We start from the raw sequence: 56373 nt of genomic DNA on the forward strand, positions 1-56373 counted from the left end.
GACGCGCCGACCGCACCGAGCAGCGCGTACGGACGGACCAAGCTGGCCGGCGAGCAAGCCGTGCTCGAAGTGCTTCCGGAATCCGGCTACGTCGTGCGCACCGCGTGGCTGTACGGCGCCGGCGGCGGCAATTTCGTCGCCACCATGCTCAAGCTCGAGGCATCGCGGGACACCGTCGACGTCGTGGATGACCAGCGTGGCCAGCCCACCTGGACGGTCGACCTGGCCGACCAGCTGTTCCGGCTGGGAACGGCGGCTCTCGCCGGCTCCGCGCCGGCCGGGGTCTACCACGGGGCGAGCTCGGGCGAGGTCACCTGGTTCGGGCTCACCCAGCAGATCTTCCGGCTGATCGGCGCGGATCCGGGCCGGGTGCGTCCCACCACCAGCGAGGCCTTCCGCCGGCCGGCGCCCCGCCCGGCATACAGCGTGCTCGGCCACGATCGCTGGGCGGCAGCCGGCCTCGAGCCGATCCGCCCCTGGGGCGACGCCCTGGCCGAGGCCGTTCCGCACCTGCTCGCCACCTCTCACGCTCGTTGAACGGGGCTCCCAAGATGCCGCTGAAGGTCAGCGTGGTCGTACCGGTCTACAACCCCGGCCCGTACATCGAGGACTGCATTCAGTCGCTGGTCTCCCAGAGCCTGCCCAAGGACGAGTACGAGGTCTGGTTCGTCGACGACGGATCGACCGACGAGACCCCGGCCCGGCTCGACCAGCTCGCGCTGGAGCAGCCGAACGTCCACGTGATCCACCAGGAACCGTCCGGGTGGTCCGGCAAGCCGCGCAACGTCGGGATCGACGCCGCCCAGGGCGACTACATCATGTTCGTCGACAACGACGACTACCTCGGCGCCGAGGCGCTCGAGCGGATGTACGACTACGGCGTCGCCAACGGCGCCGATGTGGTCGTCGGCAAGATGGCGGGCAAGGGCCGGCCGGTGCCGCGGGACCTCTTCCGCAAGAACCGCCCCCGGGCCGGCGTGCAGAACGCGCCGCTCATCGACAGCCTCACCCCGCACAAGATGCTGCGGCGCGAGTTCCTGGCCAAGACAGGCCTGCGCTTCCGCGAGGGCCGTCGCCGGCTGGAGGACCACGTCTTCGTCACGGAGGCCTACCTGCGCGCCGAGAACGTGTCGGTCCTGAGCGACTACGTGTGCTACTACCACGTCAAGCGCGACGACGCCTCGAACGCGGGCTTCCGGCCCATCGACCCGGTCGGGTACTTCGGCAACCTGCGCGAGGCCCTCGACATCGTCGATCAGTACACCGAGCCCGGCCCGCTGCAGGACGGCCTGTTCCGCCGCTGGCTGCGCAACGAGATCGTGGAGCGCCTGCGCGCTCAGCGGCTGCTCAACATGGATCCGGAATACCGGCGCGAGATGTTCCGCGAAATGCGCTCGGTCGCCGTCGACCGCTTCGGCCCCGGCGTGGCGGCCGGCCTGTCACCGATCCAGCAGGTCGTGGCCGGACTGCTGGTCGCGGACCGGCTCGAGGACGTCGAGACGCTGGCCGAGTGGGAAGCCACGGTCAAGCCGATCGCCGAGCTGCAGACCTTGGCCTGGCGGGACGGCGCTCTGCGGGTCGCCTTCACCGTCGAGTACGCCGCCGGGGGCGAGCGCCTGACGTTCGTCCGGGCCGGTTCCGACGTCGCGCTCGCGCTGCCGATTCCGCAGAGCAGCCGGCAGGCGCTCGCGCTGCTCGAGGCCGGCATCTCCGCCCAGTCCGAGAAGTCGAAGGTCGACCTCGTCATCCGTGAGCGCTCGACGGCCGCCGAGTTCTTCCAACCGGTGGAGTTCGAGCGCGTCCGTGTGCCGGCCGCGGATGACGCCGAGGTCCGGCTGCGGATCGACGCCACCGCCACCGTTGATCCGCGTACGGCGGCCGGTGGGGGCCCGGTCGGCTCCGGGATCTGGGACGCCTACGTCCGGTACAGCCTCAGCGGCTGGGCCAAGGAGACCCGGCTCGGATCCGTCCGCGAGCCCGCCGCCGACAGCGGCCGCCGGCTCGGCATCGTCGGCGGGGTGACCGTTCTTCCCTACTGGACGGACCCCCACCAGAATCTGTCGATCGACGTGAACGGGGCCACGAGCCGCCTCAAGTACGACCTGTCGGTGGTGCGGACAGCCGATGCGACGGTCGAGCCGGGCCGTCTGCGCCTCTCGCTTCCGGTCTACTCCGCCGGGGAGTCCGCGGGTAGCTCGGTGCGGTTGACCGACGCCGCGACGGGCGCCGTGCACGACTTCGGCGCCGAGATCAGCCCCGCCGAGGGCGGCTCGGTCCTGGAGTCGACGTTCGGCGGGCAGACGCTCGCCGCCGGCCGGTACAAGGTCGCGGTCGTCCTGGGGCAGAGGCCCACCGCCCTGCGACTGGGGCTGGTGGTCGACGGCCGGGGTGCGATCTCGGTCCAGTCCGCCGAGGAGATCGCCCGCCAGGTGGCCGCCAAGCCGCCACCGCGCAAGCGGCCCTTCGTACGCCGGGCTCTGCGAAAGATCAAGAAAGCCCTCGGGGCGTAGGGGAGAGGGAAGAGATCGGGATGCGGGAACTCGACATCGAAGGCGCGTGGGTGTTCGAACCGAAGGTGTTCGGCGACGAGCGCGGCAGCTTCCACGAGTGGTTCAAGGCGCCGGCGTTCAGCGAGTCGCTGGGCCACCGGTTCGACCTGGCCCAGGCCAACTGCTCGGTATCCCGCCGGGGCACGGTGCGCGGCCTGCACTACGCCGACGTGCCCCCCGGCCAGGCGAAATACGTCAAGTGTGTGCGGGGCGCGGTGCTCGACGTGATCGTCGACATCCGGGTCGGTTCCCCGACGTACAAGAAGTGGGAGATCGTCCGCCTGGACGACACCAACCACCACTCGGTGTATCTGGCGGAGGGTCTGGGCCACGGTTTCATGGCCCTCACCGACGACGCCACGGTCGTCTACCTCTGTTCGGAGGGGTACGCGCCGGACCGTGAGCACGGGATCAACCCCCTGGACCCGGAGCTCGCGATCCCGTGGCCGGACGGCCTGGAGCCGGTGCTGTCGGGCAAGGACGCGATCGCGCCCAGCCTGGCCGAGGCCGAGGCCGCCGGTCTGCTGCCGAAGTGGGAAGACTGCCAAAGCTTTTACGCCGAGCTCCGCAAGGGCTGACTACTCATACAAGGAGTCCAGTTGAAACGGCACGAGTTCCTGCGGGAACTGCACAAGGTCAGCGCCAACCGCAACTACTTGGAAATCGGCGTCAACGACGGCCGCAGCCTGAGCCTGTCCCGGGTGCCCAGCATCGCGATCGACCCCGCCTTCAAGGTCGTCACGGAGCTGAAGTGCGACGTCCACCTGGTGAAGGCCACCAGTGACGCCTTCTTCGCCCGCAAGAATCCCCTGGGGCACCTCAAGAGCGGGCGCCACCCGTTGCGCAACATGCGCCGGGGCCGCTCCCTCACCGGTTACTGGCGGGGGACCACGCTCGACCTGTCGTTCATCGACGGCATGCACCTCTTCGAGTACGCGTTCCGCGACTTCATCAACGTGGAGAAGCACTCGGACTGGTCCAGCGTGATCGTCCTGGACGACATGCTGCCGCGCAGTGTGGACGAGGCCGCGCGTGACCGGCACACCGACGCCTGGACCGGCGACGTCTACAAGATCATCGAGGTGCTCGCGCGGTACCGGCCCGACCTGGTGACCGTCCTGGTGGACACGGAGCCCACCGGCCAGTTGCTGGTCTTCGGCGCGGACCCGGGCAACACCGTGCTCAAGGACAAGTACGACGAGATCATGGCCGAGTACCTCGTGGAGGACCCGCAGAAGGTGCCCGAGGCCATCCTGGAGCGGTCCGCGGCCGTGTCGCCGCAGAGCCTGCTCCAGGCGGGGTTCTGGGATCAGATGGTCAAGGCCCGCAACCGGGGCCAGAGCCGCTCCCGCGGCTGGGAGCCGATGCGCCGCGCTTTGGAGCAGGTCGGCATCAGCCGCTGACGGTCGCAGCCGTGGCCGCCGGTCCGGACCGGCGGCCCGGCCCGCAGGATCGCAGCAGTGTCGGGACAGTGCCCGGGCCGCTCACAGGATGATCCCGCCGCTGTACCAGATGCCCAGCAGGAAGAGAGCGAGCGGCAGCGTCGGCCGCAGCAGCCCGGCCGGCGCCGCGGCCAGGTGCCGCCGCGGACGTCGCTCGTCGCCGGGCAGCCAGGCGAGGATGGTGCCGGAGTGGCGCATCAGCCCGATCGCTGCCGCGACCCAGATGACCGTGTAATAGACCATTCGCAGCGGGGTCAGCTCCACGAAACCGATCAGCGCCCACACCGCCGTGATGAGGAACAAGGCCAGCATGCCGGTTTCCAGCACTTCGCGGCGCACGGCCCGCCGGCCGAGGCCGTACGCGAGGGTGAGGGCGATGACGGCCAGCGCGGCAGCAATTCCGGCGCGGAGACGCAGCAGGAAATCGGCGCTGCCCGGTAGCTCCGGGTAGTCCGGATTCTTGATCACGCGGGGTTGCGCCGACTGGTACGGCGGGGTCGGCGCGACGAATCGGGGTGATCCGCGGCCCCGGATTGGGAATCATTTGAGGTTCCTGCGAGCGCACCCGGTATTCGCTGGACGGCGCGGTGCCCGCCGTGAAAGCCGCCGACAGGGCGAACACGGCAGCCGCCGCGACCAGGCACTCGAGGAGGATCTTCGCGGGGCGCGGCGCCTCGAAGGCATCGGCCGCGCGTGGCACCGCCGGGGTCGGCGTTGCTTCATCCGGGCCCGGCCGCGGCAGAAGGCGCGCAACGGCTGCACCAGCCAGCCCGCATAGATCAGGCAGGCGGCCCCCATGACCGCCGCGGCCGGGCGGTGCCGCTCGGGAACCGGATCGTCCAGGTCGACCGCAACGGCCGCGAACAGGCCGGCCACGGCCAGTGCGGTCAGGCACAGGGCGGCGGCGACCAGAAGGACGCTTGCCGGCCACGCCGTGACCCTCCGCCGGGGCGCCGGCAGAGCGGGTCCGCCGGTCAGCGCCGCCGCCAGCAGGGTGGCGCCCTAGTCCGTGCCGGGCACCAGCCGTTGCACGTCGAACCAGGCATCGATGCCGTGCCCGTGCAGGGCGGCGGTGAGTTGCCGCGCAGCGTGGAACTGCCGCCGGGAGTAGCTGACGAAGACATGACCGGTCTCCGCGAGAGGGACCACTCGTCCATTGTGGGCCGCCGTGTCCAGCGGTTCCTGCGGCGGGACCGGAGCGCTCAGCGCGATCCGACAGTGGCAATCCCATGATCGGCCTGGCCGGGCGGCACCCGGCAGCGTTCCTGGCGATGAGAGCATGATCACCTGTGTTGGCCTCTTCCGCGGAGGATCCTCCCTGGTGAACTGTGGTCGGCGACGACGCATGACAGGAGTCCGCAATCATGGGCGATGCCCCGGCTGGTGGCTATGTACAGCTGCTCACCCCTGACGGCGAACACGCCGGCAGCGTCACCACCGAGCAGGGCGTCACGTACTCGGTCGGGTTCACCGACGATGAGTATCGTGATCTCTACCGCGACCTGGTGACGGTGCGCCGGCTCGACGCCGAGGGCGTCGCGCTGCAGCGGCAGGGCGAGCTGGGCCTGTGGGTGAGCCTGCTGGGTCAGGAGGCGGCGCAGGTCGGCTCCGGCCGGGCGCTGCGGCCGCAGGACATGGCGTTCCCCAGTTATCGCGAGCACGGCGTGCTCTATGCCCGTGGGCTCGACCCGATCATGCCGTTCAGCCTGTTCCGGGGCATCGATCAGGGCGGCTGGGAGGTCGCCGAGCACCGGTTCAACAACTACACGCTCGTGATCGGCGCGCAGACCCTGCACGCCACCGGCTATGCGATGGGTGTCCGGCTGGACGGCAAGGCCGGCGGCCCGGACGGTGAGGCGGTGATCGCCTACTTCGGCGACGGCGCGACCAGCCAGGGCGAGGTCAACGAGGCGTTTGTCTGGTCGTCGGTGTTCGCCGCGCCCGTCGTCTTCTTCTGCCAGAACAACCAGTGGGCGATCTCCCAGCCGCTCGAGCGGCAGACCCGCAACCCGATCCACCGGCGGGCCGACGGTTTCGGCTTCCCGGGCGTACGGGTCGACGGCAACGACGTCCTGGCCAGCTATGCGGTGACCCGGGCGGCCCTGGACGACGCGCGGCAGGGCCGGGGGCCGACGCTGGTCGAGGCCTACACGTACCGGATGGGCGGGCACAGCACCTCCGACGACCCCAGCCGTTACCGGACGGTGGGCGAGGTCGAAGCGTGGAAGGCCAAGGACCCGATCAGCCGGGTGAGGGCGTTCCTGGTCAAGCAGCAGCTGGCTGACGACGACTTCTTCGCCCAGGTCGACGCCGACGCCGGCAAGATCGCCCTCGACCTGCGCGAGCGCGTCATGAGCCTGTCCGACCCGCAGCCGGTCACCATGTTCGACAACGTGTACCCGGAAGGCTCACCCGAGACGGACCGGCAGCGCGACGGGTTCACCGGCTACCACGACTCGTTCCGGGGCTGAGCCCGGCGCGGCGGTAACTACTTGTCGTGGTACTTCTGGCCGTCCGAGTAGTCGCCGTTCACGGTGTAGCTGTACGTCGTGGTGGTGAGGCGGCGCAGGGCGGCCTTCACCGCGTCCGCGGGTGGCAGTTCCGTGGCCGAGGGCGCGACGGATGCGGGGGAGGAGGGCGGTGCGGCCGCCGTGGCTCCGGAATTGTCGCAACCGGCGAGAAGAACCGCTGCCACCACGGCTACGAGCGGAACGGTCGGGTGTCGGCGATTCGGCGAAGGCACGGGGACACGGTAGAGGATGGAGGGCGTCCCTATTGCCCGTTGACCGGCTTGGGCTTGTCGGCGCTGACTGGCTGGGGCTTGCCGGCGCCGGCGGGCTGGGGCTTGCCGGCGCTGATCGGCTCGGGCTTGTCGGCGCTGACGGACCGGGGCTTGCCGGCCAGCAGCAGGCCCAGCAGCGCGCCGAGCGTGCAGAGGGCCGCCGTGATCAGGAAGATCTCGCGGTATTCGGTTTGCAGAGCACCCTTGAGCGCGACCTCGTAGGCGGCGAGCCGGGCTTGGTACTCGGCTGGTTCGACGCCGAACGGCAACGGGGTGTCGAGGTTCGCGGTCAGTTCCTGGAAGCGGTGCAGGCCCCACGCGGTGAGGGCGGCCACGCCGAGCAGCATGCCGACCATCCGGGCGACGACCGCTGCGGCGGAGGCGATGCCGTGGCGGTCGGGGGGTGTCACGCGAAGCACGGCGGCGGAGAGCGGCGCGATGACCAGGCCCAGGCCGAGGCCGGCAATGGCCAGGTCGGTGTCCAGGCGAGGGAGGATTCCCGCGTGGCGGGCGGCGAGGACGTCGGCCGGCCAGTAGGCGATCAGCGCGTACCCGCAAGCGGCCGTGAGAAGGCCGATCAGGGTGACCAGCCGCTCGCCCAGGCGGGTGAGTATCAGGCCGCCGAGAACGGCGCCGATCGGCAGGGCGATCAGGAAGCGGGTCAGCAGCAGTGTGCCGCCGAACGCGTCCCTGCCCAGCAGGGTCTGCGCGACCAGCTGGACGTCGACCAGCGTCACCATCAGGGCGGCGCCGGTGCAGAAACTCGCGCCGAGCGCGGCGAGAAAAGGCGTCAGGTGTACGCCGGTCGGGTCGAACAGCTTGGTGCGGGCTCGCCTTTCCCACAGGGCGAAAAGCACGAGTACGACCACCGCCGCGCCCAGGGTGGGCAGGCCCCACGACGGCAGCACCGCGCGGTCGGGTTCCGGGTTGTAGAGGCCGACGACGAGCAGGGCCAGGCCCGCGGCGAGCAGGATGCCGCCGAGGACGTCGACCGGGCGGCGGTGTGGCCGGGGGGTGGTGTCGCGGGGAAGCGCGAACAGAACGGCGACGGCGGCCAGCGCGGCCAGCGGGATGTTGATCCAGAAGATGCCGCGCCAGCCGATCAGGGCGGCGGTCGCGCCGCCGTAGAGCGGGCCGAGGACGCTGCCGAGTTCTTGCGCGGCGCCGACCGTGCCCAGGGCCACCGCGCGGCGGTGGTGTTCCGTCCACAGGTCGCCGGCCAGAGCCATGGTCACCGGGAGCAGCGCGCCGCCGGCCAGTCCCTGCAGCACGCGGCCGGCCACCAGCCACTGGATCGACTCGCCGGAGGCCGCGGTGATCGCCGAGCCCGCGGCGAAGCCGGCCAGGCAGGCGACGATGACGGCACGGCGGCCGAGCCGGTCGGAGAGTGAACCGAGCAGCGGCATGCCGGCCACGTACCCGAGCAGGAAGCCGGTCACGATCGGCGTGGCACGCTCGAGGTGGTTGAGCGCGATGTGCAGGTCGCCGAGAATGTCGGTCAGAACCGTGACCACGACGTACGCGTCGAGGGCGGCGAGCAGGACGGTGGCGCCCCCGACACTGATCGCCAGGTTACGGCGCACTGATCGTTACCGGGGCGTCGAACTCCTTGAACGTGACCGTGACGGTGCCCCCGGACAGGGTGAAGGTCGCCTTGAGCAGACGCTTGTCGGCGTCGGCGATCCACAGCTTGGCCGGGATGCTGTTGGTCATGCCGGGGATCAGCCCGGCCAGATCGGCGCCGGTCGTGGTGGCCGCGACCCGCCAAGCGTCCTTGCCGTCGACCGGCTCCGACGCCTCGGTGGTGGCGCCGGTCGCCGATCCGAGCACCTTGGCGATGCCGCGGTCGGGGTCGAGGATGGCCGACGGGTCGTAGACCGAGGAGGCCAGCGTGAGCGGCAGCGTCTGGTAGCCGCCGGTCGGTCCCTTCAGGTGGATCTTGTCGCCGACGATCACGAACTCGAGCTCGACGGGCGTGCCGGACTGCTCGACCTGCGCGGTGCCCTTCGCGCTGCCTTCCTTGGTCAGCGTGCCCTCGGCCCGGCGCAGGCTGAGCCCGGCGATCTCACCGTCGGCCCCGATCAGGAACTGCGTGGTCTTGATCTCGCGCATGGCGGCGGCCGAGTCTTTCACCAACGTGTCGCCCGGCGGCAGGTTCTCGCTGCTCGCAGCCTTGTCAGGGGTGCACGCGACGAGCGCGAACAGAACGGCGGACAACGCGAGGACCGGGCGGAGTCGGGACATACCGCGAATGCTAGACGGGCGCGCAAATCTACTGTGGCCGGCCCGGCCTTTGCCGTCGTCAATTTCCGTGTTTCGTGGACCTTTTCGGAATCTGCTGTTGTCGTACCACCCGATCGGGCCATCCCGGCCGCCCGGACCGCGAGTTACGTTCGGGCGACGCGTCTCACGGAAAGTCACTGTGGTCTATCGATCAATTGATCCGGGGGAATCATGCGCAACTTTCTTCGTAGGGGGGCCGTCGGCGCCGTTTCGGTAGCCACGACCCTGGCTCTGCTTCTCGCCCAGCCGGCCCCCGCGAACGCCTCGTCGCTCGACGACGTGTTCGCCAAATTGCTGGTCAAGCAGGTGACCGGCGCCCATGCCAAGCAACATCTCGACGCCCTGCAGGGGATCGCCGACGCCAATGGCGGCAACCGCGCAGCGGGAACGCCCGGCTACAGGGCCTCCCGCGACTACGTAGCCGGCAAGCTGCGCCGGGCCGGATACAAGGTCACGCTCGACCCGATCAACTTCGTTCAGGGCTGGACCGAGAACAGCCCGCCCACGCTGAACCAGACCGCCCCGGGCAGCAAGGTCTACGTCCCCGGCGAGGATTTCTTCACCTTCACGCCCTCGCCCGCCGGTGATGTGACCGCGCAGGTGCAGGGGGTCGACCTCACCCTGCCGCCGGCCCCGGCGCCCGCCTCGACCAGCGGGTGCGAATCGGCCGACTTCGCCAACTTCGTCGCCGGCCGGATCGCGCTCATTCAGCGCGGCACGTGCGCGTTCGCCACCAAGGTGCGTAACGCGGGATTCGCCGGCGCCGCCGGAATCATCGTCTTCAACGAAGGGCAGCCCGGCCGCACCGACGCCTACCAGATCGACATCGGGGAATGGCGGGCCGGAATTCCCATGGTCTTCGCCGATTTCGCCGTGGGCAACGAGCTCGCCGCCATTCCCGGCGCCACCGTCCGGCTCAAGGTCGATGCCACCCTGACGCTGGGCACCGACCACAACGTGATCGCCGAGACCCGGCTCGGCAACCCCAAGAACGTCGTGATGGTCGGCGCCCACCTCGACAGCGTGCCGGCCGGTCCCGGCATCAACGACAACGGTTCGGGCACCGCGGCGATCCTCGAGACCGCCCTGCAGATGCGGCATTACCCCGTACGCAACAAGGTCCGCTTCGCGTTCTGGGCGGCCGAGGAGATCGGACTGCTCGGTTCCGACCAGTACGTCGAGGGCCTGTCCGCCGCCCAGCGGGACAGGATCAGGCTGTACCTCAACTTCGACATGGTGGCCTCGCCCAACTACGCCTACAAGCTCTACGACGGCGACGACTCCGACGCAGTGGGATCCCCGGCCGGACCGCCCGGCTCCGCGCAGATCGAACGGCAGCTCGCCGCCTTCTTCGACCGCCGCGGCCTCGGCCACGTCGGCACCGACTTCGACGGCCGCTCCGACTACGGCCCGTTCATCGCGGTGGGAATCCCCGCCGGCGGCATTTTCACCGGCGCCGAAGGCCTCAAGACGCCGGCCGAGCAGGCCCTGTTCGGCGGCACCGCCGGCGTCGCCTACGACGTCTGCTACCACCAGGCCTGCGACACACTCGCCAACCCGAACATGACCGCCTTCGACGTCAACGCCGACGCCATCGCCGACTCGGTGGCCCGATTCGCCTTCAACACCACCGCAATTCCCTGACGAGCAAACTCCGGTGACGGGCGCCGCTCCACAATGCCCGCCCATAGTTCACCGGCACCGCCGAGCGCGGCCGCCCATCGTCACTGCTGGTGGGCGGCCCCGCGACGCATCCTCGAGCTCGTGTGAGGGCTGACAAGCTGCCACCTCCTTGACCATCCTGCCGCTCCCCCACGAAGCACCGTCGTCGGTGGACAAGGTTCGATATGTTCGCGATGGGGCGAGACTGCCTGCGCGAGGAGGTGGACGATGACCGGCCCGATCGATCCGTCCGGTCTGGGCGGCACGCTGGCCGACGTGGTGGCGGCACTCGGCCGGGCTCAGGAGCCCTCCGGTGACCAGGACGAGCAGGAACCACCCGTCGGTACGGGTGAGGCCGCTGAGGGGCGGGTCCGGGTTCGGGCGGCTCTGCCCGGGCGGATCGAGAATCTCGAGCTGGAGCCCTCGATGCTGCGGCTGAGCGCCGAGGAGCTCGCGCGGGAGATCGAGTCGGCCGTCAACGCCGCACTCGCCGACCTGCAGGGCCGGGCCGTGGCCACCGCCGGTACGGCTGACCTCGGCGTGCTCACCGACCAGCTCAAGGACATTCAGTTCAACGCCGAGCGCCAGTTCGCGAAGATGACCGCGTCGCTGGTCGAGGCGCAGGAGCAGCTCACCCGCCGGGCCGGCGAGCGATGACAGGCTTCATGATTGATCCCGCGCGCCTCTCGGCGTCCGGGTCGGCCCTGCAGAGTGTCGCCTCCAGGCTCTCCGCGGAGCTGACGTCGTTCCAGTCCGAGCTGGCCGGTTTCGGTGCGCCCTGGGGGAGTGACGACATCGGCTCCCTGATCGGCGCTGCCCATGACGAGGTGTCGACGTGGGCGTTCGAGTGCTACCAGGACGCTCTGGACGAGATGGCGTCGGCCGGCGCCGACGTGGTGGACATCAGCGCGCAGCACCTGGAGGTGGACGAGAACGTCAGCCGCCGGTTCCGTGGGCTGCTCGACGAGCTGGGGCGCTGACGCGTGGGCCTGGACATCCCGGACGAGCTCCGGTCGCTGCTGGGCATCCTCGGTTACAACTGGCCGGAGGCCGACGAGACCGCGCTGGTCGAGATGGGGCAGGCGTGGATGTCGTTCTCCGGTCGGCTCGAGGCGCTCGTGTCGGACGCGACGTCGACCGCCACCGAGGTGTGGACCGAGCACGAGGGCGAGGCCGTCGCCGCGTTCCAGGCCTGGTGGGCCCGGGAGGACAGTCCGGCCATGGCGCTCCTGGACGGCGCGAACGCGGCCACGCTGACCGGCACCGGCCTGATCGTCTGCGCAGGGATCGTGCTCGCGCTCAAGGTAGCGGTGATCGCCCAGCTCGCCATCCTGGCGGTGGCGATCGCCCAGGCGGTGGCAACAGCGGTGCCCACGTTCGGCGCAAGCCTGGTCGAGATCCCGATCTTCCAGCAGTTGACCCGGACGATCGTCGGGAATCTCGTGCAGGAGGCCATCACCCAGCTGCTGGACGCGTGACCAGGCATGGCCAGGGGCTCCGGCAAGCTCATGCGGGCCGCGCTGCGGTTCCTCCGCAAGACTCGCAAGCGTGCCCGCCCGGATCGGATGAATCCGCACTTCACCACCCACACCATCGGTGGCGGTCACGTGAAGCCGGGCCAGCCCAAGGGCTCCGGCTATCACTACCGCCCCGGCGGCGAGGACTTCCCCGGCCGCCGGATCGTGCCCGGCTCCAGGTTCACCTACCCGAACGGCGTGTACAGGGCGGATCCTGAGTTCTTCGACCCGACTCTGAACCCGCCGGCCGGCGCCTGGAAGCCGAAGGCCGGCAACGGCGGCGTCAGCACGTTCTTTCCCGACGACTGGACGCCGGCACAGGTGGACAACGCGGTGTCCGGCGCTTTCAAGAACTCGACGCCGTTATCCGGGAACGTGTGGGTCGGTACCTACAATGGCGTCACGATCAGAGGCTTCTACAACCAGTCCGGCGGCTTCACGCACGGCTGGCCCGTTCCCTAGCGCACCGGAGGGCTCGCGGTGAGTGTCGTCAGCTTGCGGATCGATCCCACCTACCGCCAGCCCGTCTACCAGGTCGAGGACCAGCGATACGACCTTCTGGGCGAGTGGCTGACCACCGACCTCGGCACGTTCTTCCTGGTCGTTCTGGACGCGCTCGCGATGGCCGATGACGTGGCTCGCGGCGAGCCGCCGTTCGAGGAGTGGAGCAGCGAGAACTATGCGGTGTCGTTCACTCCGTCGGCGTTGCTGATCGCCAACCTGTGGGTGCCCGGCGCCGAAGGCGAGTTCCCGGCCGACGTCGCAAGGGCGGCGATCGAGGACTACTGGCGTTTCCTGTTCGCGCAGCCCGAACGGCCCGCCGTCCGGGAGTATCGTCCCGACCTCCCGGAATGGCAGGCCGAACTGCTGCGGTGGGAGGAGAAATGGGGCCGTACCCACCCGTACCGGGGGCGGCTCTTCTGACACGGTGCACAGGCTTTCCGCAGGAGTGAGCCTCGCGAGGACGGGTACGTGGCTGCCAGCCGGGTGTGCGGCGAAATTCGCCGGAGCGTCTCGGCCGGTAGACCCGACGAGCGGGAGGACAGACGATGACTGACAACGAACCGCAGCAGCAGCCGCCCGGCACGACGCAGCAGATGCGCCGGCAGCCGGACCACGGGGAGGACAGCTACCGGGGGAACGGGCGGCTGAGCGGCAAGCGGGTGCTCATCACCGGTGGCGACAGCGGAATCGGGCGGGCTGCTGTCATTGCCTTCGCCCGTGAGGGCGCGGACGTGGCGATCTCCTATCTGAGCGAGGACGAGGACGCCCGGGACACCGCTGCCCTGGTGGAGAAGGCCGGTCGTAAGGCCGTGCTGATTCCTGGTGACCTCACCTCGCGGGAGCACTGCCGGGCCGTCGTCGATCAGGCCGTACGGGAGCTCGGGGGTCTTGACGTGCTGGTCAACAACGCCGCGTTCCAGATGACGCACGAGACGGTCGAGGAGATCAGCGACGACGAGTGGCAGCACACGTTCGACACCAACATCACCGCGATGTTCCGGCTGGTGCAGGCGGCACTGCCGCATCTCGGTGCGGGCGCCTCGATCATCAACACCAGCTCGGTGAACTACGACCAGCCCAAGCCGACGCTGCTGCCGTACGCCACCACCAAGGGCGCGATCGCCAACTTCACGGCGGGTCTGGCGCAGCTGCTCGGCGATCGCGGCATCCGGGTGAACGCCGTCGCCCCGGGCCCGATCTGGACGCCGCTGATCCCGTCCACCATGCCGCCGGAGCAGGTCGAGGAGTTCGGCAAGAACACCCCGTTGGGCCGGCCGGGTGAGCCGAAGGAGCTGGCGCCGGTGTACGTCCTGCTCGCCTCGGACGAGGCGAGCTACATCTCCGGCGCCGTCATCCCGGTGACCGGCGGTAAGCCGATTCTCTGAAGCGCGCCGGGCCGGCGTCACGCCGGCCCCGGCACGAAGTGCGAGCGCGCGGACCGAAAGGTCAGCGGCCGGTCTGCGGAATGTGTGAGGCGGACTTGTCGGCGACCTTGGCCTTCTTCGCGGCCCGCTTCTCCTTGATGGTGCTGCTCTGCTTCTTTCGACTTTCCTTGTGCGCGGATTTGTCAGCCATGTCAGCTCCTCGTATCTCGCGCGTGCCCTGACGGTCCGGAACCTCCGAAGGCGAGCCGCACCGGCAAGCGGATGAGTTCAACGTACTCCGTGGAGCATGCCCGCATCGTGTCAATCCGATCGCGCCGTTTCTCAGTCGAGGGCCATGATCCGGACGTCCTGCATGGCGCTGGCCATCATGTGCAACCGCTGAGCCGGCACGTAGTGGCGAAGCAGCGGGAACTCGTCCCTCTCCTGGTCCGCTGCGTGGTCGAACAGGGCGTCGCACACGGCCGCGAACCTGGCGTCGAAGCCGGCGTGCTCGACGCCGAGCCGGCCGAGCTCGGCGAGCGAGCGATCGAGTTGCTCCCCCTTCGCCTGAAGGCGGAGGGCAACGGCGTCGCCGTCCGGGCCGCGGTTGCGAACGGCCGGGTGAGCAACGGCGAGTTCCCCGAGCTGGTGCCGACGGACGGCCTGTTGCAAGGCGGCGACCGCGTACTTCTTACGGTCGGGCCCGGCCACTCGCACGTCGGTGCACAGCCGTCGGATCTGCTCGTGCTCATGACGCAGGACATCGACGATGTCGGGCGAGGCGACGATCTGGAAAGTTGTCATGGCTGCCCCTGGCGTTGGCGGAACGGCGCCGAGGTCTGGGGCGATGACACCCCTGACACTACGCGCATGGGCGGCTCACACGACCGACCTGGCGGGGGAGACGGCAACGCCCGTGCCGGAACCGCTTCGGTGCTGGAGGGTGGAGATGAGGGCCAGGGTGGATTCGGCGCCCTGGTTCAGGTTGGGCCCGTGCAGGGTCAGTCCGTCGTAGCCGCCACCGGTTGCCGGGTCCCACATGGCGTGGCCGATGTCGTTGGCGCCGAGGAACCAGTCGACGGATCGGCGTACTCCGATGTGCCAGATCTCCTCACCGGTGATCGCCGCGGCGGTGGCGCAGGCGTCGGCCAGCGCGGCCACTTCGATCGGTTGCTGGTCGTGCCGGAGCCGGGGGCCGCCGGATTGCCAGCCTGACGACGGGAGCACCGAGAGGCGGTTGTCGCGCGTCTGGATGTTCAGCAGCCAGGTCAGCATCCGCAGGCCCGTGGCCAGGATCGGTGGGTTGTCGAGGAGATCGCCGGTGACGATGAGAGCTTCGGCGAGGGCGGCGTTGGCGTAGGTGAGTCGTTGCTCCGGCCACGGCCAGCCCGGGTCGGGCCCGGGACGGCCGATGACGGCGGCGGCGTCGGCGAGTAGGTCGGTGGCCTGCTGGTTGCCGGGGTGGGCGCGGACCACTTCGGCGGCGCCGAGCGCGGCGAAGGCCATGGAACGCGGGGCGGTTTCCCGGCACCAGGCGCCCAGGTTGAAGGCGAGAAGTGCCTCCTGGCGGATCCACGGGACCGGGCAGCGGGCAGCGGCGGTGCCGAGACCCCACAGCGCGCGGCCCCACCAGTCCCCGAGTCCGGGCTGGTCTGTCCAGTTCCGGTGGAACCCGAGCCGGTTGTGGAAGGCGCCCTGGGTGTCCTGCGCATGGGTGAGGAAGGTCAGATAACACTCCGCGAGGCGGAGCACCTCGGCCGAGGGGGCGGGCTCGCGGCTCGTGACCACGAGGCCGCGGGCGACGTCGTCGGTGCAGTAGCCGTGCTCGCGCCGGGCCGTGGCGTGGCGTGCGTGTTCGAAGAGGCCGGTGTCGTCGGTGAGCCGGGCCAGATGCGCGAAGGTGGGGGCCGGAACGGTCCGGCCGGTTGTCGGTGCGACGGTGGCAGTCCTGACGGTCACGGGCCGGCCACGGCGACCGGGCCGGCGGTGACGGAGACGAGCTTCGCGGCCACGTCGTGATACTGCTCTGCGACGGCCGGCCATCGTAACGCCGGTCCGCCGTGACCGTTGCGCTCGAGCAGAGTGGCGACCAGCGCGGGCTTGGTGACTATTCGCCGGATGGCGGCCGCCAGGGCGACCGGCTTCCGGTGCGGTACGAGCAGACCCGGCCCGTCGGTGAGCAGTTCCACCGCGTGCGGGAAAGCGGTTGCGACGACCGGGATCCGGGCCGCCACCGCCTCGACGAGGACGCCCGAGGTGACCTGTTCGGTGGAGTCGTACGGCAGCACCACGACATCGGCGGAGCGGATGAGCGCCGCCAGCGCCGCGTCGTCGAGATAGGCCGGCTCGTAGCGCACCCGATGCGCGACGCCGAGGGTCGCGCCGAGCTGGTGCAGGCCCGCCCGGTAGGCCTCGCCGTGCAGCTCGACCACCTTGGGGTGGGTGCGGCCGGCCACGGTGTAGACGGGCGCCGGCTCCAGGTCGTTCAGCAGCGCCAGGCCGCGCAGCGCCCACTCGATGCCCTTGCCCGGGCCCAGCAGGCCCCAGGTCAGCAGGTGAGGCTGGGCGAGCCGGGGTTCCTCGGCGCCCGCGTAGTCGGAGGCGCCGTGCGGGATCACAGAGACTTTGGTGGCGTCGACGGTATAGCCGGCGAGCAGCCGGTCGTACGCCGACTTGGTGATGGTGACGACCGCCCCGGCTGCCGCCACGATTTCCTCGAGCAGTGACTTCTGGCTCGGCGTGGGGCGGGTCAGCACGGTGTGCAGCACAACGAGGCTCGGCACGGTGAGCCGGCGCATCACCGAGAGGACCTCTCCGCCGTCGCGGCCGGGGTAGATGCCGTACTCGTGCTGGATGACGGCGACGTCGAAGGTGTTCAGCACCTCGGCGGCCCCGCGCCAGCCGGCCGGCGTCGTCGCCGCCCAGGTGTGCACCACACCGGGTGTGGGTGTCAGGTCGTCGCCGCGGGCCGCAACGCGCACGACGCCGCCGGATACGCCGGTCGTGCCCAGGTGGGCGGCCAGTGCGGAGTTGAAGGTCGCCAGGCCGCAGCGAGTCGGTGGGTGAGTGCTGAGGAATCCGTACCTCATGGTCATGTGCCGTACCTTTCGGTCATCGGCCCGCATCGGGTTGTCCCGGCCGGGTCGAGAGAGCGGAGGGGGTCAGCGCCCGGGGGTGAGCGGACGTCCGGCTCGGCATCCGACATCGACACGAACGAGGAGTGGCTCGCCTGACAGGCAGGCAGGATTCGCAGGCTGGAGAACCCGTGCACGGTCGTGACCAGGGCCGCCCGGCAGTGCTGGGCGAGGGCGAGCGGGAGCCAGTCGAGGTGACTGTGCACGATGTCGAACTCGTGCGACCGGGCCAGGGCATGCGAGACGTGCATCGCCTCAGCTGTCCGGCCGTCCGTGGACGGATCATCCGCGTACCTGCGTCGGCAGACACCGTCGAGCCGGGCCGTGGTGATGGAATCCAAGGTTGCGAAGAGGGTCACGTCGACACCCGCGGCAACGAGGCCTTCGCGAGCAGACCGGTCACCCGTTCCCAGGGGCCGTACGCTCGCGGCGGGGTACGCCATGCCACCGGCCCCAGGAGGCCGACCTTCACGCGGGCTCGGACCCGGCCAACTCGGCCAACCCGGCCGGATCGAGGTGGAGGGTGGCCAGCAAGCCGCCGTGCTTGGAGGGGTCGATGCGGTCGGGTAGTTCCCGGTCGACGAAGTCGGCCCGGTCGTGCAGACCACGTTCCCGAAGAACGGCGATCACAACTGCCTTGGATATGGTCATTGTCTGCTTCCTGAAGGTGCCTGCGGCGTGAGATGAGGCCGCCGGATTCTGGAGCGACAGTCCCAGCGTACGCCTGCCGTCGAGGCCGGGCCGTGTTCGGTGACCCACGACGACCGCGAGGGCCCCGGCATCGCTGGAAAGGGCCTGGATCAGCTGTCGGTGGCGGACCGCCGGATCAGTCGCCCAGGAATCGCGGCGACCGCGTCGATGCCGGACGCTGCCGCGAACAGGTCACGCATGACCGTGCGGGCGTCGGCCCGCAAAGGTCACTACACCGCGCCCAGGAGCCCCTTCGACACCGGCCGGAGACGTATCCGTCCGGAGTCCGGCCGGAGCGGATCGCAATGTGGCCGGCTTTTCGCATGTCCGGCTCAGCAGTTGTCCGTTTCCGCCGAACGGTGCACAGGGAGGACCGTCTGACGGTTGCAGTCGAGGACTCGGGAGAGCCGTATGAGCGCACCAGCGAAGACACCGCGGGCAGGCAGCCGCCTCAACGACCTGGGCGTGGGGTCCAAGGTCATCCTGGCGGTGGCCGTAGTGGCCCTCGTGGCCGTGGTGACGGCTGGTGTCGCCTGGACCAGGCTCGGATCGCTCGACGATCGGATCCAGAACCTGCGGACCACCAACATCACGCGGCTGGACGCGCTGGTCACATTGCAGAACGGCATGTCGGACATGTACCGGGGGCTCTTCCTGTACCAGGGCGCTCAGACAGCCGCCGAGAGAACCACCCACAAGGACTCCGTCAAGGCCGGGCAGGCGGCCGTGGACGCCGCCGGTGACCGGTACGTCTCCGCCCCGGACCCGTCGACCACGTGGCAGACGCAGACGCAGGCGTTCGGGGGCGCTTGGGCGAAGTACAGGGCGTTGGTGAACTTTCTGCTGTTCAAGGAGGCCCCGCCGGCGGGGGTCGAACTTCCCACCTCGCAGGCCGAGCAGTACGCAGTGTGGGGCGAGGCCGAGAAGACGATGAACACCGCCGTCGACGAGCTCATGGCCCTGGAGCGATCGCAGGCGGCGCAGAACAGCGCCGGAGCCCATGACGAGGCCTCCGGCGCCGGGCGGACCATCCTCATCCTCGTGCTCGTCGGCGTCGCGCTCTCCGTCGCGATGGCGATGATGATCGGCCGGAACATCTCCCGCCGCCTGGCCGACGTTCGTGATGTGCTCGACGCCGTCGCCGACGGCGATCTGACCAGGAACGCGACCACCGCCGGGCGCGACGAGGTCGGGGTGATGGCGGGGGCGGTGAATCGAGCCACGACCTCGATCCGGCAGACCGTCGCGGCGCTCGCGGACTCCTCACGCCTGCTCGCCGAGTCGTCGCACCAGTTGTCGGCGTCCGCGGAAGCCATTGCCGGCAACGCTCACGAGACCTCCACCCAGACCGGTCTGCTCGCCACCGCCTCCGAGGGCGTCTCACGCAGCGTGCAGACGGTGGCGGCCGGCACCGAGGAGATGGGTTCGGCGATCCGGGAGATCTCTCAATCGGCCAACGACGCGGCCGGTGTCGCGTCGCAAGCGGTCACCGAGGCTGCCGCCACCAACGCGACCGTCGCCAAACTCGGCGAGTCCTCGGCCGAGATCGGCAACGTGGTCCGCGTGATCACCGCGATCGCCGAGCAGACCAATCTGCTCGCCCTCAACGCGACCATCGAGTCGGCCCGGGCGGGCGAGGCCGGCAAGGGCTTCGCCGTGGTGGCCAACGAGGTCAAGGACCTGGCCCAGGAGACGGCGAAGGCCACCGGGGACATCTCGCAGCGGGTGGAGGCGATTCAGGCCGACACGGACGGCGCGGTCGCCGCGATCGGGCGGATCTCGGCGATCATCGCGCAGATCAACGACTATCAGACGACCATCGCTTCCGCCGTCGAGGAGCAGACCGCCACCACCAACGAGATGAGCCGGTCGATCGGCGAGGCCTCGGCCGGTTCGAGCAGCATCGCGGACAACATCGCCGGTGTTGCCGCCGCCGCCCGGACGACAACGGCCACGGTCGCCGAAACTCAGCGCTCGGCTCAGGATCTGGCCCGGATGTCGAGCGAGCTCGAGTCAGTCGTGGCTCGGTTCCGGGTATAGGGAACGAGGCTGCGAGGTCCACGCGCCGTCAGACCACAGCACCCCGAGGCGCGACCTCGATCGCAGCGACGCCCCGGCCGTACAGCACGACGAGCCGCTCGCCGTGCTTCGCGCGCAACGCTCCGGAATCCTCGGCCAGGGTCGAGATCACGTGTTCCACCAGCTCGTCCTCGCCGGAGATGCCGGGCTCGTTGCAGGTTATGTCCATGCGGTCGCCGCCGACGAGCCGTACGCGCAGCACTGTAGTCGCCATGTCCTGACGCTACTCGTCTCGTGCCGTCGGCCGACCAGCGCGAAGCACCCGCCACCACCGAGGTCCTCCAGCGACTGCGTGGGGGCGCCTCGGCCCGCGTTGGCCTATAGTCCGGAGTGCTGGACCGCTGTAGTCACGAAGATCAAGCTGGTCCTTTCTGCTGCCCCAGCCCCCGGTAGCGCACTTCAAGGTGTCCTATCGAGGAGCATTGTGATCGAGCAGCGCCCGGCTGTGCGGGCCGGCATCAGCATCGACAGCGCCGAGGACGGCGCCGTTATCGTCCTGGTCGTCCGCGGCAGCTGGAATGCGGCGTTGCGGACCGAGACTTTCGCCGCGTTGCAGCGGTGCCTTGCCGCGCACCCGGCCGGGCTCGTCGTCGACCTCACCGGTCTGGATGATCCCGGCGTGCTGAGCCTGCCGGCGTGGGCGGAGGTCCACGAGGTGAGCGCGGCCGTCGACCCGCCGGTGCGGGTCGCCATCTGCGCGTCCCCCGAGATGGCTCTCGCTCATCGGCTGCAGGAGGCGGCCAACCGGCGGCACCTACCGGTCTTCGCGAAACCGCGACAGGCCTGGTCCGCATTGAACAACCTGATCCCGGCGGCCGACCGGCGGGTGCTGCACACGCCCGCAGTGGTCCATGCGCCCGGCCGCGCCCGGCGCCTGATCGACAGCGCCTGCCGGACCTGGGATTTGCAACCGCTGCTGTTCAACGCCCGTTTGATCGTGAGCGAGCTGGTGGCCAACGCGGTGCGGCACGCCGGCACGGACATCCGCGTCACGGTGCTGCGTCAGGGCGGACGGCTGCAAATGATGGTCGCGGACGCGGATCCCCGTCTGCCTTGGATGCCCACCCCTGAGCCCGGCGCGCGGCTGATCAGTGGCCTGCATATGGTGCAGGCGGTTGCGGCGGGTTGGGGAACGATTGCGACTACCGGCGGCAAGCTGGTCTGGGCGGCACCTCGCGAATGACGACCGGCGCCGTTTCCGGTCCGAAGGTTGACTCTGTGGTGAGCGTCGATCCACGCCCGGTTGCTATATGTTTGCCTCAAGCGAGGAGGCACTATCTTCGCCAGCTGCTCCAGACCTCGGCAGTGCACCCGTACTGACAGAGTGCCCGGGAGCAGCCGTGCTTGGGGATGAGCGTCCCATTTCGCCTGATCATGCCAACGGCGATCGTGGCCGGTTGACGATGACTGCCGCCGGGAACCGGGACAGCGCGGCCCCGCCGAAGGCCCCCTACCTGCTCACCACCCTGACCGATCGTCGTGGTGTGGCGGTGGCCGTCACCGGCGATGCGACCACCGCCGTGGTCGAGATGACCGCCCATGGCGAATGGTCGCCGCACTTCGGCCACCAGATCTCCGCCTGCGTGCGGCTGTGTCTGGCCGGCCCGTCCGTCTCCGTCATCATCGATCTGCATCATCTCGACGATCCGTCCGGGCTCAGCATGCCGTTCTGGATAGCGGCCTGGAGCCGAGCCCAGCTCGCTGCTCCGCCGGTGAAGCTGGTGTTCTGTCTGCCCGTCACGAGCACGTTGGGCCGGCGGCTGCGCAGCGCCGAAGGACAGCGACCGCAACTGTTCGCCGGCACGGGGCAGGCGCGTCTCGCCGTCGCCGCGCTGGTGTCCCGGACCGACCGGCTACAGGTGCGCCTGGAGCCGCGACCGGATGGCGTACGCGCCGCGCGCGACTTGGTGAGGGAGGCCTGCCAAGCCTGGGACCTGCCCCATCTGCTGTACGACACCTCGTTGATAGCGTCCGAACTGGCCACCAACGCGGTCGAGCACGCCCGCACCGGCTTCGTCGTCACCCTGTCCCGGCAGGCCCGCCGGCTGCATGTGGCGGTGCAGGACGGCGCACCCGGATTCCCGCGCCTGCACCGAACGGCTGGTCCGGCCGCTCTGCGCGGTCGCGGCCTGCTGCTGGTGAACACGATCGCCGCCGCCTGGGGGGCTATGCCCACGCGGAGCGGCAAGGTGGTGTGGGCCACCCTGGCGTGACCCCGGCCGCCGGCCGTCACCCTTTGGTGAGCAGACATCCCGAAACCTGTGAGATAGCGTTGCCGTGCTGGGGAGGGTCTTTTCCCGGCCCTGCTGCCCCAGTCCCCGGTAGCGCGTCGAATGCGCCAACAAAGCCTGGGGAGCCACTGTGGTCGTCGTCAACCCTTTGCGGCCGAGCGGCCGCGCCGCGCGAGTCGCTGTCGCACAGTGACCGTCGCGGGCGGAGGGACGCAGAATCAGCCGATCGCGCCCCCGTATCTGCTCACCGCCGTCACCGAGGACAGCAGCCCGCGAGTGTCCGTGACCGGTGACGCCGGTCTGACGGTGGTCGAGATAGCGGTGCACGGCCGCTGGTCGCCGCAACTGGGTCAACAGGTTTCCGCCGCGCTGCGGATGTGCCTGGCCGGTCCGCCGACTCCCATCGTCGTAGCCCTGCACGACTTGGCCGATCCCCCGGGGGCCAGCCTCCCCTTCTGGCTGGCGTTGTGGCGGCAGGCCCGGCTCGAGACCGTGCCGGTGAACGTGGTGTTCAGCATCGCGGGTACGACCGTGTTGAGCCGGCGTCTCCGCTATCTCCGAGGACCGCAACCACGCGTCTACACCACCGCTGTCGAGGCACGCGCGGCAAGCGTCGCGCGGAAATACCGCACCGATCGTCTGCAGGCCTGGCTGGAGCCTCGACCGGCGTCGGTCGCGGCCGCCCGCGCCCTGGTCACGCGGGCCTGCGACGCCTGGGACCGGCCGAAGCAGTTGCAGGATGCCTGGCTGATCGCCTCCGAGCTGGCAGCCAACGCGGTCGAACACGCCCGCACCGACTTCATCGTCACCATGTCGCGCACCGATACCCGACTGCACCTGGCGATCCACGACTGTGTCGGCAGCTTTCCGGACGCGAGCGAACTGAGGCTCGCCGACCAGCCGGCCGAGCTCGGTGAACGGGGACGGGGCCTGCGGCTGGTGCACGCGACAGCCGTCGCGTGGGGCGCGGTGCCCACACGGGACGGCAAGGTGGTCTGGGCCGCCGTGGCGTGAGCGCGTGCTCGTCGCGGCGGGGGCGTGGCTGTCAGACCGGGTCGGGCTTGACCAGGTCGGACAGATCGAGGCGGAGGGTGGCCAGGAGACCCCCGTGCACGTTGGGGTCGATCTCGTCGGGCAGCTCCCGGTCGACGAATTCGGCCCGCGCGTGCTGGCCACGTTCGCGGAGAACGGCGAGAACGGTTGCCTTCGAAATGGTCATCTGTCTGTTCCCCTGACGGATAGGGCCGCCGAGGTCCGGAGCGACAGTCACCACAGTACGCCCCGTACTCCGAAGGTAGCGGCGTAGCCGGCGGCCGGGCGGGTATCTGGATCCCGTGGCAGGTCAACGTCGGGTGTCGATGGTCGGCGTCTTCTGGCGGCGACTGCGTCACCGCGTCGGGTGGCTGGACCATCTTGTCCGGGCAGGCGTCCGGTACGACCGGGCCGACGGCGGCCGGCTGGCTGCCGCGGTGACGTACTACTCGTTCTTCGCCACGTTCGCCTTAGGGCTGCTGGGCGGCGCCGTCTTCGGCTTCGTGCTGGACGATCCGGCGATGCGGGGATCGGTGGAAAGCTACCTCGCCGACAACCTGCCCCACGTGAACGTGCAGGCGCTTCGCGATGCCCGGGCCACAGTCGGCGTGATCGCGTTCATCGGCCTGCCGATCACGGGGTGGTTCTGGGTCGACGCGTTGCGGTCGTCGATCCGCCGGATGTGGGAGCTGCCGGAATATCCCGGCAACCTGGCCGTCCGGGTGCTCGTGGACCTTCTGGTGCTGGTGGGGCTGGGGCTGCTGCTCATCCTCTCGCTGGCGGTGGCGTATGCGACAACCGTCGCCGCGAACCGGGCGGTGGATGCGGCGGGCACGGGCATGGTGCTGTCGCGGTGGCTGTTGAAGGCGGCCGGATTGCTGATCGGCGTCGGATTCAACGCGGTTCTCGCCGCGGGCGCGCTGACCGGGGTGTCCCGCGTGCGGATGCCGTGGCGCCGGTTGCTGGGGCCCGCGTTGCTGGTGGCGGTCGGACTGGAGCTGCTCAAGACCCTCGGTGGTCTCTATGTTCGGCTCACGGAGGCCAACCCGGCCTATCAGCTCGTCGCGGGTTCGGTGGGGCTGCTGGTCTTCCTGAACGCGATCAATCAGCTGTTCCTGTTCGCCGCCGCGCTGACAGCGACCAGCACCGCCGGCCGTCCGGCCGACCTCGCCGTCGAGGACGAGGACGAGGACGAGCGCAGCGCGGCAGCGCGGGGCGGCTGAGGTCTGGGTGGTCCGGGAGGGTCGAGAAGCCGGTGTGCCTCGACACTACGCGCCCGGCTTCCGGCAACGCGTACCGTGGATGTCGACCGGTGCGCAGTCATCGGTGCCGGCTCCGGCCGGCGCGCGCGGCCGACGGCCGTGCGCCTCACGGCCTCAGTGAGCCTCGTCCTCGCCTGTTCCGCGGGTCGGACCCGCGCCTGCGGTGGTCCCGGACGACGGGATAGACAGTGACACCCCTGGAACATCAGCCCGATTCGGCGCCCGCTCCCGCTCCTCGAACGGGGCTCGAGTCGGTCAGCGACCACGACCTGCTGCTCGACCGCAGCTGGTGGCCCGGTCCGGACGACCTCGGCGCGCAGTTGCGCGTCCTGCTGCCCGCTCTCGACCAGATCCGCGGCCCGGTGGGGCGTCTGCTGCTCGGCGCCGCGGGCTGGACGACCCGGCCCCATCAGGTGGTGCTGGGCGAGCGCACGGTCAGCCTCGGCTATCGGGCCGATCAGCCGTCGTCGATGATCACCGTTCGCTGCCTCGACGGCGGCACCTTCACCATGCGGGTCGCGCCGTCCGACCCGGTAACCCGTTTGACCGTCCCGCTGGGCGGGTAGTTCTTTCCTACTGCACTTATCGCCTCAGGCGGACGTGTATCCGGCCGTCCAGACTCCGCGGCCTCATCGTCAGTTTCATGCTCGCCGGCTTGTCGACGTCGTCATGCCGGCCAGTCAGTTCTTAGGAGTCGCGCGATGAGCGCATCGGTGGTACAGCGGCCGAAGACGGCCGGTAGTGATTTCGCCGCTCTGAATCGGCAGATCGTCCAGGCCGGACTGCTCGAACGCCGGCCCGCCTACTACGCCGTACGAGCGGGTGTCGTGTCCGCGCTGTTCGCGGGCGCCTGGGTGCTGTTCTTCCTGCTCGGCTCGTCCTGGTGGAACATCGCGGTGGCCGGGTTGCTGGGGCTGGTCTTCTCGCAGGCGGCCCTGCTGGCGCACGACGTGGCTCACCGCCAGGTGTTCCGCACGAAGCGGCCCAGTGAGATCGCGGGCCGGATCGTGGCCAACATCGCGGTCGGGATGAGTTACGGCTGGTGGATGGACAAGCACACCCGCCACCACAACAACCCGAACCACGACGAGCTGGACCCGGACGTGCAACCCGAGGTGCTCATCTGGGCCACCGAGTCGGCGTGGGGCCGGCGCGGGGTGAAGGGCTTCGTCACCCGGCACCAGGCCGGGCTGTTCTTCCCCCTGCTGACGCTGCTCAGCATCGACCTGCGCATCTCCAGCATCAAGGCGCTGCGACGGCCGGGCATGAAGCGCCGCGGGCTGGAAGCCGGTTTGATGGCGCTGCACCTGGTCGCCTACGTGGCCGCGCTGCTGCTGGTGCTGTCACCGCTGCAGGCGCTGGTGTTCTTCCTCGTGCATCATGCGGTGTTCGGGGTCTACCTGGGGATGACCTTCGCGCCGAATCACAAGGGCATGCCCCACCCCGACGGCACCGAGGACTACCTGCGCAAGCAGGTGCTGACGTCGCGCAACGTCAAGGGTGGCCGGCTGACCGACGTGGCCCTCGGCGGGTTGAACTATCAGATCGAGCACCACCTGTTCCCGGCGATGCCCACCCCGAACCTGCCCAAGGCGCAGCCGATCGTCCGGGCCTACTGCGAACGGGCCGGGGTCTCGTACGAGGAGACCAGCCTGGTCAAGTCGTATCGGCAGGCCCTGCGTCATCTGCACGACGTCGGGGCCCCGCTGCGTCAGTGACCGCCCAGGTGGGGGAGGCTCGGCAGGTTGGTGACGATGGTGTCGGCGACCTCGCTGAGGCGGCGGTTGTTGCGGCGGGCGTAATCACGGATCAAGCTGAACGCGGCGTCCGGGCTCACCCCGCGGGCCTGGGCGACGATGCCTTTCGCCTGTTCGATGACGATGCGACTGTTCAGAGCACCCTGCAACTGGCCGGTGAGCACCTCACCGCGGTGGATGGCGCGTTCCTGCAGCAGGCCGATGACGGCCACGTCGGCCAGCGACTGCACTATGTGGGCGTCCGCCTCGTCCAGTTCGGTGGCGCTGCCGAACACACCCATCGCGCCGATGACCTCCTTGCGCAGGCGCAGCGGGAAGGCGTGTGCCGACTGGAAGCCGGCCTGGGCGGCCCGGGGTGCGAACTCGGGCCACTTCGCCGTCGCCGCGGCCAGGTTGACGTTGGTCACCGGGCGGGCCGTGCGGAACGCGTCGAGGCACGGACCGTCGCCGTACTGCAGTTGGAACAACTCCATGAGCCGTGCGCTCTCGTCGGAGGCGGCCATGAACGCGAGCCGGCCGCGATGATCCGCGAGCATCAACCCGACCTCACCGGTGCCGAACAGACCGGCTACCCGTCGAGTGAGCATCTGCAGGAACTCCACGACGTCGAAGTCGTCGACGAGCGTGTCGGCGACGTCGACGAACAGCGTCGCCAGCCGTTCGGCGGAAACGGTGGTCACAGCGGTCTACCGCCCTTCTCCGGATACCGGACTGACGGCGGTCACGGCCGGCCGCTATCAAACGAAACCCTACGCGCCACGACGTCACGCGCGACGTCTCCCAAGGCCCTGTCCTCGGCGTAGGCGTAGGCGCGCAGCCGGGCCAGCGCATCCGCCAGCGAGATACCCAACTGCACGGCCACCATTCCCTGCGCCTGGAACAGCTCGGCCCGCTGCCCCACCACCTCGTCGTCCAGGCCGTCAGCGGCGGCCCCGGGCACCGCCCGGGCCTGACCGTCGAGCAACGTCATCACCGCTATGTCAGCGAAGGTCAAAGCGTCCCGGAACTCATCCGGAGTCAGGGAGCCCACCTCGCCCCGGAAGACGTCGAGGGCACCCAGGCGCGCCGCGCCGATCTGCAGCGGGAATGCGAACACCGCTCGCACACCCTTGTCGTGCAGCGCGGACGCGTACCCCGGCCATCGGCTCATCGCCCCGTCCGAGAGGTCGGGCACGAGCACGGGCCGGCGATCGGTGAACGCGTCCAGGCACGGACCCTCACCCAGCGAGAACTGCAGCTCCTCGAGTGGTTCGTAGGCGGGCTCGGACACCGCCGCCACGCCCCGCATCCCGCCGGTGGCCAGCACGCTGACCCCGGCGCCGGAAGCGGACAGGGTCCGCCCGGCGGCGGTGCACAACCGGCGGAGCTTTCCCGCCACACCGTGGTGGTCACCGGGCCGGGACGGCTCGTCCGCGACCAGGCGGGCCACGCGGACGACGAACTCATCCACGACGGTCACCAGGGGGATCGCCGCGCCGTAGCAGCGCCGCCGGCGGGCGTGAACGGCTCTTCATGGCCGCACCTCTCCCTGACTAGGGGAACCGCCGAGGACCAGGGCAGCAGCACATCCGATAGTTCCTGTGAGCTTCACAGTACCGCCGCCCGGCGTGTGACCACGAGGCGACGTGCTCCCACCCGGATGAGAGACTCGACGGGTGAAACGACCAGGACCTCCGGTCACCGAGTGCGCCCGCCCTTGACGTGGCCGCTCGGCCGCCGGGCACACCGCCGGCGTGAGGCGGCACAACAGCCGGCGCCGCCCTCCGGCGTGTTTCCGGCTCTGCTCGAGGACGATCTCGGCGACCTGTATGACGAGGCGCCCTGCGGCTTCATCTCCACGCTGCCGGACGGCACGATCGCGAAGGTCAACACCACCCTGCTCAACTGGACGGGCTGGGCCCGGGCGGACCTGATCGGCCGCCGCCGCTTCGCCGACCTGCTCGCACCCGGCAGCCGCATTCTCTACGAGGCCCGGTACGCACCGCTTCTGTACCTGCAGGGCGAGGCCAAAGGCGCCGCGCTCGAGTTGCGTACCGGTGGTGACCACCCGCTGCCGGTTCTGATCACCTCCACCGTCAAGGTCGGACGCAGCGGTGCTCCGTTGCTGATCCGGACGACTGTCTTCGACGCGCGCGAGCGGCGTGCGTACGAGAACCAGCTGCTGGAAGCCCGGCAGGCGGCCGACCGCGAACGGGACCGGCTCCGCCTGCTTGTCGTCGGCCTTCAGCGCAGCCTGCTTCCGGCCTCGTTGGCGGCTCCGCCCGGCATGACGACGGCGTCTCATTACCACATGGCCTCCGACGACGAGGTCGGCGGCGACTTCTACGACATTTTTCCCCTGTCCGGCGACCGGTGGGGTTTCTTCCTCGGTGACGTCCGCGGAAAGGGGGTGGCGGCGGCCGCGGTGACCGCCGCCACCCGCTACACCTTGCGCGCGGCCGCCGTTTACGACTCCGAGCCGGTCGCTGTGCTCAAGAACCTCAATGCCGTCCTTTATCAGGAGTACGCCGCACCGGGGCACCGGCACTGCACGGTCATCTTCGGCGTCCTCGAACGGCGGGGCAGCGGCTACACCGCCACGGTGGCCTCCGGCGGCCACCCGCCGGCCCTCGTCGTGCGTGCCGACGGTTCCGCTGCGTACCACTCGACCGACGGTGGCGCGCTGATCGGCATTCTGGCCGAGCCGCGTCTGGTCGCCCGGACGATCTCGCTGGGTGCGGGTGACACCCTGATCCTGTACAGCGACGGGCTGACCGAGGCCCGCACCGGGAGCGGTGAGCGGTACGGCGAAGAGGCGTTGCTGGAGTTCGCGAAGGGGGCCGGTCCGACCAGCGCCCCGGCGGTCGTCGAGGCGCTCGCCGGCCTGCTCACCACGTTCACCGAGGTCGACGACGACGTTGCCATGATCGCGCTTACCGTGAACGGTTCGGCCCGGCCGCCGGCGTGAACCCGGTCGCCGGGTGCCGTGCGGCAACGCCCCAACGGGCTTACGTCCAAATCGCGCCGGGACGTAGGCCCGTGCTAGATTGGTCCGGTTGCAGTATTGATTTCCTTGGACGTTTCCCGACGCCTGATGGGTCTCAACCCGTCAGGCGTTTTTTGTTTCGTCGGTACACGGTGATCAGCGCGGCGACGCGGGGCGGCGCACAGTGCGCCACTCACGAGTCGACAGGAGAAAAACATGGCCACCGGTACCGTCAAGTGGTTCAACGGCGACAAGGGATTCGGCTTCATCGCTCAGGACGGTGGCGGCGCTGACGTGTTCGCACACTTCTCGGCGATCGCCTCCTCCGGCTTCCGCAGCCTCGAAGAGAACCAGCGGGTCGAGTTCGACGTCGAGCAGGGCGCCAAGGGCCTGCAGGCGGCGAACATCCGCCCGCTGTAACAAGACGGCCCGGCGCTCCTCGAAGAGCCGCCGGGCTTGGTGGCGGCCGGTTGCCCACGGTTGTAGATCCGCGTTCGCTCGCGTGATCTCCCCTGGTCAGCCGGCCGTCTCCGTTTCGGGCGCGGGCGGCAACGGTCATCGGGTCGTGCAGGATGTCGTGCTCCTGGCGGCGGGGTTGCTCTCCGAGGTGAGAGTCACCGTTGGCCGGCGGGTGCTCTTCGTCCAGACCTCCACCGGTGACGTCCGGCCGGCGGGGATGCCGACCACCGTGCGGGGGAGTGCGGCTCCCTCGGCCGTGACGCGGAAGACGTCGGCGGCTCGGCCGGTGTTGCGTACGCGAATGGTGCAGCGCGCCCAACCGGTGTGGTCGGGGCGGGCCGTGGCCGGGTACGCCTTGACGCCCCGGGCGGACGGGCCGGCTCCGTCGAGGGAGCGGACAGCCACCTCGTACGACAGCACGCCCTTGTTGTTCCGTTGGCGGTCGAGAACGTAGAAGTGCAGGCGGTTCGGCGTGTCGACGTACTCGAATCGGCTGCCCGAGCCGGTGCCGGCGTGGAAGAGGGCGTCGGAGAGCTGGCGGTAGTCACCGATCGTCATCTTCTGCGGCGTGCCGTCCGGCAGCACGAAGTCGACCTTGTCGATGTCCTGCGGGTTGGCGTCGACGGTCCAGATGAACGGGGCGGCGTCCGCGTCCTTGGTCTTGGCCAGCAGCACGCCGGAGTCGGGCGTGAACGAGTCGAAGCCCATCCGGTCGACCACCTCGAGCGTGTAGTTGCCGTAGCCGCCGCCGTCGCAGAACGGATCGGTCGCGGTGTCGCAGGCGGGCGAGCGGTCGCCGCCGTCGAGCGTCACGTTGATGCCCGCGAGCCCCTGATCGACCGCTCGGGCCGTCACGCGGGTCATGACCACACCCGAGGCGGCCAGCGCTTCGCGGGAAAGGCGCAGCACCGCATCGGACGAGACGATGCCGAGCTTCATCTTGTTGCGCAGCATGTGCTGGGCGCCCATCGACGAACCGGCCGTGCCCGGGATCAGCCAGCGGCTGTGCGGGCCGCCGGGACCGTTGAACGTGCCCCGGCTGAGCATTTCCCACGGTCCGCTGTAGTCGCGGCGGGCCGGGATCCCGTACGGGTTGTTGTAGTTGTCGCCGACCCCGAGGATGTGGCTGAACTCGTGGGCGTACGTCGACATGCCCGAGCTCTCGGCCTGCAGCGAGCTGCCCTGGGTCGCGTTGGGCCAGATGTTCGCCGACGCCTGCCACGAGGTCCAATCGACGTAGCGGGTGGCGTTCCAGTTCGGCAGCGCGTCGTCCGGCGGCCCGAAGTCCTCGGTCACGTCCTCTTTGGTGGTGAACTTCATCGGCCCGAACTCCTGCCAGGTGGCCGATTCGTCCTGCCCGGCCGAGAGGAAGAAGACGAAGTCGTAGCGGGCAGCCTCGTCCTCGCCCACCGCGGTGATCCAGGCGGCGCGGGCGTCGGTACGCAGATTGCGGCCGCAGGTGTCACCGGCCGGGCAGCCCTGCCCGCGCTGCATCTGGGCCTCGATGCCGTACTCGTGGCTCTCGTTCGGCATCTGGTAGACGCCGAACGCGCTCAGCTCGATGCCGAACCGCCCGTTGGAGTCCTCCATCCAGTACTCGTGGATGGTGTGGCCGCGGTTGAGCCCGCCGGGCCGGTTGAGGAAGTCGCGGTAGAACTGCGGCACGTCGGCGCGGGCGAGATTCTGGACGCCGGACGGGTTGCCGTAGATGGTGGAGTTCGCCGGCTGCGTGACGACGAACGGCTGGTTCGGATAGTCGACGAGCACGAGAGCGCCGTTGAAGTTGCGCTCCGACCCGCGTACGGCCGGATTCGCCCAGTCGGTGCCGGGCACCGGCCGGTAGTCGGACCACGTCATCGTGTCGGGCAGCTCGTAACGCTGGGGATCGATCGGCTGCGGCCCACCACTGCCCGGGCGGCTCAGCGTCGCGGCCTCGTCGACCTGCCACGGCTGGGTCTGCGGCCAGTGCCGCATGCGCCAGGGCGTGTCCGGGTCGACTTGCTCCACGGCCGCGGCCGTGGCCGGCGAGGCGGCGAGGGCACCGGCCACGGCCAGCACCACGACGGACATTGCCGAGACCAGGCGTCGCGCGCTCGTCATCCCGCCATCCTGGCAGGGGAATCGACAAACCTCAATGAGAGCGGTTGCGCCCCGGCGGCCCGTGGTGATTGCATAGCCGCGGCTGCCCCTCCGGCGCCTGTCAGGAGGGCGTCATGCTGGCTGGGCTAGGTCGTGCGATGTATGTGCGGCGCCTCGCCGTCATCGCCGTGTGGCTGGCCGTCGCGGTGGCCGGCGCGGTGTTCGGTGGCTCTGTCTACGATCGCACGCAGTCGGTCGAGACTCTGCCCGCCGGCGCCCCGGCCGCCGTCGCGCAGGACCGTCTCGACGCGGTGGCGCCCGAGGGCGAGCGGGTCGTCGCGCTGATCTCCGGGCGCGACGTCGGCGCCATCGGCCTGATCGACAGCGTCACCCGGACCGCGTTCGAGATCCGGGCCATCCCCGGCGTGGCCGAGGTCGAGGATTCGTACACCACCGGGACGCGGAAGATCTCCACCGACAACCGCAGCTCGTTGGTCTCGGTGGAGTTGCAACCGGGCCTGAGCGACGACGAGGCGTTGCGGGTGGCCGACCAGGTGAGCGCCGCCCTGCGCCGCATCGACGCGCCCGAGATTCTCGTCGGCGGCGAGTTGCTCGCCGAGCGGGAGTTCGGCGACCAGGCCGTCCGGGACGCCGCCGTCGGCGAATCCGTGGCTCTGGTCTGCGTGGCGCTCCTGCTGATCGTGCTGCTGGGCGGTCTGGTGGCCGGCCTGCTGCCGTTGGCGGCCGCCCTGGGCGCGGTCGCCGCCACGCTGCTGACGCTGACCGGGCTGGCCCGCCTGCTGCCGGTCAGCGAGTACGCGGTCAACGTGGTCACCCTGCTCGGCATCGGGCTGGCCGTCGACTACAGCCTGCTGATGATTTCCCGGTTCCAGCAGGAGCGGTCCGCCGATCCGCGCGCGCCGCTGGCCGACCTCATCGAGCGTACGGTGGCCACCGCCGGCCGGGCCGTGCTGGTTTCCGGCTCGGCGGTCGCCGCCGCGCTGGTGGGGTTGTTCGCCTTCGGCGATCCGTTGCTGGCCGCGATGGCCATGGGCGGAGCACTGGTCGTCGTTCTGGCCACGGCGGCCGGGCTGACACTGGTGCCTGCGCTGATCGCCACCGCCCACCGGCGCATCCCGGCGCACAGCCGATGGCGCCGGCGGGGCCCCGGCCTGCTCGCCCGACTGGCCGGGTTCGCTCAACGCCGGCCGCGTGCGGTGGCGCTGACCACGACGGCCGGCCTGCTGGCGTTGAGCGCTCCGCTGTTCTTCGTGGAGTTCGCCAACTCCGACGTCCGCGTGCTGCCGACGAGCAGCGAGGCCCGACAGGCGTACCAGGCGACGCAGCAGAAGTTCGCCGACCCGCCGAAGCAGCCGCTGACCGTCGTCGTCGAGAAGGCGCCGGACCAGCCCGGCATCCCCGAGCTGTTCGAGGCCATGGAGCGGCTGCCGGGCGTATCCGACGTGTACGTACGGTCGGAGCTGCCACCCGGGGTGAGCGTGGCCGACGTGGTGCCGAGCGGGGCCGCCGACAGCCGGGAGGCCCAGCAGCTGGTGACCGCCCTGCGGGCCCTCGACGCGCCCGCTCCCGTGCTGGTAGCCGGGCCTGCGGCGGAGCTGACCGACGCCAGACGATCGGTGGCCGAGCGCCTGCCCGTCGCTCTGGCGATCATCGTCCTGGCCACCGGAGCGCTGCTGTTCGCCCTCACCCGCTCGGTGGTGGTGCCGGTCAAGGCCATCGCGATGAACCTGCTGACCCTGCTGGCGACCATGGGGGTGCTGGTCGCGGTCTTCCAGTGGGGCTGGGGCGCGAGCGTGCTGAACTTCGAACCGTGGGGCGCGCTCGACCTGACGACTCCACTGCTGCTGTTCGTGTTCGCCTTCGGGCTGTCCATGGACTACGAGGTGTTCCTGCTGGCCCGCATCAAGGAGGAATGGGACCGGCGGACGGCCACCGACGCCGCGGCCAACGACCGCGCCGTCCTGGCCGGGATCACCGCCGCCGGTCCGGTCGTCACCACGGCCGCCCTGGCGATCGGCATCGTCTTCCTCGGCTTCGTCCTCGGCGGCCTGGTCGCGGTGAAGGAGATCGGCGTCGGCATGGCCGTGGCGGTCCTGCTGGATGTCACCGTCGTGCGCGGCCTGCTCCTCCCGGCGACGATGTCGCTGCTGGGCCGGTGGAACTGGTGGCGGCCGGGCATCACCACCCCGGCGCCGGCCCCGCGGGTCCCCGTCGGCTGACGCGAGGCGGATCGCAGTCCTGCGCCCGATGTCGTGTAATTGTTGGCGATCAACCGGCGCTTGCGTGACGATGCGGGCCATGAAGGACACGCGGCCATCCGGTAAGCAGTACGCGGCCTTCATCTCGTACGGGCATGCGAGCAATGAGGAGATCGCGGCGGCCGTCGAAAACGGCCTGAAACGCCTCGCGAAGCCGTGGAACCGCCTTCGTGCCCTGGAGGTGTTCCGCGACCGGAGCAGCCTGGCGGCCGGGCCGGCACTCGACGTGGGCCCGTGATCCGGGCTCGATGGCGCTGACCGACCCGCAGTTCCGGGCGGAGATCCTCAACCTCGCCGCGCTTTCCAGACCCTCACTCCGATGCCGGGCCCGGAGATGCTCGAGGACGTCTGCGCCGATGTCATGGAGGCCGCCTGGACCGACCGTGGACGGGCGCTGATCCTCCGCAACGAGGACTTCTACGAGACGTACGCCCTGGACGGGGCCGCCCTGGTGGAAAGGGCCTGTCGGCTGGCGGGACGCGACCTGACCCCCGACGAATGGCAGCAGTTCATTCCCGAGTGGCTGTACGAGCGCACCTGCGCCGGTGCGGCGGAGGAGCCGCCGCCGGCTGCTTCCTCCGCTCCGGCTGTCGCTGGACCTCCGGCGGCAGCTGACGGGGACAAGTCCGAAAAGATCCTCGAGGTGCAGCGTGTCGCCGGTGTGCGGCTCCCGGAGTGCGCGGGCCGGGCGGTCCCGGCCACCTGCTGGTACGTCAGTCTGCGGTTTCTCGACGAGGCAGTGATCACCCGGATGTCGGCCGGGGAGCCGGTCGCCTACTACCGCGTGGTCCGGACGGGCCAATGGGTGGTGCGGGACCAGGCGAAGGCCGGGCCGGCCGTGATCCCGCCGGCCTGGGCCAGGTAGGACGCGAAACGGCGGCCCGCTGTTAAGCGGACCGCCGTTCGTGGAGCGCGTAAATCAGAGCGGGCGGATGTTCTCCGCCTGCGGGCCCTTCTGGCCCTGAGTGATGTCGAACTCGACCTTCTGGTTCTCGTCGAGGCTGCGGTAGCCACTCGTCGCGATCGCAGAGAAGTGGGCGAAGACGTCAGCGCCACCGTCGTCGGGGGTGATGAAGCCGAAGCCCTTGTCGGCGTTGAACCACTTCACGGTACCAGTCGTCATGTCTGCTCCCTTGCAGGCTGTTCGAGGCCGCACTGTGCGAACCCGTACGCGCCGCCGCGTTGATCACCCGCGCCGAACCGACACGACAAACGAAAGGCGCCGAGCGGGTTTGGACAACCCATTCAGGCGCCAGAAACGTCATGGAAATCAAAACTGCAACGGGAAAGACACTAGCATGACCGCTGTCACTCGTCGAGTGTCACTCGTCGAGTCGCAGATCGGGGTGTCGTCCGGCGACCGTGCGCAGGCGCCAGCGGTGGGGGAACAGAGCGAGCAGGGCGTCATCGCGTACGCGGGTCATGACCTCGACGTTCGACTCGGTGCGCAGGATCTCGCGGCCGGCCGCGTCGGTGCGGGCCGCCACCTCGTACGGCAGGTGGTCGAGCTTGACCTGGACGCCGAACTCGGCCTCGAGGCGGTAGGTGGCCACCTCGAACTGCATCGGTCCCACGGCGGCCAGCACCGGGGCCTGGTCGCCCCGCTGCTCGGAGCGCAGCACCTGGACCACGCCCTCGCCGTCGAGTTGTTCGATGCCGCGCCGGAACCGTTTGAAGGCCGAGGTGTCCGAGGTGCGCACGACGGCGAAGTGTTCCGGCGGGAACGACGGCAGCGGCGGGTACTGCACCGGGGTCTCGGTGTAGAGGGTGTCGCCGATGCCCAGCGCGGTCGCGTTGACCAGGCCGACCACGTCGCCCGGGAAAGCTTCGTCGATCGTGTCGCGGCCCTGCCCGAAGATCTGCTGGGCGTACTTGGTGGTGAAGGGGCGGCCGGTGACGCCGTGCTTGACGATCATGCCGCGCTCGAAACGACCGGAACAGATCCGCATGAACGCCACCTGGTCGCGGTGGGCCTTGTTCATGTTCGCCTGGATCTTGAAGACGAATCCGGAGAACGGGCCGTCGACCGGCTGGTCCGTGCCGGCGACCGTGGGCCGGGCCGCGGCCGGCGGCGGCGCCAGCTCGACCAGCAGGTTCAGCAGCTGCCGGACGCCGAGGTTGGCCACCGCCGCGCCGAAGAGCACCGGCGTGCTGGTCGCGGCCAGGAAGGTCTTCTGGTCATGGTCGGCGCCGGTCATGGCCAGCAGGTCGAGCTCCTCGGCGGCGGTGTCCCAGTCCGCGCCGTACCGCTGCGCGGCCTCGGCCGCGTCCATCTCCTCCTCGATGGCCAGGTCGGAGCCGCCGGGGGAGCGTTCCATGCGGATGAACCGGCCGGTGCGGCGGTCGACCACGCCGCGGAAGTGCCCGGCGACACCCACCGGCCAGGTCAACGGGGTCGGTCGCAGCCCGATCCGCTGTTCGATCTCGTCGAGCAGCGCGAGAGCGTCGTGGCCGGGCCTGTCCCACTTGTTGATGAAGGTCATCACCGGGATCTGCCGCTGGCGGCAGACCTCGAACAGCTTGAGCGTCTGCGGTTCCAGCCCCTTGGCCGCGTCCAGCAGCATGACCGCGCTGTCCACCGCAGTCAGCACCCGGTAGGTGTCCTCGGAGAAGTCGGCGTGCCCGGGCGTGTCCAGCAGGTTGATCACGGTGTCGCGGTAGGAGAACTGCAACGCGGCCGAGGTGACCGAGATGCCACGTTGCTGCTCCATCGCCATCCAGTCGGACACCACGCCCTTGCGGTCGCCCTTGCCGTGCACCGCGCCGGCCTGCCCGATCACGCGCGCGTGCAGGGCGAGCGCCTCGGTCATCGTCGACTTGCCGGCGTCGGGATGGGAGATCACCGCGAACGTACGCCTCCGGCCCGCCTGAGCGGCCACACCCGCCGCCGATGCCAGCACGTTCTGACTCACGTTGCGCTCCCCATCCCTGACTCTGCCAAGCCTCCATCGTGCCTCCGGTGGACGGCCTTCAGCACGGTATCTCCTCGACCCCGGCCCACGTTCGGTGACGTCGGCGACACAACGTAGCGGTACGCTCGCGTCTTTCCGCGTTCGGACAGGAGCGAGCATGCGCGACGCGTTCGGCGGCACGCTGGTCACCATGGCCATGGCCGCGCGGGAGGCGATGCGGCAGGCCAGCGCGGCCCTGCTCACCTCCGACAGCACGCTGGCCCAGCAGGTGACCGTCCGGGACGCCGAGATCGACGTGCTCTCCCGCGTCCTCGAGGACAGGATCTTCGACCTGGTCGTCCGCGAGCAACCGGACAGCGAGGACACGCGGGCCCTCCTGAGCGCGATGCAGGTGGCCGCTCACCTCGAGCGGATGGGTGATTTGGCCGTGCATGTCGCCCGGGCGACCTTGCGGCGGCACCCGGTGCCCGCGGCGGCGCCCGAGCTGGCCGAGATCTTGGGCCTGATGGGCGGCGTGGCCGACGGCCTGGCCGGGACGGTCGTGTCCGCCCTGGCCGACAGCGACGTGGTGCTGGCCGGCCGCCTCGACCGCGACGACGACGTGATGGACGAGCTGCACCGGCGGCTGTTCACCGTCATGCTCAGCAGCGACTGGCCGCTGGGCGTCGAGGCAGCCATCGACGGCGCCCTGCTGGGCCGGTTCTACGAGCGCTACGCCGACAACGCCGTCGACGTCGGGCGTCACATCGTCCGGCTGCTCGGCGACCCGGGGGTCTCTAAGCTGGGCGGATGAAGGTTCTGTCCATCCAGTCGGCGGTCGCCTACGGCCATGTCGGCAACTCCGCGGCCGTGTTCCCGCTGCAACGCATCGGCGTCGAGGTCGTACCGGTTCCCACGGTGAACTTCTCGAACCACACGGGCTACGGCGCGTGGCGGGGGCCGCTCATCCCACCGCCGGATGTCGCCGAGATCCTGCTCGGGGTCGAGGAGCGGGGCGTGTTCCCGCGGATCGACGCCGTGCTGTCCGGATACCAGGGCTCGGTGGGCATCGGGGACGTGATCGTCGACGCGGTGCGCCGGGTGAAGGCGGCCAACCCGTCGGCCGTCTACGCGTGCGACCCGGTCATGGGCAACGCCAAGTCGGGGTGCTTCGTCGCGCCCGAGATCCCCGAGCTGCTGCGTGACAGGGTGGTGCCGGTGGCCGACATCATCACCCCCAACCAGTTCGAGCTCGGCTTCCTGACCGGCACCGAGCCCGCGAGCATCGAGTCGACGCTGGCCTCGGCCGACCTCGCCCGGGCCCTGGGCCCCTCGACCGTGCTGGTCACGAGCGTGGAGCGGCCCGACCGCCAGGAAGGCACGATCGAGATGCTCGCCGTCGACGACGCCGGCGCCTGGCTCGTGACCACCCCGCACCTGCCGTTCAAGGCCAACGGCTCCGGTGACGTGACGGCGGCCCTGTTCACCGCCCACTACGTCGCCACCAAGGACGCGGCGGTGGCGCTGGAACGCACGGCCTCGAGCGTCTTCGACCTGATCGAGACCACCTACCGCTCCGGCGAGCGTGAGCTCCAGCTGATCGAGGCTCAGGAGTTCTACGCCACCCCGCGCCTGCAGTTCAGCGCACGCCAGGTGCGCTGAGTCCTCCATGCGACGGCCTTGGGCCGGCGGCCGCTGCTGCGGTCGTCGGCCCTTCTCTTCGGCCCGCCATGGGGTTGGCGGGTCGCCACGATCCTCAGCGGCCGGATAGAGATCGGTCAATAGTCCCGCATTGTCCGGGCGGAATCCGCGTCGGCACGGTCAGTTATCAAACTGTTACACGCTGATCTCTTGCTTGAAACGAAGCGCAGGGCCGAAGTTTGTACAACCGATAAACAAATTTCGATGCGTGTGCGTTACGGGATGGCCATCGGCGGGCCGGCCCGGCTGTCAACTGTCTACAAAGGACAAGGAGCTCCCGTGCCCCGTCGACGTTTTCGCCACCCTGGGCGAAATCTGCTTACCGCTGCCCTGATGTCGTGTGCCCTGCTGGCCGGCAGTCTGATCGGTCCGCCGGCCGCGCTCGCCGCGCCGGCTCCGGCGGCGGCCGCCGCCGCCGAGCCCTACTCCGTCCTCGTCTTCTCCAAGACCGCCGGGTTCCGGCACGACGCGATCCCGGCCGGGATCGCCGCCATCCGGCAACTGGGCGCCGACAACGGGTTCAGCGTCGACGCCACCGAGGACGGGGCGGCCTTCACCGACGACAACCTCGCCAAGTATCGGGCGGTCATCTGGCTCTCCACGACCGGTGACGTGCTCGACCCGGGGCAGCAGAGCGCCTTCGAGCGCTACATCAAGGCCGGTGGCGGGTACGTGGGCGTCCACGCCGCGTCCGACACGGAGTACAGCTGGCCCTGGTACGGCGAGCTGGTGGGCGCGTACTTCTCCGCCCACCCGGCCAACCAGCAGGCCACCGTCAAGGTCGAGGACCACGCCCACCCGTCCACGGACGGGCTGCCGGAACGCTGGTCGCGCTTCGACGAGTGGTACAACTTCCGGTCCAACCCGCGCGGCGACGTCCACGTGCTCGCCAGCCTCGACGAGACCAGCTACACCCCGGGCGCCGGGGCGATGGGCTCCGACCATCCCACCGCCTGGTGCCAGGACTACGACGGCGGGCGGGCCTGGTACACCGGTGGCGGGCACACCCAGGAGTCGTACGCCGATCCGCAGTTCCTCGCTCACCTGCTGGGTGGCATCCGGAGCGCGGCCGGGGCGGTGGACGCCGACTGCGGCGCCTCGCTGACCGAGAGCTTCGAGAAGGTCACCCTGGACGCCAACACCAGCAACCCGATGGAGCTGGACATCGCCGACGACGGCCGGGTGTTCTATGTGGAGCGCGACGGCCGCGTCCAGATCGTCAAGCCGGACACCGGTCGTACGGTGACCGCCGTGGACCTCGACGTCTTCACCGGCAACGAGGACGGGCTGATCGGGATCCGGCTCGACCCGGACTTCGACGAGAACGGCTGGGTGTATCTGTACTACGCCCGCAACGACAACGTGGCGCGCAACCTGCTGTCGCGGTTCACCGTCACCGGCGACACGATCAACCCGGCCAGCGAGAAGATCGTGCTGCAGGTCGACACGCAGCGCAACACCTGCTGCCACGCCGGCGGCAGCATGACCTTCGACAAGGACGGGAACCTGTACCTGGCCACCGGGGACAACACGAACCCGTTCGAGTCGGACGCCTTCACCCCGATCGACGAGCGGCCGGGCCGTCAGGACTACGACAGCCAGCGCACCTCGGGCAACACCAACGACCTGCGCGGCAAGGTGCTGCGGATCCACCCCGAGGACGACGGCACCTACACCGTGCCGGCCGGGAACCTGTTCGCGCCCGGCACCGCCAAGACCCGGCCCGAGATCTACGGGATGGGCTTCCGCAACCCGTTCCGGATCGGCACCGACCCCAAGACCGGCGCCCTCTATGTCGGCGACTACGGGCCGGACGCGAGCGCTTCCAACCCGAACCGCGGGCCCGAGGGCACGGTGGAATGGAACATCGTCTCGGCCGCGGGCAACTTCGGTTGGCCCTACTGCACGGGCGCGAACTACGCGTACAACGACTACCAGTTCCCGTCCGGGCCGAGCGGGGCCAAGTTCGACTGCGCGGCGCCGGTCAACAACTCGCCCAACAACACCGGCCTGACCGCCCTGCCGCCGGCGATCGCCGCAACCGTCGACTACGACTACGGCGGCAACCCGCGCTTCCCCGAGATCGGTGGCGGCGGCGCGCCGATGGGCGGCCCGGTCTACCGGTACGACGCCGACTCCACCTCCGCCCGCAAGTGGCCCGCCTACTACGACGGCAAGGCCATGTTCGGCGAGTGGAACCAGTCGAAGATGTACACGATGCAGGTGACCGCCGACGGCAGGTCCCTGGTCGACATCAACCAGCTGCTGACCGGCATGACCTTCGTACGCCCGATGGACTTCGAGTTCGGCCCGGACGGCGCGCTGTACCTGATCGAGTGGGGCAGCGGCTTCGGCGGGAACAACGACAACTCCGGGATCTACCGGATCGACTACATCGCCGGTGAGCGCGCGCCGATCGCGGCCGCCAGCGCCACCCCGACCTCGGGGCCGGTGCCGTTGACGGCCAAGTTCTCGAGCGCGGGTTCCCGCGACCCCGACGGCGGCACGCTGACCTACGCCTGGACCTTCGGCGACGGCGGGACCTCGACCGAGGCCAACCCCACGCACACCTACACCGAGGCCGGCGACTACACCGCGCAGCTCACCGTCACCAACCCCAAGGGGCGTACGGCGGTGGCCAACGTGCCGGTGACCGTCGGCAACACCATGCCGGCCGTATCCATCGAGTTCCCGCCCGACGGCGGCTTCTTCGAGTGGGGCGACCAGGTGAAGTACACGATCAAGGTGACCGACCCCGAGGACGGCACGATCGACTGCGACCGCGTACGCCTGCAGGTGCTGCTCGGCCACGACGAGCACGCCCACCCGCTGGAGCAGCACACCGGCTGCACCGGCACCGTGCAGACCGCCCTGGCCGCCGGGCACGGCGCTGAGGCCAACGTCTTCGCGGTGTTCGAGGCGACCTACACCGACGACGGCGGCAGCGGCGGGGCCGGCCCGCTCACCGGCCGCGCGATCGAGCAGTTGCAGCCCAAGCGCAAGCAGGCCGAGTACTTCACCGCCACCGGCCGCGTCCCCGGCGGTGTCGGCGGCGGCGACCCGGGCGTGCAGCGCGAGGCCACGAACGACCCGGCCGGCGGCGGTCAGAACATCGGGTTCGCCGAGGACGGGGACTGGTGGTCGATCGACCCGGCCAGCCTGACCGGCGTCGACTCCATCCGCTTCCGGGTCTCGTCGGGCACGGCCGGCGGACGGCTCGAGGTCCGCTCCGGCGCGCCCGACGGTCCACTGGTCGCCACGGCCGACGTGGCTGGCACCGGCGGGTGGGGAAACTGGGCCGACGTCACGGCACCGGTCACCGCCACCGACACCGAGTCGCTGTTCTTCGTCGCCCGCGATCCGGCCGGCGGGACGGGATTCCTGTTCAACGTGAACTGGATCGACTTCCTGGGCCGGGGCGTCACCGAGAACGCGCCGCCCACGGTGAGCGCGGTCGCGGCACCGGCCGGCGGCACCGCTCCGGTCACCGTCGCGTTCGACGGCACGGCCACCGACGAGGAAGGCGACACCCCGCTGACGTACGCCTGGGACTTCGGCGACGGGGGCACGGCCGACACCCTGGACGCCAGTCACACGTACCGGACGCCCGGGAATTTCACCGCCACGCTGACGGTGACCGACAAGCGGGGCGCCAAGGCCTACACCAACGTGCCCGTGAAGGTGGAAGCGCCGAACACCGACTGCCTCGGGGCGCGCTCGGACGACTTCGCCGGTGAATCGCTGGCCCGCGACCGCTGGACGGTGGTCCGCGAGAACCAGGCCTTCTCGGTCTCGGGCGGCTCGCTGCGCCTGCCGACCGGCGTGGGTGACCTCTACGGCACCCGCAACGACGCCACCAACCTGGTGCTGCAACCGGCTCCCGGCGGCGCCTGGCAGGCCACCACGAAGATCACGCTGCCGGTCACCGCCAATTACCAGCAGGCCGGCCTGATCGTCTACGGCGACGACGACAACTACGCCAAGCTCGACCTCATCTACAACGGCTCCCGTACGGTGGAATTCATCCGCGAGACCGCCGGGACCCCACGGAACGAGAACGGTGACAGCACCGCGGCGCCCGCCGGTGAGGTCGTCCATCTGCGGATCAGCAGCGACGGGACGAACCTGACCGCGGAGGCCTCGGCCGACGGCCAGTCGTTCACCCCGGCCGGACGCCCGGCTGCCCTGGCCGGCATCGTCAACCCGCGCGTCGGGGTCTTCGCCCTCAACGGCGGCACCACAGCGCCGGTGGTGGACGCGGCCTTCGACTGGTTCCGGCTCACGCCCGACGAGCCGGCCGGACCGGTCGACCCGTCGGACGAGTTCACGGCGGCCACGCTGGACAAGTGCCGGTGGGACGCGATCGTCCGCGAGGACGCGGCGGCCTACCGGGTCACCGACGGGTCGCTGCGGATCGATGTGCCCAACGGTGACATCTACACCGCGAGCAACACCGGGCCGACGAACTTCATGCTGCAGAACCCGCCGCCGGGCGACTGGACCGTGCAGACGAGGGTCGACGGCAGCCTGCTCGACGAGCAGTACCAGCAGGCCGGTCTGATCGTGTACGGCGACGACGACAACTACATCAAGCTCGACTACGTCCTCGACAACACGGCCGGGCAACCGCTCAGCCGCAGGCTCGAGTTCCGCAGCGAGATCGGCGCGGCCGTGCAGGATCCGCAGCCACAGCTCGGCAGCCTGACCTCGGCCGTGTGGCACCTGCGGCTGGCCAAGGTGGGCACCACCTACACCGCGTCCTACTCGGCCGACGGCACCGACTGGACCACGTTCCCGGCGCTGACCAACGCGGCTGTCGGGGCCACGCCCAAGGTGGGTCTGTTCACCCTCGGGGCCAACCAGACGGCCTCCAAGACCGCGGCGTTCGACTACTTCCGGGTCAGCACCGCGGCGAGCGACACCAAGGCGCCGGTCACCACGGCTGAGGTCTCCGGGACCCCGGTCGACGGCTGGCACACCGCGGCGGCCACGGTCACTCTGACCGCGGCCGACGAGGGCGGCGTGGCCGGCACCGAGTATCAGCTCGACGGCGCCACGGCCTGGACCGCCTACACCACTCCGGTGGTGGTCAGCGGCGACGGCGCCCACGAGATGCGGTTCCGGTCGACCGACGAGGCCGGCAACGTGGAGACGGCCAAGTCGGTCGCTGTCAAGATCGACAGCACCGCACCGCTGACCACGGCGCAGTTCGCTCCGGCCAACGACAACGGCTGGCACGCCGGGGCCATCCCGGTCACGCTGACCGCGGCCGACGCCGGATCGGGAGTCGGCCGGCTGGAGTGGTCGCTCGACGGCGGCGCCTGGACGCCGTACACCGCAGCCATCGACGTGACCGGGGACGGGCAGCACGAGCTGCTCTACCGGGCCACCGACAAGGCCGGCAACGCGGAGACGCTGAAGTCGGCGGTCCTCCGGATCGACGGCAGCAAGCCGACCCTGCTCGTCGCGGGGCTGGCCCACGGTCAGCTCTACGGCGACAGCCAGGACGTCCGGGTCTCCTGGCAGGCGGTCGACCCGAGCTCCGGAATCCAGAGCACCGCGGCCACCCTGGACGGGCAGGCGTACACCAACGGCGCTCTGCTGGCCCTGTACGAGCTGCCGCTCGGCCTGCACGACCTGACGGCGACCGCGATCGACAAGGCGGGCAACCGCACGACGACCACGGTGCAGTTCTTCGTGGCCACCTCGTTCCGGGACATGCAGAACCTGCTGGACCGGTTCAAGGCGACCAGCCGGCTCTCCGCCAAGGGGCACAAGCAGTTGTCGGCGAAGCTGGACGTGGTCCGTGCCGCCGAGGCGGCCGGCAAGGACGAGAAGGCGATCAAGGAGCTGAAGGCCTTCAAGACGCTGGCCGGCGACTCCAAGCTGGTCACCGACGCCGACGTCCGCGACACCCTGCTCCGCGACGCCGACGCGATGATCGTTCGGCTCGGCGGCACAGCCGGGTCGTCCGGCGCGAAGGCCGCCAACGGCTGGCTCAAGGGTGACCCGACCCGGAAGCCTCCGCCGAACCTTTCGCGCTGACGCACCAGGGGGTCCGTCCCGCCCCGGGGCGGGCCCCTTGTGCCCGAAGAGAGGAAGAATTCGATGCGCCGTACGGGTGCCGCTGTTCTGACCGGACTGGTGCTGGCGCTCGTGCCGGCCGCCGGCCCCGCGTGGGCCCACGAGGGAAAGCTCAAACTCGAGGTGGCCGGCGACGGCGCCACCGGCGTCACCGTGCAGGCAAAGCACGCCGACGGCCACCGACTCGAGGCAGTAGTGCGACTGGTCGTCAGCGCCACCGCCGCGGACGGGCAGGCCGTCGGCCCGGTCCAGCTCGAACCGGCCGGGGAGGGGCAGGGTTTCTACGCCAGCGGCCCGATCCTGACGCCGGGGGACTGGCGGGTGACTGTTCGCGCGCCCGCCCCGTACACCAGCGAGGCGACCGTCGCGGTGCGAGCAAAGGCCGCCCAGGCAGCCCCGGCGCCGGCGGCCCGAGGCGGCGAGCAGGCCGCAGCGGACACCTGGTGGAGCCGGTGGCCGTGGGCGCTCGGAATCCTCGCCGTCGTCATCGGCGCGGCCACGCTGTCGGCCCGGGCGGTGCGCCGCCGGCAACCGTGACGTGCGCGGGCCGCCCACCTCAATCTCGTTGGTATACACCCGTGCCGTGACGGCAATGGACTAACTGCGCGTGCGCTGCACACCTTGGTGCTGGCGCGGGTCGGGGAACTGGCTCCCGAGTTCTCCTCGATCGAGGAATGGCTGGGCGAGCAGACGAACACCGTTCTCTACTACGAGGCGCTCCGGTCTGTGCAGCAGGGAAGCTTCCAGCCGGAACGAGACGCTCATTCGTGGCTCAGATTCGTGTTCGCGGCGCATCATCGGCAGGCGCAGCGGGTGACAAGGCGATACGCGGGCCTGGGCGAGACCCGTACTCGGGTCTTCCGGCGCAGCGGCGTTGAGGGCGTCCACTTCGGTTGGCGCCCGACGGTTCGTCCGGTCGATCCGGGTGAAGCGGATCGATGTACATGATTGCGCTCGTGTGACGGGGACCGTACGATCGTGTTACCGACCGTGATGAAACGTTTCATGAACCAGCGGTAGTCTTCGGGGCGCTTGGGCGTGCCGCGATGGTACGCGCCCGGTCGGTGGCCACTCCGTCACACGATCGATCGGGAGGGTGCGACTTGAAACGAGCAATGGGACTTCGGCGGGCGGGCATCCGTCTGCTGGCTGCCGTCATGTGTGCCGCGGGCACGCTCACGGCTGTCACCGCGTCTCCAGCGGGAGCTGCGGAGGCTGCGGGAGCTGCGGGGGCGGCGCCGGCCGTTACCGGGCTTACCGTCGAGGGCGTCCCGGGCGCGCTCGGCATCGACACGCCGAATCCGAGGCTGGGGTGGCTGATCGGCTCTTCACGGCGCGGGGTCACGCAATCGGCGTACCAGGTGCGGGTGGCCTCGACGGCGGCCAAGCTGACGGCGGGCGCCGCCGATGTCTGGGACACCGGGCGGAAGACGAGCGCGGAGTCGACCCAGGTCCCGTACGGGGGAGGGACTTTGACCTCGGCGACCCGCTATCACTGGCAGGTGCGGGTCTGGGACGACGAGGGCCGGGCCTCGGCCTGGAGCGCGCCGTCGTGGTGGGAAACGGGGCTGCTGAAGGCTTCGGACTGGCACGCCAAGTGGATCGGGCGGGAGCGGGGCGGCGTCACCTGGTCGGATTACACAGTGGACGTGCGGTTGACGGTCACCCGGGACGCGGCCGGGGTCTTCTTCCGGGCCAGGAATGTGAACGACGCGTACATGTGGCAGCTGGCCAATTTCAACAACGTTCCGGTGCTGCGGCCGCACGTGCGCGTCGGTGGCAGCTGGCAGATTCTCAAGGAGGTGCCTCTCGCCATCGCGCCGGCGGACTTCAACCAGCCGCACGATCTGCGGATCGAGGCGGCCGGCACGACCATCAAGACGTTCGTCGACGGCAACCTGGCCGACACCACCGTGGATGACAAGCGGGCGGGCGGAACCGTCGGGCTGCGGACGGCGGGCACCGAGGCCGCCGTCGTCCACTCGGTCAAGGTCGTCGTCGGCGGCAGGACGGAGGTCGACGCCGACCTGACCGGCGGCGCCAACCCGTTCACCGCGGGCACGCCGACGCCGCGGGGGCTCGAGGTGTCCGGCTCGACCGAGACGTTGCTGGCCGAGACCGCCGGGAAACCGTTGCTGCGCCGCGAGTTCCGTGTCGACCGCAAGGTGAGCCGGGCCCGGATCTATTCGACCGCGCTCGGCGCCTACGAGCTCTCGCTCAACGGCACCCGGGTCGGCGACCACCAGCACGCCCCGGGCTGGACCGACTACAACAAGCGGATCCAGTACCAGACCTTCGACGTCACCGACCGGCTGGTCGCGGGTGAGAACACCATCGGCGCGATGCTGGGCGACGGCTGGTACTCCGGTTCCATCGGCTGGTTCGGCGACAAGCTGTACGGCGACCGGCCTCAACTGCTCACGGAGCTACGCGTCGACTACACCGACGGCACGTCGCAGACCGTCGTCAGCGACGGCAGCTGGCGCGCCGCCGATGGCCCGGTGCTGCGGGGCGACAACATCCACGGCGAGACGTACGACGCCCGCCTGGAGCCACCGGGCTGGCGGGGTTCCGCCTTCGACGACGCCGGCTGGTCCGCGGCCACCGTGGGCAGCGACGCGCCGACGCAGCGGCTGGTGGCCCAGATCGATCCGCCGGTCAAGGTGACCCAGGAGCTGAGCGCGAAGACCCTCACCCAGCCCCGGCCCGGCGTGTGGGTGTTCGACCTCGGCCAGAACATGGTCGGCGCGACCCGGCTGCGGGTCACCGGCGCGGCCGGGCAGACAGTGCGGCTGCGGCACGCCGAGGTGCTCAACCCGGACGGAACTGTGTACACGGCCAACCTGCGGACAGCGCAGGCCACCGACTACTACACCCTGGCCGGTGGAGGCGCCGAGGTGTACGAGCCCCGCTTCACGTTCCACGGCTTCCGGTACGTGGAGCTGACCGGCTTCCCCGGCACGCCGACGCCGGCCACCGTGACCGGCCGGGTGATGGGCACGGCCGCGCCCTTCACCGGCGAGCTGACCACCTCCGACCCGATGGTCAATCAGTTGCAGAGCAACATCGTGTGGGGGCAGCGGGGCAACTTCCTGTCGATCCCGACCGACACCCCGGCCCGCGACGAGCGGCTCGGCTGGACCGGCGACATCAACGTCTTCGCCGAGACGGCCACGTTCAACATGGACTCGCTCAGCTTCCTCACCAAGTGGCTGGCCGACCTGCGGGACGCCCAGTCGCCCAACGGGGCCTATCCGGACGTCGCTCCGCGCAATTGCTGCGGTGACGGGGCTTCCGGCTGGGCCGACGCCGGGATCACCGTGCCGTACACGCTGTGGAAGCGTTACGGCGACACGAAGGTGCTGTCCGACCACTACGACTCGATGCGCCGATACGTCGACTACGTGCAGGCCACCAGCACCGGCCTGCTGCGGCCGGCAGCCGGGCCGTACCTGGACTGGCTGAACCTGGACGACCCGACCCCGGCCGGCGTCATCGGCACCGCCTACGCGGCGTACAGCACCCGGCTCTTCGCCGAGATGGCGGCCGCGCTGGGCCGTACGGCCGACGCCGAGAAGTACGGCGCCCGGGCCACCGCCGTCACCGGCGCGTTCGCCGATGCGTACGTCTCGGCCGACGGACGGGTGCAGGGCGACAGCCAGACCGCGTACGTGCTGGCTCTGAGCATGGGTCTGGTGCCGGCCGACCGGCGCGAGGCCGCGGGACGGCGGCTCGCGGACCGGGTCGCCTCGCGTGGCTATCACCTGTCGACGGGCTTCCTCGGCACTCCGGATCTGCTGCCGGCGTTGTCGGACACCGGGCACCTCGACATCGCCTACCGGCTGCTGACGAACAAGGACTTTCCGTCGTGGGGCTACGAGATCGCCCGCGGGGCCACCACGATCTGGGAGCGCTGGGACTCCATCAAGCCCGACGGCAGCTTCGGCGACGTCGGGATGAACTCCTTCAACCATTACGCGTACGGCGCGGTCGGCGACTGGATGTACCGGACCGTCGGCGGGATCCGGCCCGACGACGCGAAGCCCGGGTTCCGGCACGTCACCATCGGGCCCGAGCCGGGCGGCGGCCTCACCTCCGCCAGGGCCACCTACCGTTCCCGGTACGGCCAGTTCGTGAGCGACTGGAAGCTCGACGCGGCCGGGCAGATGGCGCTCGACGTCACCGTTCCGGGCAACACGACGGCCACGGTGGAGATCCCGGCGGCCAGCCGCTGGGCCGTCACCGAGGGCGGGAAGCCGGCGTCCGAGGGTGTCACGTTCGTCAGGATGGCCGGCGGCAACGCGGTGTTCACCGTGGGCTCGGGCACCTACAGGTTCGCGGTCGACGCCGTCCGCGGCGACCTCGGGGAGGCCCGGGTCGCGGCGGCGTCGATCAAGAGCCAGGCGCCCGTTCTGGCGGTCACGACGGCGGCCGCCGACCTCGGCTACGGCAAGGTTTCCCCGGAGGCCACCGCTGCTGCCGTGCACCTCGCGCTGGCCGCGGCGGCCGACGTCGACCGGCGGGCGGGCAACGCCGAGCTGCGGGCGAAGGTGGCCGAGATCCGTACGCGTCTGTCGCGGGTCTCAGCCGCGCTGGCCGGGGCGGTCGCCTCGCTGAGCGTTCCGCCCGGGAACCTTCGTCCCGGCGACGTCGTGCGCGTCCAGGCGGGGCTGCAGAACAAGGGCAGCACCGCGCTCACCGACGTCCGGATCGACCTGCCGGTCCCGGCCGGTTGGACGTCGACCCGGGTCGGCCCGGCCCCGGCGACCTCGGTGCGGCCCGGCGGCACGGTGACGGCGACCTATGACGTACGCGTCGGAGCGGGCCAGGCGCCGGGACCGGCCGACCTGGCCGGCGCCGTCAGCTACCGGCGGCATACCGGCGCCGCCACGCTGCCGATCGGTGCTTCCCTCACGATCGTGCCGGCGGTCGAGATCACCACGGGCTCGGCCGAGGTGGCACCCGGCGGCACGACCGATGTCAGTGTGGGGCGGCTACTTCGAGTTCGACCTCGCGGTCGCGCCCGATGCGCCGTTCGTGCTGCGCGCGGTCGAGACCTATGACCGGGCGCAACTGAAGGACTACGACATCCTGGTCGACGGGGTCGTCGTCCACTCCCGGTCGTATCAGCGCGCCGAGGGCGGGGTGGGCGCGCTCAGCTACCAGGTCCTGGTCGACCGGGCCGACCTGACCGCCGACGGCAAGGTGCGGGTCCGGTTCCAGGAGGACGCCGAGGGACGCAACTACGACCCGTCGATCGCCGACGTGTGGTCGCTGCCGGTGACCACCGGCTGAGCCACCGGCCGTGGGCGGCAGTTCACACTGCCGCCCACGGCCCCGCTGAGGGCCGAGGAGAGCGCGGGCACTATTCACCAGTCCCCCGCTTGCGCGGGGTTCCCGAATTGAACGGAATAGAAGGAAGCACCCACATGGCCTCGGCCCGGCTGTTCACGCCGGGATCAGCTCGTGGAGCCGTTCCAGCGTATAGATCTCCGACCCTTCCGGCAGATTCTCCGGGCGGTCGATGCCGATGAACGTGACCGGCCCGTCCGGCGGCCGGCCGTCCCAGCTAGTCACTTCCGTGTCCGCCCGCCACAGGTCGACCAGGTACGCGACGGTCAGGTAGCGCCGCTCCATCAGCGCCCGCACCCGGTCGGCCGTGGTGAAACCGTTCGCCTCCACCCGGTTGAACGACGGCCGGCCCGACAGGTAAAGGTGCAGCCACACCGCCTGCCAGCCCGCCGGACCCGGCACGAACACCATCGGCAGCGCGACCCGGCCCGAGCCGCGCATGGACGAGCGGGCCCGCACGGTGCGCGGGTCGAACGGCGCGCCGCGCCGGCCGGCCGCCCGGGTCTGATAGCCGAACATCGACTCGGCGACCTCGTCGAACGATTCGCCGGAGTAGATGTTCACCTGCGGCACCACGTAGCTGCCGCGCATCCCCAGGGGCACGTCGATGAACTCGGTCGCCCCCTCGGCCGCGTCCGTGAGGTCGCCCGAGTGCACCACTCCGTCCAGGCGATAGTTCGTCCACGAGACCTGGCCCGCCGGCTGGAAGTCCTCGTCGAGCAGCAGCACCGACAGGTCGTAGTCGGTGCGCCGGCTCGTCTGCCGCCAGTACGTGAAGAAGCGCAGCAGCTCACCGGTCACCGCGGCCCGCGAGCCTCGTGGCAGCACCGCGAAGCCGTCCTCGGCCGCCTTGCCGGACAGCGGCAGGGCGACCTCGAGCACGGCCGGGTCGACCAGCAACGGCCGTTCCCAGCGCGGCAGCCGGGCGCCGATCCCGGCGTCGAGCCGGGCCGAGAGCTCGGCGATCAGCTCGGCCGGCAGCGGTGGCCGCCGGTCCGGGCCGACCCACGAGTTGCGGGAACGGCTCGCGTACATCCGGGCCGGCACGGGCGTCCGCCGATTGCCGACGTGTTCGCGCAGCGAGCAGAGCACCCGGCCCGACGCCGTTCCGAGCGCGTCCGTGACCGCATCGACCACTGTGGCCCGTTCCGCCCCGGTGGCCCGGCGCAGAAGCGTGTCGGCCGAGCGCAGCAGCAGACCCGGCGCCGCCGACAGGATGGATGCCGCCGCACCGATCTCGCCCGCGCCGATCGCCGCCTCGGCCCGGCCGGCGAGAGTGCGGACACGAAGCTCGCCCCGCGCGACCGCGAACACCTTCGCCGCGTGCGGCCACTGGCCGTGCTCGTGCGGGTGCAGCCGCTCGCCGAGCCGCTTCCACCGCTCCGCGTACCGGCCGACGTCGCCCAGCTTGGCCGGGCCGGCGCCGACGACCTCGTTCAATGCGGCCAGCAGGACCCGGCGCTCGGGCCGCCGGAAGGCACGGAAGCGCGTGGCCGTGCGCAGCGACACGTCCCCGGCCGAGACCTGGCAGGCCAGGCGCAGGACATCGGTGACGGTGTCCACGGCGACCAGTGGCCGGCCGAGGACCAGCCGGATCCCGTTGAGCACGGCCCGGTTCTCGCGCACAGGGATCTCGTCCGGCTGCATGCCATCGGCGCACGCGACCGCGAGCTCACCGAGGAGCGCGAGGTCGGCCTCGCCGAGCGGCGTCGTGCTGCCGGCCAGGGCCAGGTAGAGCCGCGACGCCTCCACCTCGGCCGGGTCGCCGAGATGGAGCACGGTCACGCGGTCACCGGCCGATCCGACCAGCTCGTCGTGCGCGGCCAGCAGTTCGGCGTACGTGTGCTGGTAGGCGCCGTACCCCGGCAGCTCCAACAGGTTCAGGCCACCGGCGAGATCGACCTCCGGACCGCTGCCGGCGAGCACAGCCGCCCGCAGCCGCTCGGCCCAGAACTCGACGGTGTCCGGCACGTCGTGCGGGAAACCGATGAAGTAGGCGTTGTGCCGCACGTGGTCGCCGACCAGCTCACGCACCGCCGACACGACCGTGGCCGCCAGGTCCATCGCCGGGCCGGGAGCCAGCGTGCCCACGTGCTCCAGCAGGGCCCGCGAGGCGGAGAACCCGACATCGAGCAGCGCCGCGTCCAGCTGCCGGGCCACGGGCGCGCCGTCACCGGCCGCGCCGACGCCCGCCGGCACGCGCAGGGTCTTCTGGATGATCCGGTTCTCGAGCACACGATCCTCCTTTCCATCGTTGTCGTCGTCGTTGTGGGCCGCCGGGGATTCGAACCCCGAACCCTCCGATTCCCAAAGAGAAGGAAGCGCCTCCATGACCGCGCGGGGCGGGGAGCGGACACGCTACTCAGCCGGATGCTCTGGCCAGTTGAGCTAGCGACCCAAAAAAAGGATCACACGGGCCGGCCGGGCGGCGCGAACGGGTTTCGCCTCAGGGGGCGACCAGACCGGTGCGGTAGGCGACGACCACGGCCTGGACCCTGTCCCGCAGGCCCAGCTTGGCCAGGATCCGGGCCACGTGGGTTTTGACCGTGGCCTCGGACAGGTGCAGGCGGGCGGCCAGTTCGGCGTTGCTCAGGCCGTGGGCGAGCAGTCCCAGCACCTCGAGCTCGCGGGGAGTCAGGGCGGCCAGGTCGCGGTGCAGGGGCGGCGCTTCGGCGTCGTGGTGGGCGAAACGCTGCACCAGGCGGCGGGTGATGGCCGGAGCCAGCAGGGCGTCGCCCGTGCGGACCAGGCGGACGGCGCCGACCAGCTGTTCGGGGGTGACGTCCTTGAGCAGGAAGCCGCTGGCGCCGGCGGTCAGGGCCGCGTACACGTAATGGTCGAGGTCGAAGGTCGTCAGCATGATGACGCGGGGGGCCTCCGCGGCGCCGGACAGGATCTGGCGGGTGGCGGTCAGGCCGTCCATGCCGGGCATGCGGATGTCCATCAGCACCACGTCGGGGCGGTGCTGCCGGACGGCGTCGACGGCCTCCGTGCCGTTCGTGGCCTCGGCCACCACCTCGATGCCGTCGGCGGTCAGGATCATCCGGAAGCCGGCCCGGACCAGCGCCTGATCGTCGGCGACCACCACCCGCAGCGCCGCGTTCATGTCGTCTCCAAGGGGATCCGGGCCTTCACCCGGTAGCCGCCGGTCAGGCGAGGACCGGCCTCGAGCGTCCCACCGTAGACCGCGAGCCGCTCCCGCAGGCCGATCAGCCCCCGTCCGCTGCCGGCGGTGTTGGCGCTCGCGCCGGAGCGGCCGCCGGTGTCGGTGACCTCGACCAGCAGATGGTCCCCGGCATAGTCGACGAGCACGCGGACGGACGCCCCGGCCGCGTGTCTGACGGTGTTCGTCAGCGCCTCCTGCACCAACCGGTAGACGGTCAGCTCGACGCCGGACGCCAGCTCCCCTCGCCGGCCGCGCTCGACGAGCTCGACCTCGACGCCCGAGTCGCGCATCCGCTGAATCAGCGCGTCCAGGCCGTCCAGCCCGGGTTGCGGCGCCAGGTCCGAGGCGAGGATGTCGCCGTCCATGGTGAGCAGGCCCATCACGTGGCGCAGCTCGGTCATCGCGGCCCGCCCGCCCGCCTCGACGGCCAGCAACGCCGCCCGGGCGTCGTCGGGGGTGGTGTCCATGACCTTGCGGGCCGCGCCGGCCTGGATCACCATCACGCTGACGTTGTGGGTCACCACGTCGTGCAGCTCGCGGGCTATCCGGGCCCGTTCGAACTCGGTCGCCCGGCGCAGCGCCTCGATCTGCTCGTGCTCCATGGCCGCCATCCGGGCCCGGCCGTCGTCGGCGTGCTGCTTCCACCGCCGCAATCCCTCGGCCGCGACCGCGATCGGCAGCAGGATCATGAACGGCACGGCGCTGTCGGAGACCGAGCTGGCGTCCGACTGCAGCCCCGCGTGCAGCAGCGCGGCCACCGGCAGACTGGCCAGGGCCGGGATTTTGTACGGGCTGAAGACGGCCGCGCTGTAGCCGGCGATCACACAGGCGAAGAAGGACAGTCGCAGCGCCGCCGGATTCTCGCTGACCATCACCCCCATCACCAGCACCACCCACAGCACCGTCAGCGGATACCGGCGCCGGAACAGCAGCGGCAGCGCGACCAGCATCAGCAGGACCACCGTGTCGCCATTCCCCTCGTCCTCGACCGGCAGGAACGGCGGCCACACCGGGTCGGGCGGCAGCGGGGGCGCTCCGACGCGGGGATCGAACTCGATCCGGCGCGGGGCCGGCTGGTCGTTCTCGGCGCCGGCCTGGACCGCGACGAGGAAGAGCCCGAGCGCGATGAGCGCGTCGAACAGCTGCCCCCGGCGCGACAACGGCGGCAGCGGGCCGACCGGACGGGCCAGCGATCGCAACCCGGCCCGCAGCCTGGTGAGCATCATCGGTCGATTCTCGCCGCCGCGACGCGCCGATGGCATCCACCCGGACGACTACATCGCGAGGATGACGCCCGGCCCAAGATGCTTCCCGCTGCCGATGCGTCCGATCCGGACTCCTCCATAGCGTCAGCCCCGCCAGTTCACCACCGCGTGAGGAGACGGGGACATGACCGCACCACTGATCGAGCTGCACGAGGTGACACGCCGCTACGACGAGGGGCCGCCGGCGCTGAACGAGGTGTCGCTGAGCATCGCGCCCGGCGAGGCGGTAGCGATCCTGGGCCCGTCCGGCAGCGGCAAGTCGACGATGCTCAACCTGGTGGCCGGGCTGGACCGGCCCAGCGCGGGCACGGTCACCGTCGACGGGGTCCGGGTCGACCGGCTGGGCGAGGCGGCCTCGGCCCGGTACCGGCGGGCCCGCATCGGCCTGGTGTTCCAGTTCTTCAACCTGCTCGACGACCTGACCGTGGCCGACAACGTCATGCTGCCGGCCCAGCTGGCCGGGATGGGCCGCGGCGCCGCCGAGCGCCGGGCGGCCGAACTGCTGGGCCGGCTCGGCGTCGACCGGCATGCCGCCGCCTATCCGGGGCGGCTTTCCGGCGGGGAACGGCAGCGGGTCGCCGTGGCCCGCGCGCTGATGAACAAGCCGGCGCTGTTGCTCGCCGACGAGCCGACCGGGGCGCTCGACACCGCCTCCGGCGAGGACGTCATGCGGCTGCTGACCGAGCTGCACGCCGACGGCCAGACCGTCGTCCTGGTAACCCACGACCTGGAACTGGCCGAGAGGTGCGCGACCCGGACCGTCCAGCTCCGCGACGGCCGGGTCGCCACCGGCACCGCGATGGAGCTGCTCCGATGAGCGCGCTGACGCGGGTGGTCCGCTCGGGAGTGGGCCGCAAGCGCGTCCAGACCGTCGTGATCGGGCTGGTCGTGGCGATCGCGGTTACCTCGGCCGTCCTCGGCGGCTCGCTGATGGCGGCCTCCCAGGGGCCGTTCGACCGGGCTTTCGGTCAGCAGCGGGGCGCGCACCTCACCGCCCAGTTCGACGCCGGCGCGGTCACAGAGGCCCAGCTGGCCGCGTCGGCCGGCGCCGCCGGGGTGGCCGCGTCGGCCGGGCCGTTCACCAGCGCGCAGGTCGAGCTGACCGACGAGATCGGCCACCCGGTGCCGCCGGTCACCGTCGTCGGGCGGGCCGACGCGGGCGGAGCGGTCGACCGGGTCGTCATGGTCGAGGGCCGGTGGGCCACCGGCCCGGGGGAGATCGTGCTGGCCTCGGGCGACCGTCTGCGGTTCGGGCCGGAGGTGGTCGGCCGGCAGTGGAAGGTCAACGGCGCGCCGGTGACCGTCGTCGGGATCGCCCGGTCGGCCAGCGACACGGCCGGCGCCTGGGCCACCCCGGCCCAGCTCGCCTCGTGGGCCGGCGACGGTCCCCGTACGTACCAGATGCTCTACCGCTTCTCGGCGGCCGACTCGGCTGAGGAGGTCGGCACCGGCAAGACCGCCGTCGAGGCGAGCGTCCCGGCGGGCGCGCTCACCGGCGCCGTGTCCTGGCTGGACGTCCGCCGGGAGGCGATCAGCGACACCATCCTGCTGGTGCCGTTCCTCATCGCGTTCGGCCTGCTGGGCGTGGTGATGGCGGTGTTGATCATCGGCAACGTGATCGCCGGGGCGGTCTCGACCTCGACCCGCCGGATCGGCATCCTCAAGGCGCTCGGCTTCACGCCGGCCCAGGTCACCCGGGCGTACGTGGCGCAGGCGCTCATCCCGGCCACGGTCGGCGCGGTGCTCGGGGTGGTCGCCGGCAACCTGCTGACGGTCCCGATCCTCGCCCAGACCAACCAGCTTTACGGTACGAGTGACAACGGTGTCTCCCTCGGGGTCGACGC

Annotated in this window: 53 protein-coding genes, 1 tRNA gene and 2 pseudogenes (2 of these 56 cut by a window edge); 34 read left to right on the forward strand and 22 right to left on the reverse strand. The window is 70.5% G+C overall.

The features are described 5' to 3' along the window. The 4 genes in view from rfbD to KXC43_RS33960 are tightly spaced (at most 21 nt apart) and all read left to right on the forward strand, a layout consistent with a single transcriptional unit that may run on beyond the window. A protein-coding gene (gene rfbD, locus KXC43_RS33945; RefSeq protein WP_221380298.1) for a dTDP-4-dehydrorhamnose reductase crosses the window boundary here: on the forward strand, positions 1-537 show its 3' portion. Its footprint begins 348 nt before the window's first position; the window shows 537 of its 885 coding nt (coding positions 349-885); the start codon falls outside the window, past its left edge; the stop codon is at positions 535-537. Between the two features lie 14 nt (positions 538-551). Next, positions 552-2510 carry a glycosyltransferase family 2 protein gene (locus KXC43_RS33950; protein WP_221380299.1) on the forward strand — a complete coding sequence of 653 codons (1959 nt, stop codon included), beginning with the start codon at positions 552-554 and terminating at the stop codon, positions 2508-2510. 14 nt (positions 2511-2524) lie between these two features. Beyond that, entirely contained in the window at positions 2525-3127 is a 603-nt protein-coding gene (rfbC, locus tag KXC43_RS33955; protein ID WP_221380403.1) for a dTDP-4-dehydrorhamnose 3,5-epimerase, read from the forward strand. Positions 3128-3148: 21 nt separating this feature from the next. After that, on the forward strand, positions 3149-3952 hold the full coding sequence (locus tag KXC43_RS33960; protein WP_221380300.1) for a class I SAM-dependent methyltransferase: 804 nt from the start codon (positions 3149-3151) through the stop codon (positions 3950-3952). An 81-nt stretch (positions 3953-4033) separates the two neighbouring features. Here the strand turns inward: KXC43_RS33960 and KXC43_RS33965 are convergent, their stop codons facing one another. Together KXC43_RS33965 and KXC43_RS33970 are read right to left on the reverse strand one after the other, a co-directional pair. Continuing rightward, positions 4034-4459 carry a hypothetical protein gene (locus KXC43_RS33965; protein ID WP_221380301.1) on the reverse strand — a complete coding sequence of 142 codons (426 nt, stop codon included), beginning with the start codon at positions 4457-4459 and terminating at the stop codon, positions 4034-4036. 534 nt (positions 4460-4993) lie between these two features. After that, a complete protein-coding gene (locus tag KXC43_RS33970) occupies positions 4994-5140 on the reverse strand; it encodes a TIR domain-containing protein (protein ID WP_221380302.1) in 147 nt (48 codons plus the stop codon). Positions 5141-5355: 215 nt separating this feature from the next. Between KXC43_RS33970 and KXC43_RS33975 the strand changes: the two genes are divergently transcribed. Beyond that, positions 5356-6462, forward strand: coding sequence for a thiamine pyrophosphate-dependent dehydrogenase E1 component subunit alpha (locus tag KXC43_RS33975; protein WP_221380303.1), 1107 nt, complete (start codon positions 5356-5358; stop codon positions 6460-6462). 17 nt (positions 6463-6479) lie between these two features. Here KXC43_RS33975 and KXC43_RS33980 read toward each other — a convergent pair whose 3' ends face one another. Genes KXC43_RS33980 through KXC43_RS33990 form a run of 3 tightly spaced genes read right to left on the reverse strand, consistent with a single transcriptional unit; the run spans position 6480 to position 9017 of the window. Further along, on the reverse strand, positions 6480-6734 hold the full coding sequence (locus KXC43_RS33980; protein ID WP_221380304.1) for a hypothetical protein: 255 nt from the start codon (positions 6732-6734) through the stop codon (positions 6480-6482). A 29-nt stretch (positions 6735-6763) separates the two neighbouring features. Continuing rightward, the gene (locus KXC43_RS33985; protein ID WP_221380305.1) at positions 6764-8356 is read right to left on the reverse strand and encodes an MFS transporter; all 1593 of its coding nucleotides are present in this window, start codon (positions 8354-8356) and stop codon (positions 6764-6766) included. Next, positions 8346-9017, reverse strand: a complete 672-nt coding sequence (locus KXC43_RS33990; protein WP_221380306.1) for an LppX_LprAFG lipoprotein — start codon at positions 9015-9017, stop codon at positions 8346-8348. The genes KXC43_RS33985 and KXC43_RS33990 overlap by 11 nt, the downstream gene beginning before the upstream one ends. A 210-nt stretch (positions 9018-9227) precedes the next feature. Here KXC43_RS33990 and KXC43_RS53610 point away from each other — a divergent pair. The 8 genes and pseudogenes from KXC43_RS53610 to KXC43_RS34025 all read left to right on the forward strand — a co-directional run. Continuing rightward, positions 9228-9932: pseudogene (locus KXC43_RS53610) on the forward strand (PA domain-containing protein); the annotation flags it as partial. A gap of 69 nt (positions 9933-10001) precedes the next feature. Beyond that, a pseudogene (locus tag KXC43_RS51575) lies at positions 10002-10676 on the forward strand (M28 family metallopeptidase); the annotation flags it as partial. Positions 10677-10946: 270 nt separating this feature from the next. Next, positions 10947-11375: a YbaB/EbfC family nucleoid-associated protein gene (locus KXC43_RS34000; protein WP_221380308.1), complete on the forward strand. Its 429-nt coding sequence runs from the start codon at positions 10947-10949 to the stop codon at positions 11373-11375. Between the two features lie 8 nt (positions 11376-11383). Next, positions 11384-11698, forward strand: a complete 315-nt coding sequence (locus KXC43_RS34005; RefSeq protein WP_255645307.1) for a hypothetical protein — start codon at positions 11384-11386, stop codon at positions 11696-11698. Between the two features lie 3 nt (positions 11699-11701). Further along, the gene (locus tag KXC43_RS34010; protein WP_221380310.1) at positions 11702-12196 is read left to right on the forward strand and encodes a WXG100-like domain-containing protein; all 495 of its coding nucleotides are present in this window, start codon (positions 11702-11704) and stop codon (positions 12194-12196) included. Between the two features lie 30 nt (positions 12197-12226). Beyond that, positions 12227-12697 carry an EndoU domain-containing protein gene (locus tag KXC43_RS34015; RefSeq protein ID WP_221380311.1) on the forward strand — a complete coding sequence of 157 codons (471 nt, stop codon included), beginning with the start codon at positions 12227-12229 and terminating at the stop codon, positions 12695-12697. A gap of 18 nt (positions 12698-12715) precedes the next feature. Continuing rightward, a complete protein-coding gene (locus KXC43_RS34020; RefSeq protein ID WP_221380312.1) occupies positions 12716-13159 on the forward strand; it encodes a hypothetical protein in 444 nt (147 codons plus the stop codon). 125 nt (positions 13160-13284) lie between these two features. Next, positions 13285-14124, forward strand: coding sequence for an SDR family oxidoreductase (locus tag KXC43_RS34025; RefSeq protein WP_221380313.1), 840 nt, complete (start codon positions 13285-13287; stop codon positions 14122-14124). A gap of 61 nt (positions 14125-14185) precedes the next feature. Here KXC43_RS34025 and KXC43_RS51580 read toward each other — a convergent pair whose 3' ends face one another. The 6 genes from KXC43_RS51580 to KXC43_RS34050 all read right to left on the reverse strand — a co-directional run bounded on the left by KXC43_RS51580 (position 14186) and on the right by KXC43_RS34050 (position 17888). Then, on the reverse strand, positions 14186-14314 hold the full coding sequence (locus KXC43_RS51580; protein ID WP_255645308.1) for a hypothetical protein: 129 nt from the start codon (positions 14312-14314) through the stop codon (positions 14186-14188). 131 nt (positions 14315-14445) lie between these two features. Further along, positions 14446-14907, reverse strand: a complete 462-nt coding sequence (locus tag KXC43_RS34030; protein ID WP_221380314.1) for a hemerythrin domain-containing protein — start codon at positions 14905-14907, stop codon at positions 14446-14448. Positions 14908-14982: 75 nt separating this feature from the next. Then, positions 14983-16062: a glycosyltransferase gene (locus KXC43_RS34035; RefSeq protein ID WP_221380315.1), complete on the reverse strand. Its 1080-nt coding sequence runs from the start codon at positions 16060-16062 to the stop codon at positions 14983-14985. Next, a complete protein-coding gene (locus KXC43_RS34040; protein WP_221380316.1) occupies positions 16059-17198 on the reverse strand; it encodes a glycosyltransferase in 1140 nt (379 codons plus the stop codon). Before KXC43_RS34040 ends, KXC43_RS34035 begins: the two co-directional genes overlap by 4 nt. Next, positions 17195-17596: a glycosyltransferase family protein gene (locus KXC43_RS34045; protein WP_308129385.1), complete on the reverse strand. Its 402-nt coding sequence runs from the start codon at positions 17594-17596 to the stop codon at positions 17195-17197. The genes KXC43_RS34040 and KXC43_RS34045 overlap by 4 nt, the downstream gene beginning before the upstream one ends. Before the next feature lie 109 nt (positions 17597-17705). Next, the gene (locus tag KXC43_RS34050) at positions 17706-17888 is read right to left on the reverse strand and encodes a hypothetical protein (RefSeq protein ID WP_221380317.1); all 183 of its coding nucleotides are present in this window, start codon (positions 17886-17888) and stop codon (positions 17706-17708) included. A 450-nt stretch (positions 17889-18338) separates the two neighbouring features. Between KXC43_RS34050 and KXC43_RS34055 the strand changes: the two genes are divergently transcribed. Continuing rightward, positions 18339-19967 carry a methyl-accepting chemotaxis protein gene (locus KXC43_RS34055; protein ID WP_255645310.1) on the forward strand — a complete coding sequence of 543 codons (1629 nt, stop codon included), beginning with the start codon at positions 18339-18341 and terminating at the stop codon, positions 19965-19967. Between the two features lie 28 nt (positions 19968-19995). On the opposite strand, the gene KXC43_RS34060 is transcribed toward KXC43_RS34055, so the two are convergent. Continuing rightward, complete coding sequence (locus KXC43_RS34060) at positions 19996-20220, reverse strand: hypothetical protein (protein WP_221380318.1); 225 nt, start codon at positions 20218-20220, stop codon at positions 19996-19998. Positions 20221-20430: 210 nt separating this feature from the next. Here KXC43_RS34060 and KXC43_RS34065 point away from each other — a divergent pair, with 210 nt between their 5' ends. The 3 genes from KXC43_RS34065 to KXC43_RS34075 all read left to right on the forward strand — a co-directional run bounded on the left by KXC43_RS34065 (position 20431) and on the right by KXC43_RS34075 (position 23251). Continuing rightward, complete coding sequence (locus KXC43_RS34065) at positions 20431-21189, forward strand: ATP-binding protein (protein ID WP_221380319.1); 759 nt, start codon at positions 20431-20433, stop codon at positions 21187-21189. A 220-nt stretch (positions 21190-21409) separates the two neighbouring features. Next, complete coding sequence (locus KXC43_RS34070) at positions 21410-22219, forward strand: ATP-binding protein (RefSeq protein ID WP_255645332.1); 810 nt, start codon at positions 21410-21412, stop codon at positions 22217-22219. 207 nt (positions 22220-22426) lie between these two features. Further along, positions 22427-23251 (forward strand): ATP-binding protein, encoded by an 825-nt coding sequence (locus KXC43_RS34075; protein ID WP_221380321.1) that lies wholly within the window; start codon positions 22427-22429, stop codon positions 23249-23251. Between the two features lie 31 nt (positions 23252-23282). Here the strand turns inward: KXC43_RS34075 and KXC43_RS34080 are convergent, their stop codons facing one another. Continuing rightward, entirely contained in the window at positions 23283-23456 is a 174-nt protein-coding gene (locus tag KXC43_RS34080; RefSeq protein ID WP_221380322.1) for a hypothetical protein, read from the reverse strand. A gap of 115 nt (positions 23457-23571) precedes the next feature. On the opposite strand from KXC43_RS34080, the gene KXC43_RS34085 reads away from it, so the two are divergent. From KXC43_RS34085 to KXC43_RS34095, 3 genes are all read left to right on the forward strand, one after another. Continuing rightward, positions 23572-24492: a YihY/virulence factor BrkB family protein gene (locus KXC43_RS34085; RefSeq protein WP_308129386.1), complete on the forward strand. Its 921-nt coding sequence runs from the start codon at positions 23572-23574 to the stop codon at positions 24490-24492. A gap of 227 nt (positions 24493-24719) precedes the next feature. Then, complete coding sequence (locus KXC43_RS34090; RefSeq protein ID WP_221380323.1) at positions 24720-25097, forward strand: DUF5994 family protein; 378 nt, start codon at positions 24720-24722, stop codon at positions 25095-25097. A 135-nt stretch (positions 25098-25232) separates the two neighbouring features. After that, entirely contained in the window at positions 25233-26249 is a 1017-nt protein-coding gene (locus KXC43_RS34095; protein ID WP_221380324.1) for a fatty acid desaturase family protein, read from the forward strand. Here KXC43_RS34095 and KXC43_RS34100 read toward each other — a convergent pair. Together KXC43_RS34100 and KXC43_RS34105 are read right to left on the reverse strand one after the other, a co-directional pair. Beyond that, a complete protein-coding gene (locus tag KXC43_RS34100) occupies positions 26243-26968 on the reverse strand; it encodes a GAF and ANTAR domain-containing protein (protein WP_221380325.1) in 726 nt (241 codons plus the stop codon). The two genes, KXC43_RS34095 and KXC43_RS34100, sit on opposite strands and share 7 nt — an antisense overlap. Positions 26969-27009: 41 nt before the next feature. Next, on the reverse strand, positions 27010-27747 hold the full coding sequence (locus KXC43_RS34105) for a GAF and ANTAR domain-containing protein (protein WP_308129387.1): 738 nt from the start codon (positions 27745-27747) through the stop codon (positions 27010-27012). 225 nt (positions 27748-27972) lie between these two features. On the opposite strand from KXC43_RS34105, the gene KXC43_RS34110 reads away from it, so the two are divergent. Together KXC43_RS34110 and KXC43_RS34115 are read left to right on the forward strand one after the other, a co-directional pair. Beyond that, complete coding sequence (locus tag KXC43_RS34110) at positions 27973-29235, forward strand: SpoIIE family protein phosphatase (protein ID WP_308129388.1); 1263 nt, start codon at positions 27973-27975, stop codon at positions 29233-29235. Positions 29236-29469: 234 nt separating this feature from the next. After that, positions 29470-29673 (forward strand): cold-shock protein, encoded by a 204-nt coding sequence (locus tag KXC43_RS34115; protein ID WP_221380327.1) that lies wholly within the window; start codon positions 29470-29472, stop codon positions 29671-29673. Between the two features lie 135 nt (positions 29674-29808). Here the strand turns inward: KXC43_RS34115 and KXC43_RS34120 are convergent, their stop codons facing one another. Continuing rightward, complete coding sequence (locus KXC43_RS34120; protein ID WP_221380328.1) at positions 29809-31812, reverse strand: M6 family metalloprotease domain-containing protein; 2004 nt, start codon at positions 31810-31812, stop codon at positions 29809-29811. A gap of 137 nt (positions 31813-31949) precedes the next feature. Between KXC43_RS34120 and KXC43_RS34125 the strand changes: the two genes are divergently transcribed. The 3 genes from KXC43_RS34125 (at position 31950) to KXC43_RS34135 (ending at position 34935) form a co-directional block, all read left to right on the forward strand. Then, positions 31950-34031: an MMPL family transporter gene (locus tag KXC43_RS34125; protein ID WP_221380329.1), complete on the forward strand. Its 2082-nt coding sequence runs from the start codon at positions 31950-31952 to the stop codon at positions 34029-34031. Between the two features lie 79 nt (positions 34032-34110). Then, complete coding sequence (locus KXC43_RS34130; RefSeq protein WP_221380330.1) at positions 34111-34308, forward strand: hypothetical protein; 198 nt, start codon at positions 34111-34113, stop codon at positions 34306-34308. Between the two features lie 81 nt (positions 34309-34389). Beyond that, positions 34390-34935: a hypothetical protein gene (locus tag KXC43_RS34135; protein ID WP_221380331.1), complete on the forward strand. Its 546-nt coding sequence runs from the start codon at positions 34390-34392 to the stop codon at positions 34933-34935. Positions 34936-34989: 54 nt separating this feature from the next. Here the strand turns inward: KXC43_RS34135 and cspE are convergent, their stop codons facing one another. Then, entirely contained in the window at positions 34990-35193 is a 204-nt protein-coding gene (gene cspE / locus KXC43_RS34140; RefSeq protein ID WP_184995226.1) for a transcription antiterminator/RNA stability regulator CspE, read from the reverse strand. A 199-nt stretch (positions 35194-35392) separates the two neighbouring features. Continuing rightward, the gene (locus KXC43_RS34145; protein WP_221380332.1) at positions 35393-36982 is read right to left on the reverse strand and encodes a peptide chain release factor 3; all 1590 of its coding nucleotides are present in this window, start codon (positions 36980-36982) and stop codon (positions 35393-35395) included. A 157-nt stretch (positions 36983-37139) separates the two neighbouring features. Here KXC43_RS34145 and KXC43_RS34150 point away from each other — a divergent pair, with 157 nt between their 5' ends. The 7 genes from KXC43_RS34150 to KXC43_RS34180 all read left to right on the forward strand — a co-directional run bounded on the left by KXC43_RS34150 (position 37140) and on the right by KXC43_RS34180 (position 50041). After that, positions 37140-37775 carry a phosphate signaling complex PhoU family protein gene (locus KXC43_RS34150; RefSeq protein ID WP_221380333.1) on the forward strand — a complete coding sequence of 212 codons (636 nt, stop codon included), beginning with the start codon at positions 37140-37142 and terminating at the stop codon, positions 37773-37775. Next, complete coding sequence (gene pdxY / locus KXC43_RS34155; protein WP_221380334.1) at positions 37772-38623, forward strand: pyridoxal kinase PdxY; 852 nt, start codon at positions 37772-37774, stop codon at positions 38621-38623. Before KXC43_RS34150 ends, pdxY begins: the two co-directional genes overlap by 4 nt. A 372-nt stretch (positions 38624-38995) precedes the next feature. Beyond that, positions 38996-44707 (forward strand): ThuA domain-containing protein, encoded by a 5712-nt coding sequence (locus KXC43_RS34160; RefSeq protein ID WP_221380335.1) that lies wholly within the window; start codon positions 38996-38998, stop codon positions 44705-44707. 63 nt (positions 44708-44770) lie between these two features. Then, positions 44771-45283 (forward strand): hypothetical protein, encoded by a 513-nt coding sequence (locus KXC43_RS34165; RefSeq protein ID WP_221380336.1) that lies wholly within the window; start codon positions 44771-44773, stop codon positions 45281-45283. An 84-nt stretch (positions 45284-45367) separates the two neighbouring features. Beyond that, positions 45368-45694 carry a hypothetical protein gene (locus KXC43_RS51590; RefSeq protein WP_255645312.1) on the forward strand — a complete coding sequence of 109 codons (327 nt, stop codon included), beginning with the start codon at positions 45368-45370 and terminating at the stop codon, positions 45692-45694. Between the two features lie 167 nt (positions 45695-45861). Next, positions 45862-49809, forward strand: coding sequence for a family 78 glycoside hydrolase catalytic domain (locus tag KXC43_RS34175; RefSeq protein WP_221380337.1), 3948 nt, complete (start codon positions 45862-45864; stop codon positions 49807-49809). Continuing rightward, positions 49724-50041, forward strand: coding sequence for a hypothetical protein (locus KXC43_RS34180; RefSeq protein WP_221380338.1), 318 nt, complete (start codon positions 49724-49726; stop codon positions 50039-50041). The genes KXC43_RS34175 and KXC43_RS34180 overlap by 86 nt, the downstream gene beginning before the upstream one ends. Positions 50042-50194: 153 nt before the next feature. On the opposite strand, the gene KXC43_RS34185 is transcribed toward KXC43_RS34180, so the two are convergent. The 4 genes from KXC43_RS34185 to KXC43_RS34200 all read right to left on the reverse strand — a co-directional run bounded on the left by KXC43_RS34185 (position 50195) and on the right by KXC43_RS34200 (position 54490). Next, positions 50195-52333, reverse strand: a complete 2139-nt coding sequence (locus KXC43_RS34185; protein ID WP_221380339.1) for a TerD family protein — start codon at positions 52331-52333, stop codon at positions 50195-50197. 34 nt (positions 52334-52367) lie between these two features. Then, positions 52368-52496: transfer RNA gene (locus KXC43_RS34190), tRNA-OTHER, on the reverse strand. A 48-nt stretch (positions 52497-52544) separates the two neighbouring features. After that, positions 52545-53204, reverse strand: coding sequence for a response regulator (locus KXC43_RS34195; protein WP_221380340.1), 660 nt, complete (start codon positions 53202-53204; stop codon positions 52545-52547). Beyond that, positions 53201-54490: a sensor histidine kinase gene (locus tag KXC43_RS34200; RefSeq protein WP_221380341.1), complete on the reverse strand. Its 1290-nt coding sequence runs from the start codon at positions 54488-54490 to the stop codon at positions 53201-53203. The genes KXC43_RS34195 and KXC43_RS34200 overlap by 4 nt, the downstream gene beginning before the upstream one ends. A gap of 163 nt (positions 54491-54653) precedes the next feature. Between KXC43_RS34200 and KXC43_RS34205 the strand changes: the two genes are divergently transcribed. After that, positions 54654-55346: an ABC transporter ATP-binding protein gene (locus tag KXC43_RS34205; RefSeq protein ID WP_221380342.1), complete on the forward strand. Its 693-nt coding sequence runs from the start codon at positions 54654-54656 to the stop codon at positions 55344-55346. After that, positions 55343-56373, forward strand: the 5' end (the start) of a protein-coding gene (locus KXC43_RS34210; protein ID WP_221380343.1) for an ABC transporter permease. The gene runs 1345 nt beyond the window's last position; 1031 of the gene's 2376 nt are visible here — the first part of the coding sequence; its start codon is at positions 55343-55345; the stop codon falls past the right edge of the window. The genes KXC43_RS34205 and KXC43_RS34210 overlap by 4 nt, the downstream gene beginning before the upstream one ends.

Origin of the sequence: Paractinoplanes polyasparticus (assembly GCF_019710575.1) — a bacterium.
Classification (GTDB): domain Bacteria; phylum Actinomycetota; class Actinomycetes; order Mycobacteriales; family Micromonosporaceae; genus Actinoplanes; species Actinoplanes polyasparticus.

What these genes read in the sequence shown, in the direction of transcription:
- KXC43_RS33950 (WP_221380299.1), top strand. Translation starts at nt 552, where the DNA reads ATGCCGCTGAAGGTCAGCGTGGTCGTACCGGTCTACAACCCCGGCCCG.
- KXC43_RS33975 (WP_221380303.1), top strand. Translation starts at nt 5,356, where the DNA reads ATGGGCGATGCCCCGGCTGGTGGCTATGTACAGCTGCTCACCCCTGAC.
- KXC43_RS33990 (WP_221380306.1), bottom strand. Translation starts at nt 9,017, where the DNA reads ATGTCCCGACTCCGCCCGGTCCTCGCGTTGTCCGCCGTTCTGTTCGCG.
- KXC43_RS34000 (WP_221380308.1), top strand. Translation starts at nt 10,947, where the DNA reads ATGACCGGCCCGATCGATCCGTCCGGTCTGGGCGGCACGCTGGCCGAC.
- KXC43_RS34005 (WP_255645307.1), top strand. Translation starts at nt 11,384, where the DNA reads ATGATTGATCCCGCGCGCCTCTCGGCGTCCGGGTCGGCCCTGCAGAGT.
- KXC43_RS34015 (WP_221380311.1), top strand. Translation starts at nt 12,227, where the DNA reads ATGCGGGCCGCGCTGCGGTTCCTCCGCAAGACTCGCAAGCGTGCCCGC.
- KXC43_RS34025 (WP_221380313.1), top strand. Translation starts at nt 13,285, where the DNA reads ATGACTGACAACGAACCGCAGCAGCAGCCGCCCGGCACGACGCAGCAG.
- KXC43_RS51580 (WP_255645308.1), bottom strand. Translation starts at nt 14,314, where the DNA reads ATGGCTGACAAATCCGCGCACAAGGAAAGTCGAAAGAAGCAGAGCAGC.
- KXC43_RS34030 (WP_221380314.1), bottom strand. Translation starts at nt 14,907, where the DNA reads ATGACAACTTTCCAGATCGTCGCCTCGCCCGACATCGTCGATGTCCTG.
- KXC43_RS34040 (WP_221380316.1), bottom strand. Translation starts at nt 17,198, where the DNA reads ATGACCATGAGGTACGGATTCCTCAGCACTCACCCACCGACTCGCTGC.
- KXC43_RS34050 (WP_221380317.1), bottom strand. Translation starts at nt 17,888, where the DNA reads ATGACCATATCCAAGGCAGTTGTGATCGCCGTTCTTCGGGAACGTGGT.
- KXC43_RS34055 (WP_255645310.1), top strand. Translation starts at nt 18,339, where the DNA reads ATGAGCGCACCAGCGAAGACACCGCGGGCAGGCAGCCGCCTCAACGAC.
- KXC43_RS34060 (WP_221380318.1), bottom strand. Translation starts at nt 20,220, where the DNA reads ATGGCGACTACAGTGCTGCGCGTACGGCTCGTCGGCGGCGACCGCATG.
- KXC43_RS34070 (WP_255645332.1), top strand. Translation starts at nt 21,410, where the DNA reads ATGACTGCCGCCGGGAACCGGGACAGCGCGGCCCCGCCGAAGGCCCCC.
- KXC43_RS34080 (WP_221380322.1), bottom strand. Translation starts at nt 23,456, where the DNA reads ATGACCATTTCGAAGGCAACCGTTCTCGCCGTTCTCCGCGAACGTGGC.
- KXC43_RS34095 (WP_221380324.1), top strand. Translation starts at nt 25,233, where the DNA reads ATGAGCGCATCGGTGGTACAGCGGCCGAAGACGGCCGGTAGTGATTTC.
- KXC43_RS34115 (WP_221380327.1), top strand. Translation starts at nt 29,470, where the DNA reads ATGGCCACCGGTACCGTCAAGTGGTTCAACGGCGACAAGGGATTCGGC.
- KXC43_RS34120 (WP_221380328.1), bottom strand. Translation starts at nt 31,812, where the DNA reads ATGACGAGCGCGCGACGCCTGGTCTCGGCAATGTCCGTCGTGGTGCTG.
- KXC43_RS34125 (WP_221380329.1), top strand. Translation starts at nt 31,950, where the DNA reads ATGTATGTGCGGCGCCTCGCCGTCATCGCCGTGTGGCTGGCCGTCGCG.
- KXC43_RS34130 (WP_221380330.1), top strand. Translation starts at nt 34,111, where the DNA reads ATGAAGGACACGCGGCCATCCGGTAAGCAGTACGCGGCCTTCATCTCG.
- KXC43_RS34135 (WP_221380331.1), top strand. Translation starts at nt 34,390, where the DNA reads ATGCCGGGCCCGGAGATGCTCGAGGACGTCTGCGCCGATGTCATGGAG.
- cspE (WP_184995226.1), bottom strand. Translation starts at nt 35,193, where the DNA reads ATGACGACTGGTACCGTGAAGTGGTTCAACGCCGACAAGGGCTTCGGC.
- KXC43_RS34150 (WP_221380333.1), top strand. Translation starts at nt 37,140, where the DNA reads ATGCGCGACGCGTTCGGCGGCACGCTGGTCACCATGGCCATGGCCGCG.
- pdxY (WP_221380334.1), top strand. Translation starts at nt 37,772, where the DNA reads ATGAAGGTTCTGTCCATCCAGTCGGCGGTCGCCTACGGCCATGTCGGC.
- KXC43_RS34160 (WP_221380335.1), top strand. Translation starts at nt 38,996, where the DNA reads ATGTCGTGTGCCCTGCTGGCCGGCAGTCTGATCGGTCCGCCGGCCGCG.
- KXC43_RS34165 (WP_221380336.1), top strand. Translation starts at nt 44,771, where the DNA reads ATGCGCCGTACGGGTGCCGCTGTTCTGACCGGACTGGTGCTGGCGCTC.
- KXC43_RS34175 (WP_221380337.1), top strand. Translation starts at nt 45,862, where the DNA reads ATGGGACTTCGGCGGGCGGGCATCCGTCTGCTGGCTGCCGTCATGTGT.
- KXC43_RS34180 (WP_221380338.1), top strand. Translation starts at nt 49,724, where the DNA reads ATGTCAGTGTGGGGCGGCTACTTCGAGTTCGACCTCGCGGTCGCGCCC.
- KXC43_RS34195 (WP_221380340.1), bottom strand. Translation starts at nt 53,204, where the DNA reads ATGAACGCGGCGCTGCGGGTGGTGGTCGCCGACGATCAGGCGCTGGTC.
- KXC43_RS34200 (WP_221380341.1), bottom strand. Translation starts at nt 54,490, where the DNA reads ATGATGCTCACCAGGCTGCGGGCCGGGTTGCGATCGCTGGCCCGTCCG.
- KXC43_RS34205 (WP_221380342.1), top strand. Translation starts at nt 54,654, where the DNA reads ATGACCGCACCACTGATCGAGCTGCACGAGGTGACACGCCGCTACGAC.